The organism is Streptomyces sp. NPDC007164, from assembly GCF_040634135.1.
Lineage (GTDB): Bacteria > Actinomycetota > Actinomycetes > Streptomycetales > Streptomycetaceae > Streptomyces > Streptomyces sanglieri.
Map to the genome: position 1 here is coordinate 1 of NZ_JBEYFB010000027.1, position 57,671 is coordinate 57,671.

Annotated in this window: 42 protein-coding genes and 1 pseudogene (1 of these 43 running past the window's edge); 10 read left to right on the forward strand and 33 right to left on the reverse strand. The window is 71.6% G+C overall.

Translation table 11 applies throughout. The annotated features are described in order from the left end of the window. Both ABZ622_RS27670 and ABZ622_RS27675 read right to left on the reverse strand, forming a co-directional pair. Positions 1-132, reverse strand: a pseudogene (locus ABZ622_RS27670) (IS630 family transposase); the annotation flags it as partial. Between the two features lie 9 nt (positions 133-141). Continuing rightward, positions 142-510: a hypothetical protein gene (locus ABZ622_RS27675; RefSeq protein ID WP_360547615.1), complete on the reverse strand. Its 369-nt coding sequence runs from the start codon at positions 508-510 to the stop codon at positions 142-144. Here ABZ622_RS27675 and ABZ622_RS27680 point away from each other — a divergent pair. Next, on the forward strand, positions 497-862 hold the full coding sequence (locus ABZ622_RS27680) for a hypothetical protein (protein WP_360547617.1): 366 nt from the start codon (positions 497-499) through the stop codon (positions 860-862). The genes ABZ622_RS27675 and ABZ622_RS27680 overlap by 14 nt on opposite strands. A 56-nt stretch (positions 863-918) precedes the next feature. On the opposite strand, the gene ABZ622_RS27685 is transcribed toward ABZ622_RS27680, so the two are convergent. The 3 genes from ABZ622_RS27685 to ABZ622_RS27695 form a co-directional block, all read right to left on the reverse strand. Further along, on the reverse strand, positions 919-1,146 hold the full coding sequence (locus ABZ622_RS27685; RefSeq protein ID WP_360547619.1) for a hypothetical protein: 228 nt from the start codon (positions 1,144-1,146) through the stop codon (positions 919-921). Between the two features lie 100 nt (positions 1,147-1,246). After that, the gene (locus ABZ622_RS27690) at positions 1,247-1,465 is read right to left on the reverse strand and encodes a hypothetical protein (RefSeq protein WP_360547621.1); all 219 of its coding nucleotides are present in this window, start codon (positions 1,463-1,465) and stop codon (positions 1,247-1,249) included. Between the two features lie 94 nt (positions 1,466-1,559). Beyond that, positions 1,560-1,940 carry an RNase adapter RapZ gene (locus tag ABZ622_RS27695; protein WP_360547623.1) on the reverse strand — a complete coding sequence of 127 codons (381 nt, stop codon included), beginning with the start codon at positions 1,938-1,940 and terminating at the stop codon, positions 1,560-1,562. Between the two features lie 505 nt (positions 1,941-2,445). On the opposite strand from ABZ622_RS27695, the gene ABZ622_RS27700 reads away from it, so the two are divergent. Continuing rightward, complete coding sequence (locus ABZ622_RS27700) at positions 2,446-3,600, forward strand: Cmx/CmrA family chloramphenicol efflux MFS transporter (protein WP_360547625.1); 1,155 nt, start codon at positions 2,446-2,448, stop codon at positions 3,598-3,600. A gap of 142 nt (positions 3,601-3,742) precedes the next feature. Here ABZ622_RS27700 and ABZ622_RS27705 read toward each other — a convergent pair whose 3' ends face one another. The 5 genes from ABZ622_RS27705 to ABZ622_RS27725 form a co-directional block, all read right to left on the reverse strand. Further along, positions 3,743-4,522 carry an exodeoxyribonuclease III gene (locus ABZ622_RS27705; protein ID WP_360547627.1) on the reverse strand — a complete coding sequence of 260 codons (780 nt, stop codon included), beginning with the start codon at positions 4,520-4,522 and terminating at the stop codon, positions 3,743-3,745. A 48-nt stretch (positions 4,523-4,570) separates the two neighbouring features. Continuing rightward, positions 4,571-5,227, reverse strand: coding sequence for an MBL fold metallo-hydrolase (locus ABZ622_RS27710; RefSeq protein ID WP_360547629.1), 657 nt, complete (start codon positions 5,225-5,227; stop codon positions 4,571-4,573). A gap of 13 nt (positions 5,228-5,240) precedes the next feature. Further along, on the reverse strand, positions 5,241-6,518 hold the full coding sequence (gene pcaC / locus ABZ622_RS27715; RefSeq protein WP_360547631.1) for a 4-carboxymuconolactone decarboxylase: 1,278 nt from the start codon (positions 6,516-6,518) through the stop codon (positions 5,241-5,243). Positions 6,519-6,698: 180 nt separating this feature from the next. After that, positions 6,699-10,088 carry a S8 family serine peptidase gene (locus ABZ622_RS27720; RefSeq protein ID WP_360547633.1) on the reverse strand — a complete coding sequence of 1,130 codons (3,390 nt, stop codon included), beginning with the start codon at positions 10,086-10,088 and terminating at the stop codon, positions 6,699-6,701. 179 nt (positions 10,089-10,267) lie between these two features. Continuing rightward, positions 10,268-11,284: a helix-turn-helix domain-containing protein gene (locus tag ABZ622_RS27725; RefSeq protein ID WP_360547635.1), complete on the reverse strand. Its 1,017-nt coding sequence runs from the start codon at positions 11,282-11,284 to the stop codon at positions 10,268-10,270. A gap of 248 nt (positions 11,285-11,532) precedes the next feature. Between ABZ622_RS27725 and ABZ622_RS27730 the strand changes: the two genes are divergently transcribed. Next, positions 11,533-12,654, forward strand: coding sequence for a PP2C family protein-serine/threonine phosphatase (locus ABZ622_RS27730; protein ID WP_360547637.1), 1,122 nt, complete (start codon positions 11,533-11,535; stop codon positions 12,652-12,654). 28 nt (positions 12,655-12,682) lie between these two features. On the opposite strand, the gene ABZ622_RS27735 is transcribed toward ABZ622_RS27730, so the two are convergent. Next, positions 12,683-14,035, reverse strand: coding sequence for an aminopeptidase P family protein (locus tag ABZ622_RS27735; RefSeq protein ID WP_360547794.1), 1,353 nt, complete (start codon positions 14,033-14,035; stop codon positions 12,683-12,685). A 217-nt stretch (positions 14,036-14,252) separates the two neighbouring features. On the opposite strand from ABZ622_RS27735, the gene ABZ622_RS27740 reads away from it, so the two are divergent. The 4 genes from ABZ622_RS27740 to argB all read left to right on the forward strand — a co-directional run bounded on the left by ABZ622_RS27740 (position 14,253) and on the right by argB (position 21,020). Next, complete coding sequence (locus tag ABZ622_RS27740; RefSeq protein WP_360547639.1) at positions 14,253-15,236, forward strand: LuxR family transcriptional regulator; 984 nt, start codon at positions 14,253-14,255, stop codon at positions 15,234-15,236. Positions 15,237-15,390: 154 nt separating this feature from the next. Next, a complete protein-coding gene (locus ABZ622_RS27745; RefSeq protein WP_360547641.1) occupies positions 15,391-18,753 on the forward strand; it encodes a PQQ-binding-like beta-propeller repeat protein in 3,363 nt (1,120 codons plus the stop codon). Positions 18,754-18,767: 14 nt separating this feature from the next. Then, entirely contained in the window at positions 18,768-20,042 is a 1,275-nt protein-coding gene (locus ABZ622_RS27750; RefSeq protein ID WP_360547643.1) for a hypothetical protein, read from the forward strand. Positions 20,043-20,111: 69 nt separating this feature from the next. Then, positions 20,112-21,020: an acetylglutamate kinase gene (argB, locus tag ABZ622_RS27755; protein WP_360547645.1), complete on the forward strand. Its 909-nt coding sequence runs from the start codon at positions 20,112-20,114 to the stop codon at positions 21,018-21,020. Positions 21,021-21,092: 72 nt separating this feature from the next. Here the strand turns inward: argB and ABZ622_RS27760 are convergent, their stop codons facing one another. After that, positions 21,093-21,626 (reverse strand): GNAT family N-acetyltransferase, encoded by a 534-nt coding sequence (locus ABZ622_RS27760; RefSeq protein ID WP_360547647.1) that lies wholly within the window; start codon positions 21,624-21,626, stop codon positions 21,093-21,095. A 197-nt stretch (positions 21,627-21,823) separates the two neighbouring features. After that, a complete protein-coding gene (locus ABZ622_RS27765) occupies positions 21,824-22,033 on the reverse strand; it encodes an MbtH family protein (RefSeq protein WP_360547648.1) in 210 nt (69 codons plus the stop codon). Positions 22,034-22,204: 171 nt separating this feature from the next. Here ABZ622_RS27765 and ABZ622_RS27770 point away from each other — a divergent pair, with 171 nt between their 5' ends. Next, entirely contained in the window at positions 22,205-23,290 is a 1,086-nt protein-coding gene (locus ABZ622_RS27770) for an alpha/beta hydrolase-fold protein (RefSeq protein WP_360547651.1), read from the forward strand. Positions 23,291-23,335: 45 nt separating this feature from the next. Here the strand turns inward: ABZ622_RS27770 and ABZ622_RS27775 are convergent, their stop codons facing one another. From ABZ622_RS27775 to ABZ622_RS27810, 8 genes are all read right to left on the reverse strand, one after another. After that, the gene (locus tag ABZ622_RS27775) at positions 23,336-25,036 is read right to left on the reverse strand and encodes an ABC transporter ATP-binding protein (protein WP_360547653.1); all 1,701 of its coding nucleotides are present in this window, start codon (positions 25,034-25,036) and stop codon (positions 23,336-23,338) included. Next, a complete protein-coding gene (locus tag ABZ622_RS27780) occupies positions 25,023-35,927 on the reverse strand; it encodes an amino acid adenylation domain-containing protein (RefSeq protein ID WP_360547655.1) in 10,905 nt (3,634 codons plus the stop codon). Before ABZ622_RS27780 ends, ABZ622_RS27775 begins: the two co-directional genes overlap by 14 nt. A gap of 57 nt (positions 35,928-35,984) precedes the next feature. Continuing rightward, a complete protein-coding gene (locus ABZ622_RS27785) occupies positions 35,985-37,772 on the reverse strand; it encodes an ABC transporter ATP-binding protein (protein ID WP_360547657.1) in 1,788 nt (595 codons plus the stop codon). Between the two features lie 46 nt (positions 37,773-37,818). Next, a complete protein-coding gene (locus ABZ622_RS27790; RefSeq protein ID WP_360547659.1) occupies positions 37,819-38,868 on the reverse strand; it encodes an iron-siderophore ABC transporter substrate-binding protein in 1,050 nt (349 codons plus the stop codon). A gap of 148 nt (positions 38,869-39,016) precedes the next feature. Further along, entirely contained in the window at positions 39,017-39,859 is an 843-nt protein-coding gene (locus tag ABZ622_RS27795) for an ABC transporter ATP-binding protein (protein ID WP_360547661.1), read from the reverse strand. 39 nt (positions 39,860-39,898) lie between these two features. Beyond that, entirely contained in the window at positions 39,899-40,960 is a 1,062-nt protein-coding gene (locus ABZ622_RS27800) for an iron chelate uptake ABC transporter family permease subunit (RefSeq protein ID WP_360547663.1), read from the reverse strand. Continuing rightward, positions 40,957-42,015 (reverse strand): iron ABC transporter permease, encoded by a 1,059-nt coding sequence (locus ABZ622_RS27805; RefSeq protein ID WP_360547796.1) that lies wholly within the window; start codon positions 42,013-42,015, stop codon positions 40,957-40,959. The genes ABZ622_RS27800 and ABZ622_RS27805 overlap by 4 nt, the downstream gene beginning before the upstream one ends. 58 nt (positions 42,016-42,073) lie before the next feature. Continuing rightward, positions 42,074-43,426 carry a lysine N(6)-hydroxylase/L-ornithine N(5)-oxygenase family protein gene (locus tag ABZ622_RS27810; RefSeq protein ID WP_360547665.1) on the reverse strand — a complete coding sequence of 451 codons (1,353 nt, stop codon included), beginning with the start codon at positions 43,424-43,426 and terminating at the stop codon, positions 42,074-42,076. A gap of 257 nt (positions 43,427-43,683) precedes the next feature. Between ABZ622_RS27810 and ABZ622_RS27815 the strand changes: the two genes are divergently transcribed. Next, positions 43,684-44,631 carry a methionyl-tRNA formyltransferase gene (locus tag ABZ622_RS27815; protein ID WP_360547667.1) on the forward strand — a complete coding sequence of 316 codons (948 nt, stop codon included), beginning with the start codon at positions 43,684-43,686 and terminating at the stop codon, positions 44,629-44,631. Between the two features lie 58 nt (positions 44,632-44,689). Here the strand turns inward: ABZ622_RS27815 and cynS are convergent, their stop codons facing one another. The 5 genes from cynS to ABZ622_RS27840 all read right to left on the reverse strand — a co-directional run bounded on the left by cynS (position 44,690) and on the right by ABZ622_RS27840 (position 50,330). After that, positions 44,690-45,160: a cyanase gene (gene cynS / locus ABZ622_RS27820; RefSeq protein ID WP_360547669.1), complete on the reverse strand. Its 471-nt coding sequence runs from the start codon at positions 45,158-45,160 to the stop codon at positions 44,690-44,692. A 76-nt stretch (positions 45,161-45,236) separates the two neighbouring features. Next, positions 45,237-45,833: a carbonic anhydrase gene (locus ABZ622_RS27825; RefSeq protein ID WP_360547671.1), complete on the reverse strand. Its 597-nt coding sequence runs from the start codon at positions 45,831-45,833 to the stop codon at positions 45,237-45,239. A 266-nt stretch (positions 45,834-46,099) separates the two neighbouring features. Further along, on the reverse strand, positions 46,100-47,182 hold the full coding sequence (locus ABZ622_RS27830) for a C45 family peptidase (protein WP_360547673.1): 1,083 nt from the start codon (positions 47,180-47,182) through the stop codon (positions 46,100-46,102). A gap of 5 nt (positions 47,183-47,187) precedes the next feature. After that, the gene (locus ABZ622_RS27835; RefSeq protein ID WP_360547675.1) at positions 47,188-48,849 is read right to left on the reverse strand and encodes an amidohydrolase family protein; all 1,662 of its coding nucleotides are present in this window, start codon (positions 48,847-48,849) and stop codon (positions 47,188-47,190) included. Between the two features lie 50 nt (positions 48,850-48,899). Next, complete coding sequence (locus ABZ622_RS27840) at positions 48,900-50,330, reverse strand: cytosine permease (protein WP_360547677.1); 1,431 nt, start codon at positions 50,328-50,330, stop codon at positions 48,900-48,902. Between the two features lie 88 nt (positions 50,331-50,418). Between ABZ622_RS27840 and ABZ622_RS27845 the strand changes: the two genes are divergently transcribed. Further along, positions 50,419-51,081, forward strand: a complete 663-nt coding sequence (locus tag ABZ622_RS27845) for a TetR family transcriptional regulator (protein ID WP_360547679.1) — start codon at positions 50,419-50,421, stop codon at positions 51,079-51,081. 206 nt (positions 51,082-51,287) lie between these two features. On the opposite strand, the gene ABZ622_RS27850 is transcribed toward ABZ622_RS27845, so the two are convergent. The 7 genes from ABZ622_RS27850 to ABZ622_RS27880 all read right to left on the reverse strand — a co-directional run. Beyond that, entirely contained in the window at positions 51,288-51,878 is a 591-nt protein-coding gene (locus ABZ622_RS27850) for a hypothetical protein (RefSeq protein ID WP_360547681.1), read from the reverse strand. Between the two features lie 14 nt (positions 51,879-51,892). Further along, positions 51,893-53,056: an ROK family glucokinase gene (locus ABZ622_RS27855; RefSeq protein ID WP_360547683.1), complete on the reverse strand. Its 1,164-nt coding sequence runs from the start codon at positions 53,054-53,056 to the stop codon at positions 51,893-51,895. A gap of 132 nt (positions 53,057-53,188) precedes the next feature. Further along, positions 53,189-54,049, reverse strand: a complete 861-nt coding sequence (locus ABZ622_RS27860; RefSeq protein WP_360547685.1) for an ATP-binding cassette domain-containing protein — start codon at positions 54,047-54,049, stop codon at positions 53,189-53,191. Next, positions 54,046-55,098 carry an ABC transporter permease gene (locus tag ABZ622_RS27865; protein ID WP_360547687.1) on the reverse strand — a complete coding sequence of 351 codons (1,053 nt, stop codon included), beginning with the start codon at positions 55,096-55,098 and terminating at the stop codon, positions 54,046-54,048. The genes ABZ622_RS27860 and ABZ622_RS27865 overlap by 4 nt, the downstream gene beginning before the upstream one ends. Further along, positions 55,095-56,078 carry a sugar ABC transporter substrate-binding protein gene (locus ABZ622_RS27870; protein WP_360547689.1) on the reverse strand — a complete coding sequence of 328 codons (984 nt, stop codon included), beginning with the start codon at positions 56,076-56,078 and terminating at the stop codon, positions 55,095-55,097. The genes ABZ622_RS27865 and ABZ622_RS27870 overlap by 4 nt, the downstream gene beginning before the upstream one ends. A gap of 194 nt (positions 56,079-56,272) precedes the next feature. After that, positions 56,273-57,277 (reverse strand): sugar ABC transporter substrate-binding protein, encoded by a 1,005-nt coding sequence (locus tag ABZ622_RS27875; RefSeq protein WP_360547691.1) that lies wholly within the window; start codon positions 57,275-57,277, stop codon positions 56,273-56,275. 93 nt (positions 57,278-57,370) lie between these two features. Further along, positions 57,371-57,671: the end of a GntR family transcriptional regulator gene (locus ABZ622_RS27880; protein ID WP_360547693.1), read on the reverse strand. It continues 458 nt past the right edge of the window; 301 of the gene's 759 nt are visible here — the last part of the coding sequence; its start codon lies off the right edge, out of view — the gene reads right to left on this strand; its stop codon occupies positions 57,371-57,373.

Below are 57,671 nucleotides of genomic sequence, written 5' to 3' on the forward strand. Positions count from 1 at the left end.
GCAGGCCAGGATGATCCGGCATCGCAAGGCCCACGCCTGTGGCGTGGAGCGACGCCGCACCCACCCCTCAAGTGCAGCCCTTTCCTCATCCGACAGTCTTAACTCGGCCTTCGGCCGCCCGGTCCGCGCCATGAGACAAGCCTATACATCTGAACGGAATCCCTGACTCAGGACACTAGCGTGGCGGTAGACCTCCGGGAACTCTTCGACGCGAGGCTTGTCGAGGCCCTCGGCAGCGTCCCGCGCGGCCTTCTCGCGGTAGGCCTGGCGCTCCGCCTCACGCTTCTCCGCTACCGCCTTCTCGGCGACCTCAGCCTTCGCCGCCTTCTCCAGCGCCTTCCGTTCCCGGCGGGTCAGCACCTCATCCCGCTTGCGGATGCGGCCGTGCTCGTGGAGGTCCCACACACCGGGGCCGGCGATGCCGGCGAAGGCAGTGCCGATCGCGGTGGCGGGGTCGAACGCCGCCATCCCGTGCCACAGGTTGATTCCTGCGGCGATGAACGCGAACACCCAGGCGACCCGTGCGGTAGTGCCAGTGTGGGCGCTGGGCGGCGACCGCCGCAGCGGCTCCCTTGGTCACGACGAGGGCGGCGCCTTCGAGCATCAGCGGTGCGATCACCAGCCACCAGGCGTTGGGGTCCCAGAACGCGGCTATCTGAACCGGCAGGGCGACGACCGCGCACACGGCGTAGAACATGACCGCGTACATCCGCCACCTGTCAGCGGCCTTGACGAGCTCCTCCGCCGTGGCGGCGTCAGCCTCCTGCTGCTCCTGCTCGGCCTGCCGCGCCTTCGCCTGCGCCCGGTCGGCTTCGGTTGGTGTCTGTTCGGCTGTCCATGGCATGTTCCCTCCGTTGCCTGATCGTGCGGGGAGTGTCCTGGGCCGGAGTCGATCCGGCGGCGGCCCCAGCAGGGTGGTCAGAGCTGGTTCGGTTCGAGGGAGAGGAACGTGACGCCGGCGCCCGCCAGGTGCGGCTGCTGCTTTGCGTACTCCGCCCGGATCGCGCGGAACGTGTCATACCGGGTCCAGCCGGTCTCGGGCGTGATGCAGCCGGACCCGTCGGCGACGATGTAGCCACCCGGTGTGGGCTTCTGCACGGTGAGGTTGAAGTGGTACTCGGTCCGGGGCGTCTCGCTGGTCGTCATGAGCGGCGTCCTTCCTGTGGTTGGGGTGGTGCGGGTCCGGGTGGTCCGGGCCTCTCTGCCGCCACCAGCCATGGGGCTGGGGACGACAGGGCGGGCCGGGTCAGTCCTGGTTGAGGTAGGCGATGTGCTTGATGCGGTGTTCGGGGAGCAGCTGGCGGTAGCCGCCGCTGTAGTGGAGCTGCAGGTAGTCACCGTCGTGCTCGTAGGACTCCAGGCGGGGCGCTTCACCACCGAGGTCGGCGAAGGTCCCGACTCGGGAACTGCCCTGGGTGTAGACCTGGTTGTCGGTCGTGACGATCTGGAACATCGGCTTGCTCATGGGTGAGTCCTCTCGGGTCAGGTGCCGTCGATGGCAGCGGCGGCTTCGGATACGTGCTGGTGGAGGTCGGGGTCCGTAGGTGGCCCAGTGGCGGTCAGCGCTGAACGACGCCCTTGGCCATGTCTCGGTGGTTCACGGTCGCCGCGTGTCCTGCGGCGCTCAGCCGGTCGGCGAGCGCTCCGGCGAAGGTGGGTGCCCTGTGGCGTCCGCCTGCGCATCCGGCCGCCACGGTGACCTGGCCGGCGGACGGCCCAGCTGCGAACGCCACGACTGCGGCAACAGCAGCGGCGATCAGGGCCTGGATGCCGGGGGTGTTGAGGACGGCTTCACGGACCGGTCGGTCGGCCGCGGTCATGTACCGGAGCTCGGGGCTGACGTGCGGGTCCCGGAAGTGCTGCCGGAGATCCGCGGTCAGGTGCGCGGCTGGCGGCTCGCCGTGCAGGTAGCCGAACGAGACGATCTCGACGGCGACCATCAGGCGGCGGCCGGCATCTGGATGCCGCGGATCTCGTCCATGAGGCGGGGCTCACCGGGCGTGGTCGGCGCCCGCTCACGCGCCGCCGCACGCGCCGCGCACCACCCCGGAACGGTTCCGGCGGGAAAGGGGTGGAGGCGAGGCGCCCCGAGCTGGTAGCTTCGCGATCATGTCCAGCCCCGAGTCCGACAGAGGCTAGCCACCGGTCCGCCGGTGGCCGATCCGCCGTCGAATCGCTCCCCCGGCGCCGAATCCCGGCCCGGACCGATTCCCACCCGGCCGCCACCGCAGGACCCCCGCTGTGTGGGCTGCGTTCCCCCCTCCGTGCTCGTGGACCGCTCCCGGTCCACCGTGCGCGGACTTTCCGGCTCCGGCGCCTGCCGCGCCCCCGGTCACGTCCATGAACATCCGGGACGTTCTTCCGCGTTGCCGCCCGTCATGCCGGGCGGGCGCGGGCCCACACCCCCTGCCTGGTCCATCCGTCAGTCGTCCATGGGGTTCCTTCATGCCATTCGCCGTCTACGCGCTCGGGCTCGCCGTCTTCGCCCAGGGCACCTCCGAATTCATGCTGTCCGGGCTGGTCTCGGACATCGCCGCCGATCTGCACGTGTCCCTCCCCGCCGCGGGGCTGCTGACCTCGGCCTTCGCGATCGGAATGATCGTCGGGGCGCCACTGATGGCGCTCTTCAGCCGGAACTGGCCGCGCCGCCGGGCCCTGGTGTTCTTCCTCTGTGTCTTCAGCGCCGTGCATGTCGTCGGCGCGCTCACGCCCGGCTACGGGCTGCTCCTCGCGACGCGGGTCGTCGGGGCACTGGCCAATGCGGGCTTCTGGGCGGTGGCCCTGGTGACCGCGGTCTCCATGGTCGGGCCCGAGGCGCGGGCCCGCGCCACCTCGGTGGTCGTGGGTGGCGTCACCATCGCCTGCGTCGCCGGGGTGCCCGCCGGTGCGGCGCTCGGCGGGCACTGGGGGTGGCGGTCGGCGTTCTGGGCCGTGGCCCTGGTCTCCGTACCGGCCGTCCTCGTGATCGCCAGGACCGTTCCGGCGGGGCGGCCGGAAGCCACGCCCGCGCCCGCGAGCGTGGAGCTGAGGACCCTGACCGGTCCGCGGCTGCTGCTGACCCTGCTGACCAGCGCCCTGGTGCAGGGAGCGACGTTCTGCGCGTTCTCCTACGTCGAGCCGCTCGCCACCCATGTCACCGGGCTCACCGCCGCCTGGGTGCCCGGTCTGCTGGCGCTGTTCGGGCTGGGCTCGTTCATCGGTGTCACGGCCGCCGGCCGGTTCGCCGATCTGCGGCCCGTCGCCTTCACCGCGGCCGGTCTGGTGGCGCTGGCGGTCGGCTGGGCCGGGTTCGCGCTGACCGCGGGCAGCCCGTTCGCGACGGTGGCGCTCGTACTCGTCCAGGGGATGCTGGCGTTCGGCACCGGTACGGCGCTGATCTCGTGGGTGTTCCGGCTGGCGGCCGACGCACCGACGCTCTCCGGCTCGTTCGCCACCGCCGCGTTCAATGTGGGTGGCGCGCTCGGGCCCTGGCTGGGCGGGCTGGCGATCGGTGCGGGGCTGGGCTTCCGGTCGCCGCTGTGGGTGAGCGCCCTGCTGATGGTCCTGGCGCTGGGCACCGCCGGGGCGTCACTGCGGATGCGCCGCGTCGCCACCGTCTGACCGGCGGCAGGGAACAGGGAATGGAGCCCCGCCCGGCGCTGAACGGGCGGGGCTGTCCTGGTCACTGCAAGCAGCCAGCAAGCGGGATAAGGACAGGAACCACGCTAGCGGCCACCACTGACAACCGGTCCTCGGACCTTGATCAGACCTTGAGGTCCACGACCACCGGGGCGTGGTCGGACGCGCCCTTGCCCTTGCGCTCCTCGCGGTCCACGTAGCTGTCCTCGACCGCCGCGACGAAGGGGGCGTTGCCGTAGACCAGGTCGATCCGCATGCCCTTGTTCTTCGGGAAGCGCAGCTCCCGGTAGTCCCAGAAGGTGTACGGGCGGTCGTACTTGAGCGGGCGCGGCATGACGTCCGCCAGCCCCTCCTCGCGCAGCGCGGCGAGGGCGGCGCGCTCGGCGGGGGTGACATGCGTGGCGCCCTCGAACAGGGCCGGGTCCCAGACGTCCTCGTCGGTCGGGGCCACGTTGAAGTCGCCCAGCACCGCGAACGGCTGCGAGCCCGCGGCGTCCGCCGCGACGGCCTTCTGCAGGGCCTCGAACCAGCGCAGCTTGTACGCGTAGTGCGCGTGCTCGACCTCGCGGCCGTTGGGCACGTAGACCGACCAGACGCGGACCGGGCCGCAGGTGGCGGAGATCGCCCGCGGCTCCTGCGCGCCCTCGTAGTCGGGGCCGTCCGGCAGCCCCGTGACGACGCCGGACAGGCCGACGCGGGAGACCAGCGCCACGCCGTTCCACCGCCCGGTGGCGTTGACCGCGGACTCGTAGCCGAGCTCGCGGAGCGCCTCCGCCGGGAACTGTTCGGCGGTGCACTTGGTCTCCTGGATGCACAGCACGTCCGTGCCGGTGCCCTCCAGCCAGGCCAGCAGCCTCGGGAGCCGGGCGGTGATCGAATTGACGTTCCAGGTGGCGATGCGCATGTACGCAAACCTAGCGGCTGCCGCTGACAGTCGCCGGACCGGCGCCGGTCACAGCCCGGTCGAGTCCCCCGGGGCCAGCCGGCCGTGGTCGGTGCCGCCGAGGCTGCCGATCTGGTTGTCGTAGATCGGGCGGGCGAGATCGGTGAGCAGCGCGTCGTGGATGTCGATGGCGCGCCGCGGCTTCACCTCTCGCACGTAGTCGATGACCTCGGAGATCTTGTTCCAGGGGGCCATCACCGGGAGCATCAGGGTGTCCACCGGGTGGTCGGGGACGGTGAGCGCGTCGCCCGGGTGGAAGAGCGAACCGTCCACCAGGAAGCCGATGTTGGTGATCCTCGGGATGTCCGGGTGGATCACCGCGTGCAGCTCGCCGTGCACCTGTACGTCGAAGCCGGCCGCGGTGAAGGTGTCGCCGTTCCCGACGGTGTGGACGCGGCCGGGGAAGGCCGCGGCGAGCCGGTCCGCGACGCTGCGCAGGGTCCAGATCTCGGCGGCCGGGTCGGCGTCCAGGGCGGCGCGCAGCCGCCCCTCGTCGAAGTGGTCGGGGTGCTCGTGCGTCACCAGGATCGCGTCGGCGCCGACGGCGGCGTCCTGTTCGGAGAAACCGCCCGGGTCGATGACGAGCGTCCGCCCGTCCCTCTCCAGACGGATGCAGGAGTGCGTCTTCTTGGTCAGTGTCAGGTGCATGGGATTCACGGCGTCCATGGGCCCCATCCTGCTACGGGCGGGGTCTCGTTTCTTCCTGAATCACGGTCCGGGCAATGGAGAAGGCGGCATTGGCGGCGGGTACCCCGCAGTACACGGCGGTCTGCATGAGCACCTCCTTGATCTCGGCCGGGGTGAGACCGTTGCGCAGCGCGGCCCGGACGTGCGCCGCCAGTCCCTCCATGCGGCCGGAGGCGATCAGCGCGGTGAGCGTGACACAGCTGCGGGTCCGGCGGTCCAGGCCCTCCCGGGTCCACACCTCGCCCCAGGCGTAGCGGGTGACCAGCTCCTGGAAGTCCTCGGTGAAGTCGTCACCGGCGGCCATCGCCCGGTCCACGTGGGCGTCGCCCAGCACCTCGCGGCGCACCTTCATGCCGCGCTCGTGCGGGTCGGCGCGTCCGGTGGGCCCCGGATCGGGCTGCGGAGTGGCGGCGGTGATCTCCGCGACGGGCAGCACGGGTGCGGAGAGCTGCGGGGTGACGGCCGGGGCGGGGATGGCGGCGAGGGTGTCCTGCCAGGCCGAGGAGAAGTGGGTGAGCAGCAGATCGGTGACGGCGCCGGGCTGCTCGACCGGGGCGAGATGGGAGGCGCCGGGTACGAGGGCGAGCCGGGCGTCCGGTATGCCGGCGACCAGGACGCGGGCGTCGCCCGGTCCGGTGACCCGGTCCTCGGCGCCGACCAGGACGAGGGTCGGGGCACCGATGCGGCCGAGTTCGCCGCGGACGTCGAAGGCGGCGAGGGCCTCGCAGGCGGCGATGTAGCAGCCCGGGTCGGTGGTCCGCACCATCTGCACGGCCCAGTCGACGATGGCCGGCTGGGCGGCGGCGAAGCCGGGGGTGAACCAGCGCTCGGGTGCGGTGCGGGCCATCGGCTCCAGACCGTTGGTGCGTACGACCACCCCGCGCTGGCGGAACTCGTCGGCGCTGCCGAACCGGGGCGAGGCCGCGACCAGGGCCAGCGAGGCGACCCGCTGCGGGTGGCGCAGCGCGAGATCGGCGCCGATCGCGCCGCCGATGGAGCAGCCCGCGTATCCGAAGCGCTGGACGCCCACGTGGTCGAGGGTGGCGAGCAGCCGGTCGGAGAGGTCGGCGACGGCGGTGGCGGGATGGGCGGGGGCGCCGCCGTGGCCCGGGAGGTCGTAGCGGAAGACCCGCCAGTGCTGGGTGAGCTCCGGTATCTGCCGGTCCCACATGTGCCACGAGGTGCCGAGGGAGGGGCCCAGGACCAGGATCGGCGCGTCCTCGGGCCCGTCAAAGCGGTACTGCAGGGTTTCAGTCGTTGTCTCACTCACCCGCTCACGCTCCCATAGCGCACATTTTCCGGCGGGAGAGGGGGTCGGGACACTCGCCGGACCTCCCCATATGTCCACCACATGTGTCCACCGCCGGACGAAGGTCCTCCACATTCGGCTCGGCACACCGGACCGGGCGGGCCTCCCGCCGTGGGAGGCCCGCCCGGTCGGATCAGGTGGTCAGCGGACGTCGTAGGCGCGGGTGATGGTCTGGGTGACCGCGTTGCCCTTGGCGTCCGTGAGAGTGGCCTTCGTCGTGACCTGCTTGCCGGTGGCGGCGGTGAGGTCGAGGACCGCCGTCCACTTGCCGTCCCGCTGCCCGGTCGGCGCCCGGGTCCAGGTGGTGCCGCCGTCGTAGGAGTAGGACAGCGTGGCCGCCCCGACCGCGCCCGGGGTGTATCCGGCGTGGCCCTCGACCGACAGGCCGACCTCGATGCCGCTCCGCGCGGGCAGGGTGTTCATGCCGTCCACCGGAGCGTCGTACGCCGGGGAGAGGATCGGCAGGCCGCGCGAGTAGACGTCCGGCTCAAGGCGGGAGCGGAAGCTCCAGGTGGTTTGGACGGCGGTGGAGCGCAGCCAGTTCCGGTCCGAGGTGTCGATCTTCTCCAGGTTCTGGGTGAGCTCGTACGCGGAGTCCTCGTCCGGCACCTCGAACACGTCGTACGGGTAGGCGCTGGTGGCGATCTGCTCACCGTTGCGCTTCAGCACCAGTTTGCCGAGGTCTCCGAACGATCCGCCGTAGGACCAGTGGTCGCCGGAACCGTCGACCCAGAGCGCGTTCTGGAAGCCGATCAGGTTGCCCTGCCGCTCGGCGTTCAGCATCAGGCGGCCGTCGGCGTCGCGCGGTGCGGCCGGCCGCAGGGGGCCGCCGTACCACTCCTCGGCGCTCCGCTGTCCGGCCCGGTAGGTGCGCAGTTGGTCACTCATGAACGCGGCGAACGGGAAGCTGGTCATCGCGCCGTGGGACCAGGCGTCGTCGCCGGTCGTGTAGTAGGCGGTGCGGGTGCCGGGCACGTGGACGCTGCCGAACGGGCTCACGGGGACGTAGCTGCCGCTGCTCCCGGAGGGGCGGATGAACATCGCGTCGATGTAGTCGCCCTCCTTGCCCATGGCGTTCCACTTTTCGGTGACCTGGGCCAGCTTGGCGTCCTTGGGCCTGTAGACCTGGTCGGAGCGCAGCGGGCCACGGGTCGGGAACGACAGGTTGTAGACGTAGGGCGAGCCGCCCTCGGAGCCGGTCGCGCGCCAGGTGGGCCGGAACTCGAAGGTGCCGTTCTTGGCGCGTCCGTCGATGTCCGCGTAGAGATTCCGGACGGTACCGTCGGAGATGAGCGATCCGGAGACCTGCCAGGTGTCGTCCCACGTGCGGGCGTAGCTGAACGTGGTGTTGTTCACCGTCGAGGGACGGTCGGTGTGCAGGCTCAGCCGATGGGCCTTGCGAGCGTCGAGGACGACAGTGGTGTCACCGGTGATCCGCAGCTGCGGCTTCGCGAGGTAGCCGATCGACTCGGGCGCGTTGCCCGCGTCGTACGTCGCCACGAAGCTGCTGAGGGCATAGTCACCCGGGCGCACCCGGTACGTCTGGTCGGCCGCGCCGCTGTTGCTGCGGCGCTCGCCCTTGTCGGTGTCGAGGCTGACCAGGTCCAGGGACGAGGGGCCGGTCGCGGGCTTGCCGTTGCGGTCGACGACCTTGACCCGGAGCGTGACCGTCTCCGGCTCGACGTGGAGCGTGACGGGCACGGAGACGTGCACATCGTCGCCGGTGGCCAGGATCCGGCCGGTGACCGCACCGTACTGGGCGTCCTTCAGACGGGCGGTGGGGTCGATCCGCAGCAACACCTGAGCGGTGGCCCCCGCGGGGACCGTCACCTTGCCCTGCTCCAGCTTGACGATGCCGGAACGGACCTCGCTGCCGTCGTTGCCGTGCACACCGCTGACCTTGAGGTTCAGGGTGAGGCCGCTCCTGCTCGTGTTGGTGAAGGGCACCTGCACGGTGGTGCGGTCGGAGGTGTCCTGCGGCCAGTTGTAGCTGCCGGCCTGGACGGCGGGCGCGGAGAGCACCTTCTGGTTCACCGCGCCGAACACGTCGAGGACGCCGGCGCCGGTCTGGTCGGCGCCGGCGACCTTGCCGCCGGTGCGGGCGGAGGAGACCAGGGCGGCCTTGATCTGCTGCGCGGTCCAGTCGGGGTGGGCCTGGCGGACGACGGCCGCGGCGCCCGCGACATGCGGGGTGGCCATGGAGGTGCCGGACATCGTCCGGTAGGCGTAGACGCCGCGGCCGCCCGCGCCGGCCGCCGAGATGTCGACGCCGGGGGCGGCGATCTCGGGCTTGAGGGTGTGGGTGACGGCCACGGGGCCGCGGCTGGAGAACCACGCGGTGGTGTCGTCGCGGTCGACGGCACCGACGGTCAGCACGCCGGGCACGCAGCCGGGCGAGGAGACGGTCTCGGTGGCCGAACCGGCGTTGCCGGCGGCGACGACGAACAGGGTGCGGCTGTTCTGCGAGAGCTGCTGCGTGGCCTGGGCCATCGGGTCGTTGCAGTCGCCGATCGCGGGGTTGCCCAGGCTCATGGAGACGACGTCGGCCTGCTGGTCGACGGCCCACTGCATGCCCGCGATGATCCAGGAGGCCTGGCCGGATCCCCCGTCGTTGAGGACCTTGCCGATGAGCAGGGAAGTGCCGGGGGCAACGCCCCTCTTGCGGCCGTCACTGGCCGCGCCGGACCCGCCGACCGTGGAGGCGGTGTGGGTGCCGTGGCCCACCCGGTCGTCGGTGTCCCGGGAGTCCGTGAAGTTCTTGGCCGCGGTGACCCGGTTCACCAGGTCCGGGTGCTCGGCGTCCACGCCCGTGTCCAGCACGGCGACCTTGGTGTCCTTGCCGTCGTAGCCGGCCTTCCAGGCCTCCGGGGCGTGCACCTGCGCGGTGGACCGGTCCAGTGTGGCTTCCGCCTTGCCGTCCAGCCACAGCTTCTTCAGCGTGGAGGCAGAACGTGAGCGGGTGTCGGTGATGTCCCGCCAGAACTTGGCGGCGGTGTCCTTGCCCGCCTTGAGCGCGACGCCGTCGACAGCCGGGAGGCTCAGGCCCCGCTCGGACCCGCGAGGGGCCGGCGGAGCACTCTTCGCGACATCCACACTGTTCCGGTACGTGGCGATGAGCGGCAGCGAGTCGGTGTGAGTGTCGTCGTAGCCCTGACGGATGAGCCCGGTGACGTTGAACAGCTGCTCGTCGACCCTGCCCTCGGCGATCGCCCGGGAGGCGCCCTCGGGGTAGACGTAGAGGTCCTTGCCCAGCTGATGGGTCTGGACCATTGGCTGCGTGCCGTCCTCGCGGGGCAGCACGGCCGCGGAGCTGCGGCCCGACGGGTCGGTGGTCACCAGCACCTTGTCGCCGGTGACGAGCGTGACCGTCGTCTGCCTGCCGCTCTTCGCGGCGGCCCCGCTGCCGACGACGGGCCGCTTCCCCGAGGCACCGTCGGGGGGCGCGTCCGCCGCCCCGGAAGGTGCGACCGCTGTGACGGTCAGGGCGACGGCGGTCGCCGCGCCCAAGGCTATACGCGTTATGGAGCGCATGAATCTCCCCACTCGAAACCGTGAACATGCCGTGCTGCCGGTGCAGCCTGGCAGACATGCGGATCGCGTAGGGGAGCCGCGAGTGACGGGTTGCCCGCATGTCGGTTTTCCGTCACACGAGTACATCCATCGACGGTGGTCCGCCCGGATGATCTTCCCGGGGAGGGGCCGGCCTGAGGTCAGAGCCAGCCTTCGTGTGCGGCGTGCCATCCGAGCTGGAGGCGCGAATCCGCTCCGGCGAGGTCCATCAGGCGGCGCGTCCTTCGCTCCACGGTGCGTATGGAGACGCCGAGTTGGGAGGCCGCCCGCCGGTCGGAGATCCCTGCCAGCAGCAGGGCCAGGACCTCCAGTTCCCCCTCCGTCGGACGCTGATCGGCCGGTTGCTCCGCGTGCACACCTGTGGTGGTGGTGTAGAGCGGCCGGGCCTGGGCCCATTCCTTCTCGAAGAGGTGGACCAGGGCGGTCAGCAGGCCGCTGCGGTGCACCACGATGGCGCTCGGCTCTCCGCCGCAGTCCGTCATGTCCAGGGGCACCATGGCCCGTTCCCGGTCCGACACCACCATCTTCAGTGGCAACGAGTCGACGAGTCGCAGTTCGATGCCCGTGGCGATGGCCGCCCTCACCTCCTTCGCGATGTCGGGGGCATCGAGATAGTTCCTGGCAGCCACCACCCGGAAGTCGACGCCGCGGTCCAGTGCGGAGCTCTCCGACATGCCGGTGTCCTCGCGCGGCACCGCGATGGGATCGCCGACGAGGAAGACGAGCAGTTCCTGCTGAGCACCGCGCTGAAGCTGGTGGAACCGGTGTGCGACCTGCTCCACCCCGACGACCACCTCCACGACGCTGCCCGCGGGGTGCGCGGCAGTACTGCGGTACTGCTCGGTCAGCATCGAGAACGCGGCTTCGGCCCGGTGCAACGCGTTGCGCTGCTCGACGAGGAACGGCGCCAGGGCCACCGAGGGTGGAGTGAGCCGATAGCGGGCGGAGTAACAGTCGGCCGAGTGGGGTGCCCCGCTCCCGGCCTCGGTTGCGATCGCCACCAGGCCGCGTGTCAGCAGGTCGCGCAGGATACGTTCGGTCTCGGCCTGCTCGGCCCCGGTCTGCCGGGCGAGTTCCTGCGCGGAGGCTGTCGGGCGGGCCAGCAGTGCCGTGTAGATGGTCTCTTCGGCCGGGCCCAGTCCCAATGCCTTCAGCATCCAGCTCCCCCTCGGGCGGCCACCGGGCCTGCCTCGGCGCAGTTCGGGTGGACCCTATCCCACGGCCGGAACAGCTCCATCGGCTGCTGCCTGTCGTGTATCCGGGCGGAGACGTCGATGACCGGCACCACCGCCGTCCCGGCCGCCCCGTCGGCCTGGCACAAGGGCCACCGTCCGGCGGGGCGCGGCTCACCGGCGGCCGGACCTGCCTAACGTACGAGGGGTACACCGCCTGCCCGGGAGGTCCCGTGCCCCGTAAGCGTCCGAAGCACCTCGCGCGTCCCTACGATGCCATCGAGCCACCGCGCAACGCCGAGGTGGTGATCGGCGTGGTGTCCTTGACCGTCCTGGTGCTGTTCCTCGGTTCCCTGTCCGGGTCTCCGGTGTGGCTGCTCGGGCTCTTCGTGTTCCTGCCCGGTACGGCGTCGGCGCTGTGCACCGTGCGCCAGACGGAGTTCGTGGCCGCGTGGACCACGCTCGTGGTCGCCGTCACGGTACTGGTCCAGAACGGTGACAGCGGGTCGTGGCTCGACAGGACCCTCCTGATGCTGCTCACCCTCGCCCTGGGCGCGGCCTCCGTGTACGCCTGCCACCGTCGTGTCCAGCGGGAGCACGAGACGTTCCGGCTGCGCTCCACCGCGGCGGCGATGCAGCGGCACATCCTGCGCCCGCTGCCCATGCTCACCGAGGACGTGCTGGTCGACGGGGTGTACGAGCCCGTGCAGGAGGACCGGCTCGTCGGCGGCGACATCTACGACGTCGTCCACTCCCCGTGGGGCACCCGGGTCCTGATCGGCGACGTCCAGGGCAAGGGCCTGCCCGCGGTCGGCGCCGCGTTCGCCGTCATCGGCGCCTTCCGCGAGGCGGCCCACCGGGAGCCCACCCTGACCGCGCTCGCGGACTCCCTCGACGCCTCTGTCGTACGGCACAACTCCTACGCCACGCAGACCGGCGACGACGAACGGTTCGTCACGGCGCTCGTCGTCAACATCGACGCGCACGAGGAGGCGCAGGCCATCAACTGCGGGCACGTCCTGCCGCAGTTGCTGAACAACGCCACCGTCAGCACTCCGGAGCTCGACTCCGGCGTCCCGCTCGGTCTCGCCGAGCTCGCCGCCGAACCCGCGACCGTCGGCTGGTTCGGCTTCCCGCGCGGCGCGACGCTGCTGCTGACCACCGACGGACTGACCGAGACCCGTGCCCCCGACGGCTCGTTCTACCCCGTCACCGAACGCCTCGCCGAGCGTGTGTCGCTCGCCCCGACCGACCTGCCGGCCGCCCTGTACGACGACGCGCGCACGTTCGCCGGAGGCGGCGACCGGCACGACGACGTGGCCATCCTGTCCGTCCGCCGGTCGCCGTTCCGCTGAGTACGGCACGGGTCTGCGCGCGAGGTGGTCAGCCCGCGACGCGGGCCATCCACTCCTCGACCTCGTCCGCCGACCGGGGCAGGCCCGCCGACAGGTTCTCGTGGCCGTCGTCGGTGACGACCAGGTCGTCCTCGATCCGGACGCCGATGCCGCGCCACTCCTCGGGCACGGTGAGGTCGTCCGGCTGGAAGTACAGGCCGGGCTCGACGGTGAGCACCATGCCCGGCTCCAGCACGCCGCCGACGTACTCCTCGTTGCGGGCCTGCGCGCAGTCGTGGACGTCCAGACCGAGCATGTGGCCGGTGCCCGCCATGGTGAAGCGGCGCTGGAGGCCGAGTTCGTACGCGCGGTCGGCGGGGCCTTCGATGAAACCCCATTCGACCAGTCGTGCCGCGAGGTGGCGCTGGGACGCCTCGTGGAAGTCCCGGTACGCGGCGCCCGGCTTCACGGCCGCCATGCCGGCCTCCTGGGCCTCGTACACCGCGTCGTAGACCTTGCGCTGCAGAGGAGAGAAGGTGCCGCTGATCGGCAGGGTGCGGGTGACGTCGGCGGTGTAGAGGGTGTGCGTCTCCACTCCGGCGTCGAACAGGAGCAGCTCCCCCGGGCGCACCGGACCGTCGTTGTCCGTCCAGTGCATGATCGTGGCGTGCTCGCCCGCGGCGCAGATCGAGCCGTAGCCGACGGCGTTGCCCTCAAGCCGTGCGCGGCGGAAGAAGGTGCCCTCGATCCACCGCTCGGACGACGCGATCGCGCCGGAGAGCTCGCCGATCGCGTCGGTGAATCCGCGCACCGTGGAGTCGACGGCCTTGCGGAGCTCGGCGATCTCCCAGTCGTCCTTGACGAGGCGGAGGTCGCTGAGCGCCTCCTCCAGTTCGTCGTCGCGTTCCTCGTCGGTGGTGACGGCGGCTTCGAGGGACGGGGCGATGCCCCGGACGATCCGGGTCGGCGCGCCGGAGGCGGCGGCCAGGTCGGCGGCCGCGGTGCGGACGTCCCGGCAGGGCAGGCCGAGCACCAGCTCCGACTCTGCGAGGGAGCGGCGACGGCCCATCCACAGCTCCGCCGTGGCGCCGGTCCAGAACTCGTCGTTGTCCCTGCTGTCCCGCGGCAGCTGGTAGCAGTAGGCGTCGTGGCCGCCGTCCGCCCGGGGTTCGAGGACGAGAGCGCCGTCCCGGGCCTGGTCCCCGGTCATGTGCACATAGCCCGTGTACGGGCGGAACGGGTAGCTGTCGTCGTTCGAACGGGTCTTGAGGTTCCCGGAGGGGATCACCAGGCGTTCGCCCGGGAAGCGCTCCGAGAGCGCGGCGCGGCGGCGGGCCGCGTACGGGGCCTGCTCGTCGAGCCGCAGGTCGTGCCGCTCGGTGTCCGCCCAGCCCGTCCGCATCAGAGCGGACAGTTCCTCGGAGATCCCTGAGTAGAGACCGTTCTTCCGTCCCTTGGCCACTGCGTACGCCTTCCTCTGGGTGGGGTCCTCGGCGGCGAGCGGTACGGCTCGGCGCCCTGGCCGGACGCTATCCGCGACCGCGCGCGTCGGGTGCCGAGGAGTGCCACTGGCACGGATCGGCCACATCGTCCGGCCGGAGGCGGCGACAATGGGGCATATGACGAACGCGAGACTCGGTGAGGCGCTTCGGCTGCTGGGCATCGGGCACGAGGCGGGCCGGGTGTATCTGGCACTGCTCGACCTGGCCCCCGCCCCGCTGAGCGCGATCGCCGCCGCGGCCGGTCTGGACGGTGCGGACCTGGACACCGCGTACGGGGCGCTGGTCGACGCCGGGCTGGCCGGCGCCGCCGAGGGGGGCGGGGACGTGGTGGCCCCGGTTCCGCCGGCCGCCGGCCTGGAGATCCTCGCCCGGCACCGTGCGGCCGAGGTCGAGGAGTCGCGCATCACCGTCGGGGGCGCCTTCGACTCGTTCCGGCGGCAGCGGCTGGCCGCGTACAACGACAATCTCGTCGAGGTCGTCACCGGCGACGCCATCGGCCCCAGGATCCGCCAGGCCTGGGCGAGCGCCCGTGACCAGATCCGGCAGTTCGAGTCACCGCCGTACTTCCCGCTGGCCGAGGCCACGGACGACGCGCTGGCCACCCTGGCCAGGGGGGTGACACAGCGGGTCGTCTACTCGCGGGAGTCGCTGGAGCACCCGGGCCATCTGAAGGACGTCATCGAACCGTGCATCAAGGCCGGTGAGCAGGCCCGGGTGCTGCCGTCGGTGCCGGTCAAGCTCGTGATCATCGATGAGGCGTACGCACTGGTGTCACTGTCGATCCGGGAGGCGGACGTACACAACACCATGCTGATCGTGCAGCCGTGCGGGCTGCTCTCCGCGCTCATGGCACTGTTCGAGCAGTCCTGGCACAACGCCCTGCCGTTCCACGGCCACACCACACGACCGGGCGGGCTGCGGCCCGCCGACCGGCGCCTGCTGTGGCTCCTCGCGGGCGGCGCGGCCGACGACGTCATCGCCCGCGAGTTGGGCATCAGCCGCCGTACGCTCTTCCGCCGTCTGCAGATCCTGATGGCCCGGCTGGGTGCCGCGAACCGCTTCCAGATGGCCCTGCAGGCTCAGCGCAACGGCTGGCTGTGATGCCGGCCTCCTCGGAGCCGTGCCGGCCGGAGGTCTGCCGGCCGTGGGACAGCGGGCGCGTCATGGGCGCCGGAGCTGAACGCTGGTGGACGGCTTGATGAAAGCTGTTCGATCTTGACCGAAAAGCGGTGGTCGCTGGCTAACGTCCGCCTTTATGAAACGTATACGCACAGCGGCCGGGCTCTGTCTCGCGCTGCTGTTCCTTGTGCTGGGCATCGGCGCCCAGCCCGCGCTGGCGCATGTTTCGCGCCAGCACGCAGAACTCGTCGTCGCCACCGGGGACAACGTCACCAGCGGCCGTCTCATCGTCCACCGCGACCTCGTGTCCCCGGAGCAGGCCGGAGCCTGGGCGAACCGGCTGCTGCCGGCCGGCTGCCCGGCCACCGGATCCGGCGTCCCCGGCGACGACGGCGGAGTACCCGGCGGGGTCGTGATCGAGCTGGCGTGGAGCTGCCACATCGACACGCTCGATCTGAGCCCCCTCATCGACAAGGGCGGGCTGACCCAGGTCGTCGTCGAGTTCGACGGCACGACGGTCGACGCCTCCGCGGCCACGCCGCTGGTCGACGCCGCGGGCGCGCACGCCCTGCCCCGCTTCCCGTGGCCGGCCGTGGCACTCGTGGTGGCGGCCGGCATCGTGCTCATACTCGCCGCACTGCGGCTGCCCGCCCTGCTGCGGTCGCTGCGCGGCCGCCGCCGGTTCCGGTTCGCCACCGTGGGGGCCGTCGCACTGTCCTGCCTCGCTCCGCAGGCGGCGATCGCCGACGACACGGCACCGGCCACCGTCACCGTCGAGGGCACCGTCTTCAAGGACACCAACGGCAACGGCAGGCGGGACAGGGGCGAGCGCGCCATGTCCGGCGTCGATGTCACCGACGGCGCCGGGTGGACCACGACCGGCGCGGACGGCTCGTACTCCCTCGCCATCGATCCGGGCCGGCGCGAGACCGACATCGTCAGCATCATCTCGCCCGACGGCTACACGCCCGCACTGCGCAAGGACTACATCCCGCAGTTCTTCCACAAGGTCCCCGAGACCGGTGCCACGGGCGTCGACTTCGCGCTCGTACCGGACCGCAACGCCTCCGACCCGACCGAGACCTGGGTCATGAACTCCGACTCCGAGGTCGGCAACCGCACCGACGCCGAGGCCCGTACGGCACTGCCCCAGTGGACGGGTCAGGTCCGGGCGATGTCCGAGGTCGACGGCGCCACGATGCAGATCGCGACCGGTGACCTCACCGTCACCGACTACGCCGAGGAACCGCGCCGCCAGGGCGCGTACGACCTCTTCAGCAAGGGCCTGGAGCAGGGGCGGCTCGGCCACCCCTTCTACCCGGTCATGGGCAACCACGACTTCGGCGGCACGGCCACTTCCCAGGGCTACGTCGGCAGCATGGAGTACTACCGCCGCAACATCGCCCCCGAGTGGTACAGCTTCGACCGCAACGGCCGGCACATCGTCGTCCTGGAGGGCAACTACGACGCGAGCGGGCTGAAGCCGCAGCTGGCGTGGTTGCGCAGGGACCTGGCCCGGCACGCGGTCGGCAAGCAGGTGTTCGTCTTCGCGCATCGCTCGCTGTTCACCCAGTGGGGCCCGGGAACGGGCATGCAGCCGACCATCGACGAACTGGCCAAGTACGACGTCCGGATGGTCGCCGCGGGCCACAACCAGCAGGCCGAATTCCGCCGCGGCGCCTTCGAGCGGTCCGTGGAGATCAACAACCAGGGCACCTACGGGATCGACGGCGCCCATCCCGACTACAAGGTGCTGGACTTCACCGGGATCACGGACGATCCGCACACCCGCCGCAACGAGGACACCGGCCATGTCACCGGAGTCCACCGGCAGTTCGACATCGACGACGACAGCGCCCTGGTCAGCCCCGCGCGGCACGGCGTGCACGGCTCGGCCGCCGGAGTCCCCGTCGAGGTGTACGCCGAGGACGACGGCCGCACCCCGGCCCGGGCCTCGTTGACCGTACGGGACCGCCGCGGGCACGTGGTGAAGCGGACGAGCCTGCGCTTCGGCCGGGAATCCGGCAGGCCCGGCATCGAGAACTGCTACACCCCGCCGGGCGGCCGGCCCGAACCGTGCCCCGACGCACGCGGGGCGTGGACCCGGGCGAGCGGCACACTGCACGGGCTGCGGCCCGGCACGTACACCGCGAGCACGACCGTGTACGACACCCGGGGCAAGGCGTTCCCCGCGCTTCCCGCGCTCCGGAGCACCTTCGACGTGGTACGGCAGTCCCGGCTCCCCGAGCCGAGGACCGGGCAGAACTGGCTCCGGCAGGGCGGTGACGAGGCCGGACGGTCCTCGGCCACCGACGATCCGGGCCCCGAGCTGGACCTGAAGTGGGCCCGGCACACCGGCGAGCAGTTCAACCTGAACGGCTCGGTGGTCGCGGACGGCAAGGTGATCGTCTCGTCCCGCGCGTTCGACTCGCCGTACAGCATGATGCTCGCTTACGACATCAGGACCGGGCGGGAGATCTGGCGCACCTACCTGGACGGCGACGCCGAATCGGCGCCCACGCTCCACGACGGGCGGGTGTATCTGACGACCGGTGTCGGACGGATCTACGCGCTGGACGTCCGGGACGGCCATGTCGCCTGGGAGTCGATCGACCGCGAGGAGCGGCACGGCGACACCGTGCGCCGTTACGGCCGTGCGGGCGGACCGGTCAGTGTCTTCGCGCTCACCGGACAGGACCGCACGGTGGCCGTCTACCAGGACTGGGACACCGTCCGCTGCCGTGACGCGCGGACGGGCACCCTGCTGCCCGGCGGCTTCGGCGCCGCCGTCTCCTGGGGCCAGTCCCACAGCACCGCGGTGCGCAAGCCCGGATCCGACACCGCCTATCTGCACTCCTCGTCGAGCAACACGGTCATCGCCATGGACCTGACGAGCTGCAAGCAGCTGTGGGCGAAGGACACCGCGGGCGACATCGACAGCCACTCCTCGCCCGTGCTCACCGATCCCGCGTCGGGCCCGGCGAAGCCGGTCACCTTCACCGCTTCCGGCGTCCGCGGGCACGACCCGCGGACGGGCGCGGTGACCTGGGAGTCCAAGCTGGGCGGCGGCAGCACCTGCGAGCCGGGGCGCGCCCCGCTCACCAGTCCGGCCGTCCGGGGCGACATCGCCTACGTGGCGGGGCGGGACGGTGTCGTACGCGCCTACGACACGAGCGCGGCCGATCCCTCGAAGCCGGTGTGGGAGACCAGGGCCGGCTATCTGCCCGGGGAGAGTCCGCTGGACGACAAGTGGCGGGTCGCCATGGGGTGTTCGGCCGGGGACAGTTCGCCGACGATGCATCCGCTGGTGACCGGGAAGCTGGTGTACGTGGGGACGTGGGACGGGCGGCTGCTCGTCCTGGACCGCGCCACCGGCCGGCAGCTCGCCGCGTACAACCTCGGCGCGGGCGTCGCGTCGGCCCTCTCCGTCAGCGGTGACTGGGTCTTCGTCCTCACGGACGACGGCACGGTCCACGCGCTGGCCGCGCGCCGGAACTGAGAGGAAGCACCACCGTGCGATCACTCCGCACCGGGGTGCTGCTCCTGCTGTCCGCCGTCCCCGCGCTGCTCTTCGGCAGCGCGGGGACGGCCCAGGCGCACCCCTTCGGCACACCACCCGTCGTCCGGGTCGAGGCGGCGGGCCCCTCCGCCGTGGACGCGACCTGGTCCGCGCAGCAGGACGACATCGCCATCCTGAAGAGGAAGTCCGGTGGCGATGTGGCGGGCTATCTGCGCGCCCACATCGTCGTACGCCAGGACGGCAGCCCCTGCCGGGCGGACCGGGTGGACGGCATGACGCTCCACTTCGCCTGCCCGCACCCGGTGGACCGGATCACACTGACGGTCACCGCGCTGACGGACGTCGACCCTGCCTACCGGACGCTGTCGGTGACCGATCTGGGCGGCGGCGGGCTGCACACGGCGAAGGAGCCGGCGCGCACGCTGGCGCTGAAATCCGAGGTACGCGCCGAGTCGCCCTCTGCGGGCGGGAGTTGGACCAGCGATCTCAGCTCACTGCTCGACCGCGGGGTGGCCCTTCCCGTCGCGCTGCTCGTGGCGGCGGCCGTGGGTGCGCTGCACGCCTGCACCCCGGGGCACGGCAAGTCGCTGGCCGCCGGATATCTGGTCGGCGGCCGGGGCAGACCTCGGGACGCGGTGTGGCTCGGAGGCATCGTCGCCATGATGCACACGCTCTCGGTCGCCGCCCTGGCGATCGGCTGGTGGCTGGCAGCGAAGAACGCGCCGGACATGAAGGCGCTGACGGGATGGCTGCAACTGGCCGGTGCGCTGGTGGTGGCGGGGGTGGGCGTGAGCCTGCTGCGACGGAATCTGCGACACCGCGGACACCATCACTCCCCTCACCACGAGGACGAACACGGGCATGGGCATGGGCATGGACATGGGCACGGGCACACGCCCGGGGCCGGGCACAGCCACCACATTCCCGACGCCCCCTCGCTGCTCACCTGGCGGGGCCTGGTCCTACTCGGCGCGTCCGGGGGCCTGTTGCCCTCGCCGTCCGCCTTCCTGGTCCTGCTCACCGGGCTGCTCACGGGCAGGGTCGGCTTCGCCCTCGCGATGGTGGCCGCCTTCGGCGCGGGCATGGCCCTCACCCTGACAGGCGTCGGCCTGATCGTGCTGCGCGGCCGGGACGCACTGCTGAACCGCGTCTCCCGCTCCTCGCTGCTGCGTACCTGGACACCGAGGATCCCGCTGTTCGCCGCCTCGGCGGTGACGGCCGGAGGTGTGGTGGCCTCCGCGATCGCGATGGGACAGCTCCTGGCGTAACACCCACTTAGGTTAGGCTAAGTTAAGCGAAATCGGTGATTCGGACGAACGACCAGGGTGGGGGCAGACATGGGACCGGTCGTCACGGAGCGCGCGGGCGCGCATCCGTCCGCGAGGCCTCTTCTCCGGCCGGAGGAACCGCAGAGCGGCACGGTCGTCGTCAAGTTCGGCGGCAACGCCATGGTGGACGCGGAGCTGCAACGGACCTTCGCCCGGGATGTCGTGGAGCTGTGGCACACCGGTCTGCGCCCGGTCGTCGTGCACGGCGGCGGCCCGCAGATCAGCTCGATGCTCGACCGCCTCGGTCTGGAGACCCGCTTCGAGGCGGGCCTGCGGGTCACCACTCCGGAGACCATGGAGGTGGTGCGCATGGTGCTGAGCGGCCGGGTCCAGCGGGAACTGGTCGGCCACATCAACGCCCTTGGGCCCTACGCCGTCGGCATGACGGGCGAGGACGCGCACACCATGACGGCGGTGCGGCGGCCGGCCTGGGTGGACGGCCGGGCGGTGGACATCGGCCTCGTCGGCGAAGTCGTGGACGTCAACCCGGGCATGGTGGGCACGCTCCTTGAGCAGGGGCACATCCCGGTGGTCTCCCCCGTGGCGCGCGGCGAGGACGGAGAGGTCTACAACGTCAACGCCGACCTGGCCGCGTCGGCACTCGCCGTGGCCCTCGGTGCCGAGCGGCTGGTGATGCTCACCGATGTGGCCGGGCTGTACGCGGACTGGCCGCACAGCACCGAGGTGATAGAGCAGTTGACGGCCGACGCGCTGGACGGGCTGCTGCCGGGCCTGGCCGGCGGAATGCTGCCGAAGATGGAGGGCTGCCTGCGGGCCGTCCGCGGCGGTGTGCGCAAGGCGCAGGTGCTCGACGGCCGCGTGCCGCACGCCGTGCTCCACGGCGTCCTCGGCGAGACCGGCCCCGGCACCACCGTGGTTCCCGGCGACGGCCCGCACCACGGCGGCGACGCCGCCTGATCCGGGCGGGAATTCCCGGGAGACCGGCTGCCGCCCCGGACTCCGGTCCGGGGCAGGGACGCGAACCGGTGGTCAGAGGGCCTTCGAGAGGATCCGCGCGTGGCGTCGGGGGTCCAGGGACTCCGCCCAGGGCGTGGGCGCGGAACGCGCCGTCGTGGGCGCGAAGCCGTACCGGAGGAACAGGTCGCCACCGCCGGTCGTCGCCGTGAACAGGGCGCCGAGCGACCGGGCGCGCGCCGTGGCCAGCGCGGCGCGCAGGAGCCCGGCGCCCACTCCGTACCCCTGCCGGTGCCCGGCCACGCAGAAGTTGTACAGAACGCCCACGGCACCGCGCCCCTCCCCGGGGCCCGCCGGATACGCCCGCAGGCCGACGGCGCCCTCGACGAGGCATCCGGGGGCCTGCGCCACGAGAAAGTCGGCCGCCTGGACGGCGTAGAGCGAGGCGGGCCGCTCCCTCAGCGCCCCCGAACGCACGAAGGGCCGGGACAGTCCGGCGAGTTCGGCGGCGTCCTCCGCACGGGCGGGGCGCACGGTGTGCGTCGCCACGGGGAGCGCGGGGCGCGGCGGAGCGTGCCGCGGCGTGGCCGTGATCAAGACTTTCCTCACTCGGTTCACGATCGGAACCCGGTCCACAACCTGAACTCGGTTCACGACCGCAGCCCGGTTCACGATCGGAACCCGGTTCACGACCGGAACTCGGTTCACGATCGGAGATCTGCTCGTTGCGGTGCCGCTCCGACGCGACGGACGGAAGCGCCGCAGAGCTCTTCCCGCGGGCGAAGGCGGGATTTCGCCGCCCTGGTTCAGTCGGTGGCCGCCACGAGGGACCGGGGGCGCAGATCGGTCCAGTGGGTTTCGATGTAGTCCAGGCAGGCCTCGCGGCTGTTCTCGTCGAAGGCGGTCGTCCAGCCGCCGGGCACCTCGGCGAAGGAGGGCCAGAGCGAGTGCTGTCCCTCGTCGTTCACCAGGACCAGGAAGCGGCCTTCGGGGTCGTCGAAAGGATTGGTGCTCATGTGTCGGGGCCTCCTCGGGGCCGACGGGCCGGTGACGGCGGCGTCGTGAGTGTGCGTCAGGGCGCGGGTGCGGGCGGGATCGGAAATGGAGGGAGCCAAATTATTAGGTTAGGCTCACCTAATACGAGCTGAGCCTAACCTCTTCCCCTTCCCTCTCACAAGGAGACGCCGATGCCCCTGGTGAGCCCCTTCGCCGGGTTCGGACTGCCCGGCGAGCCCGGCACCGACGAGTTCTGGGCGGCGGCCCGGACCCCCGTATCGGTACCTGCCGACGACGGCGGCCGGCGGACCCTGTTCCTCTGGCGGGGCAGCGAGGCCCTCATCGACTTCGAGAGCTGGTCGCAGCCGGTCCCGCTGCGCCGGTGGGCCGATACGGACTGCTGGTACGCCGAAGTGCGCATGCCCGCGCGGCTGCGGGTGACCTACCGGTTCATCGCGGGCGGCGCGGCCCACGCCGACCCGTTCAACCCGGTCGGGGCGGGCGGCGACCGGTCCATCGCCGCGACCCCGGACGCCCCGGCCCAGCCGCACTGGCCGGCCGTGGGCGCCGACGACGTACTGCCGCTCCCCCGCACCCGGCTCCGCTGGGCGAGCGAGCGGCTCGGCGGGCGGCGCACCGTGCGCGTCCACCCGGTGGGCGGCGGCGGGCCGTTGGTCCTGCTGCTCGACGGGGACGACTGGCTGCATCTGCACCCGGCGATGACCGCGTTCGACTCGGCCGCCGCCTGCGGCGACATGCCGCCCGTCACCCTGGTGTTCCTTTCGGCCAAGGACCGGCAGGCCGAATTCGGGTGCAGGCCCGAGCTGTGGGAGGCGGTCCGGGACGAACTGCTGCCGCTGGTCGCGGAATCCGGCGTCCCCGCCGACCCGGACCGGCTGGTGGTGGCCGGGCAGAGCCTGGGCGGGCTGAGCGCGCTGTACGCGGCGCTGGAGTTTCCGGACCTGGTCTCGCGGGTCGCCTGTCAGTCGCCGTCCTTCTGGTGGGAACCGGGCGCGGAGGACCGGCCGGACCCGTTGGGCGGCCCGGTCGGCGGCGCCGTCGTCGCACGGCTGCGGAGCAGCCCCGACCTGTCCGGTCTGCGCTGCGCGTTCGACGTGGGGGAGCACGAGACGAGGATGCTGCCGCACTGCGAGCTGACCGAGGCACTGACCGAGCAGGCCGGTGCGACGGTACGGGTATCGCGGTCGGCCTCGGACCACGACCGGGCGGGCTGGCGCCACGCCCTGCTCAGGGACGTCGCCTGGGCTCTCGCCTGAGCGGTGCCGGGGACGCGCCGGATCGACGTCCCCGGCACCGGCCTCTCAACGGGCCACGGCCAGGCAGTAGTTCTCGTCGCCGGCCAGGAGGTTGCGGTGGGTGTCCTCGGCGGTGATGACTCCGTCGTCCAGGACGAGCACCCGGTCCGCGGCGTCCAGGAGGGCCGGACTGCTGGTGAGTACGACCGTGGTGCGGCCGCGGCGCAGCTTGGCGACATTGCGGGCGATGAGCTGCTCGGTGACCGCGTCGACGGCCGTCGTGGGGTTGTGCAGGACCAGCACATCGCTGTCCGCGGCCAGTGCGCGGGCCAGGGAGAGCCGCTGGCGCTGCCCTCCGGAGAGGTTCGCCCCGCGGTCGCGGACCGCGTAGTCGAGCCCGTCGCGGTGGAGGGCGACGACATCGGTGAGCATGGACGCCTCGACGGCCTCGGGGATCGTCCGGCTCGTTCCCGACGGGTCGATGTTGGTGCGGAGCGTGCCCGCGAAGATCTCCCCGTCGTACGGGTTCACCAGCAGGTGCTCGCGGACCGCCTCGACCGACAGGTCCGCCATCGCCTGCCCGCCGACCCGCACCACTCCCCCGTACGCGTCGGGCGCGACGTTCACCGCGAGGACCGACGCGAGGTCGGCCGCGGCTCGCGGCCGGTAGGCGGCGATCGCCACGAACTCCCCGGCGGCCACCTCGAACTTGAGCCCGCTCAGGGCCCCGTACCGGAGGCCGTCGACCGCCAGGCCGCCGCCCGCGGCCGGGCGCTGCGGGCCCGGGGTCGTCACCGGCGGCGCGGAGAGCACCAGGGCCATCCGCTCGGCCGAAGCGCGCGCCATCATCACGTACTTGGGCATCTCCGAGAACATCTTGAGCGGTTCGATGATGAACTGCGCGAGGCCCACGGCCATGACGAGTTCCCCGATGGTGATCCGGCCGGCGAACGCCAGCCAGCCCGCCGTCAGGGACACGGCGGCGGCGAGAACCGCGTTGAGGGCCAGCGCGGCGCCCGCGTAGGCGCCGTTCACCCGTGCGACGGTGATCGCCTGGCGCTTCGCGTCCGTGCTGACCCTGCGGTAGGAGCCGAACGCCGCGTGGTTGCCGCCGAAGCCGTGCAGCGGGCGCAGGCCGGTGATCAGGTCGGCGACCTTCGCGCCCGCCCGCGCCACCCTGGCCTGCTGTTCGCGGGTACTGGCGCCGATCCGCTTCGACATCACGGCCAGGACCGACAGGATCGCGAAGGTCCCCACGATCACCAGCAGGCCGAGCCGGATGTCGGCCAGGCTCAGCGCGACCGCCGCGACCACCACCGCGACCAGGGAGCTGATCAGCAGCGGCACCACCTCGATGATGTCGGCGGTCTGGTCGGCGTCCTCGGTGGCGATGGTCAGCACTTCGCCGGACTTCAGGTCGATGTCCCTGGCCACCGGCTGGAGCCCGCAGGCGGCCACCCGCACCCGCCAGCGGTGCGCCTCGGTCGTGTTGGCCTTCTGCAGCACGCGCATGCCGAACCGCCACGACAGCGAGACCGTCGTGATGATCACGGCCAGCGCACCGATCGACAGGCCGAGCGCGCCGAGGCTGCGGCCCCGCATCGTGTGCTCGACGATCAGGCCGAGCGCGATGGGGAAGGCCGTCTCCCCCGCCTGGTACAGGCCCATGAGGACGGTGCCCCGGACCATGGGGCCCACGTTGCGGCGCAGCGCGGTCCGCAGAATCTCCGCCCCCGGCCGGGGCCGCTGTGTGTCAGGAGTTTTCATCAAGGTGACGGGCAATCGCTTCCGGGGTTCGCAGGGTGAACAGATCACGGATCGTGATCACAGGACCGTACTCCCGGCGGAGCAGCCCGGTCAGCCGCACCGCCAGCATGGAGTGCCCGCCGAGGGACACGAAGTCGCTCACCGCGCTCACCTCGTCGTCGTCCAGGTCGAGTGCCTCGGCGAAGTACTCGCAGACCACGGTCTCGGTCCCGGTCCGCGGGCCGCGTTCGCCGGCCGTGGTCAGCGCGCCGAGCGGCCTGGCCTCGGGGAGCGCCTTGGTGTCGGCCTTCCCGTTCACGGTCAGCGGGATGCCGTCGACCTGGGCGTAGTGCGTCGGGCGCAGGAAGTCCGGCAGGGCCGCGCCCACTTCGCCGGCGACCCGCGCCAGGTCGGCGCCGTCCAGTACGAGATAGGCGGCCAGCCGGTACGCGCCGTCGACCTGCGGGTCGGGCTGGGCGACCGCGGCGGCGAAACGCACCGCCGGGTGTGCCGCGAACGCCGCCTCGACCTCGCCGGGTTCGACCCGGTGTCCGCGGATCTTGACCTGCTGGTCGGTGCGGCCCAGGTACGTCAGGTTCCCGTCGGTCCGGCGGATCACCAGGTCCCCGGTGCGGTACATGCGCTCGCCGGGGGCGCCGAACGGGCAGGCGACGAAGCGGTGCGCGGTCTGGGCGCTCTGCCCGAGGTAGCCGCGTGCGATGCCGATGCCCGATACGTACAGCTCGCCGGGGACTCCGTCGGGCAGCGGTCGCAGCCAGGGGTCCAGTACGTACACCTCGGTGTTGTCGATCGCCACGCCCACCACCGGGTCCTGGCATTCGAAGGTGCCGACGCCGAGGGTGTTGATGGTGTACTCGGTCGGCCCGTACAGGTTGTAGCCGACCGTCCCCTCGGTTGCGGCGAGGCGTTGCCAGAGTGTCGGGGTGACGGCCTCGCCGCCCAGCAGCACCAGTGCCGGGCGCCGTTCCGGGTTGTCGAGCAGGCCCTCGGCGACCAGCTGCTGGGCGTAGGTCGGGGTCACGTTGACGACGTCGATCGCGTGCTCCCGGCAGTACTCGACGAGCCGGGGGGCGTCGCGGCGCAGTTCCTCGTCGCAGATGTGGACCTCGTGGCCGTCGGCCAGCCACAGCAGTTCCTCCCACGACATGTCGAACGCGAACGACACGGTGTGGGCGATGCGGAAGACCCGGTGGCCGTGCTCGGCGAGCACCGGTTCGAAGATCCGCCGCTGGTGGTTGATCAGCATGTTGGTGAGCCCGGCGTACTCGGTCACCACGCCCTTGGGCTTCCCGGTCGAGCCGGAGGTGTAGATCGTGTACGCGGGGTGCCGCAGGCGGTCCGGGTCGTCCGGCGCGAACGTCACGTACGGACCGGCCGCGGGCAGCGGGCGGTCCAGCTCGATCAGGTCACCGCTCAGCCGGGGCGAGACCGCGCTCGTGGTGAGGATCACCTCGGGCCGGGCGTCCGCGACGATCGCCGCGATCCGCTCGTCCGGGTGGTCCAGTTCCAGCGGTACGTAGGCGGCGCCGACGCGCAGCACGGCGAAGAGCGCCACGATCGAGTCGAGGGAGCGCGGGACCGCGAGGCCCACGGCCGTCTCGGGGCCGATGCCGCGCGCGGCGAGCACCCCCGCCACCGCCCGGCTGCGTTCCTGGAGCTCGGCGAAGGTCAGCGCCGAGCCGTGGGCGACGAGCGCGACCCGCTGCGGATCGCGGTCCGCCGCCCGGTCGAAGCGGTCGACGACGGTGTCGGTGCCGATGTCGGTGCGTGCGGCGGGCCCGGGGGCCGGGGCCGGTCCCGGCAGCGCGCCGAGCGGGCCCGTGGACCGGGCCAGGTCCTCCAGGACCCGCAGGTACTCGTCGAGGAGACGGCGGGCGCCCTCGGGGTCGTCGTCGCGGTGCTCCAGCTTGACCGTGAGCCGGTCGCCGGGCGTGACGACCCAGGTGAACGGGTAGTGCGTGGAGTCGTCGGCCCGCACCGAGGTGATGCCGTGCCGGGCGTTCATCTCGGCGAAGGCGTCCAGGTCCAGGAAGTTCTGGAGCACGAACAGGTTGTCGAACAGGGTGTCGTGGCCGCCGGCCCGCTGGATCTCGCCGAGCCCCAGGTGCTCGTGCTCCATCGCCTCGACCCGGGCCGCCTGTACGGCGGTGAGGTACCCGCCGACCGTGTCGTCGGGCCGGGCCCGTGTCCACATCGGCACCGTGTTGAGCAGCACGCCGACGATCCCGTCGCGGCCCTCGCCCGCCCGGCCCGAGACGGTCACGCCGAACACCGCGTCACTACGGCCCGTGCGGGAGCCGAGCAGCAGGCCGAACGCACCGGTCAGCACCGAGTTCAGAGTGACTCCGTGCACCCTGGCCGCCTCCCGCAGCAGTCCGGAGAGTTCCGCGGACATCGTGTGCGTGAGGGCGCGCGGCAGCGCGTCGGAGAGGGCCGGGGCCGGTCCGGCGAGCAGTGTCGGACCGGACAGCCCGGCCAGGTGCTCCGCCCAGAAGCGGTTCGACACCTCGGGGTCCTTGGCGTCGAGCGCCCGGGCGTACTCCTCGAAGCCCGGCACGGCCGGGGCGGCGACCGGCGGCTCGCCGGCCACGACGGCCTCGTACGCGTCGAACAGGTCCCGCAGCACGATCTCGCGGGACCAGCCGTCCCAGAGCAGCAGGTGGTAGCTGAGCAGCAGGCCGTCCCGGCCGTCGGGCAGCCGCACCACGGTCAGCCGGACCAGCGGCGGCTCGCCCGGGTCGAAGCCCGACTCGCGGTCGCGGACGCGCAGCGCCTCGGCCTCGGCGTCCGTCGCGAGTTCGACGGTACGGACGTCGACCCGCCGGTCCGCCCTGAGGACCTGGACCGGGTTTCCGTCGGCGTCGGTGGTGAAGCCCGCGCCCACGACGGGGTGGCGCCCGATCACGTGCGCCATCGCCTCGGCCAGCGCGCCGGTGTCCAGGCGCCGGTCGAAGGTGAACCAGCTCTGCGCGACGTAGTGTCCGGCCGGGCCGGCCAACTGGGCCTGGAAGAACAGGCCCCGCTGGAGCGGGGTGACCGGTGCGGTGCGCTCGGCCGTCGCGGAGGCGTCCGCGATGTGCTCCAGGGCGCGGCGCCAGTGCTCGGTGATCGCGTCGGGGATGCCCTCGGCGAGGATGAACTCCGCGTGCAGGCTTCCGGTGGTGTCGTCGGTCCAGGCGTTGACCTCGACGGCGTACGGGCTGTTCTGCTCGCCGCCGGTGAGGTGGAGGGCCCGGGACTCGCCGCCCCGGCCGAGGTAGTTGAACAGCACCTGCGGGCGGGCGGTCAGCAGCGGGGCGGTCTGCGGGTTGAGGTACCTGAGCCGCCCGTAGGCGATGTGCCCGGACTCGTCGGGCTGGCGTTCGGCGACCTCGTGCGCCGCCGCGACGGGGTCGGTGTGGGCGGTGAGCCGTACCGGCGCGATGGCGGTGAACCAGCCGACGGTACGGGTGTAGTCGTGGTGTTCCAGGGCCGGTACCCGGCCGTGCCGCTCCAGTTCGACCGCGAGATCGGTGGGCGTGGACTGGACGCGGGTCAGCGCGGTGCGCAGCGCGCCGCAGAGCAGCTCGGTGAGGCCGACGCCGAGTGCGGCGGGGGCGGTGCGGGTCACCCGGTCGCTCGCCCCGGGGGCGAGTACGACCGTGGTCCCGCGCAGGCCCCGGACCTCGGGCAGCAGTGCGGGTGCCCGGAGGGTGGTGATCCAGTGGCCGAGGCCGTCGGTCTCCTGGGCGGACCGGACGGCCAGTGCCCCGGCGTACTCGGCGTACGGCGTGGTCGGCGCTGCCAGGGGCGTGCCGCTCATCGCGGTGGTCAGGTCGTCGAGGAGGATCAGCCAGGACACCGCGTCGACGGCGAGGTGGTGCACGGTGACGACCAGGGTCCGGCTCGCCGCCAGCCAGGAGAACGCGATGACGTCCCCGGCCCCGGGGTCGAGCCGGCCGGCCGCCTCGTTCGCCGCGGCCGTCGCGTCGGCGGTGTCCGACGGTACGACGGTGACCTCGCGGGCGGGATCGGTGCGCAGCGCCCACACGCCGTGCTCTACGCCCAGCCGCAGCCGGAGCACCGGGTGCGCGGCCACGACGGCGTCGGCGGCGCGCCGGACGTCGGCGAGATCGACGCCCTCGGCCACCGCCACCGCCCGGGCCTGGGCGAACCGGTCGAGCGATCCGCCCAGTTCGCGCAGGCGCAGGACAATCGGGGTCGCCGGCAGCGGGCCGTCCTCGCGGCGGGACGGCGTGGGCGCCGCCGCCCGGGGGGTGCGCGTGCCCAGGTGGGCGGCGAGTGCGCGCGGTGTCTTCAGCAGGAACACGTCGCGGGGGGCGATCGGCAGGCCGAGCGCCCTGGCCCGGTTGATCACGGTGATGGCGACGATGCTGTCGCCCCCGGCGCCGAAGAAGTCGGTGTCGGCGTCCACGGTGACGCCGGGCAGCGTCTCGGTGAAGATGCGGGTCAGCGCGGTGAGCGCGGTGTCGGCCGCGGCCACCGGGGCGATGTCCGGCGCGGCCGGCAACGTACCGTCCCCGGCGGCGCGTTCGGCCAGTGCCTTGCGGTCCAGCTTGCCGTTGACCGTGAGCGGCAGGGCGTCGACCGGCAGCACCCGGCCCGGCACCATGTGGACGGGCAGTCTGGCGGCCAGCAGGCCGGTGAGGTCGTCGGGCACCCGGCCCACGACGTGTGCGACGAGGTGGTCGCCGCCGTCCGCCACGGTGACAGCCGTGTCGACGACCCCGTCGAGTTCCCGGACCGCGGACTCCACTTCGCCCAGCTCGATGCGGAAGCCCTTGAGCTGCACCTGGTCGTCGGCCCGGCCGGTGAACTCCAGCTCCCCGTCGAGCGTGCGGCGGGCGAGGTCGCCCGTGTGGTACATGCGGGAGCCGTCGGACGCGAACGGGTTCGCCACGAACCGGCCCGCGGTGAGCCCCGGCCGTCCGAGGTAGCCGAGCGACACCTGGTCACCGGCGACGTAGATGGCGCCGACCCGGCCCGGCGGTACCGGCCGGAGCCGGTCGTCGAGCAGATGGACGACCAGGCCGGGGACCGGACCGCCGATCGGGCTGATGTCGTCACCGGGGGCGAAGTCCTCGTCGGTGAGCACCCGGTGGGTGACATGGACGGTGGTCTCGGTGATGCCGTACATGTTGACCAGCTCGGGCGATCGGGTGCCGTACCGCTCGACCCAGCCGCGCAGCCGCCCGAGGTCCAGCGCCTCGCCGCCGAAGATGATCCGGCGCAGCGCGGTGACCGGTGCACCGGTGTGCCGGTCGGCCTCGATGAACCGGTGGAACGCCGACGGGGTCTGGTTGAGCACGGTCACTCCGCGCTCGCGGACCAGCCGGTGGAAGTCGACCGGGGAGCGGGTCAGCGCGTACTCCGGTACCAGCAGCTCGCCGCCGTGCACCAGGGCGCCCCACAGCTCCCAGACCGCGAAGTCAAAGGAGAAGGAGTGGAACTGGACCCATACGTCGTCGGGGCCGAAGCCCATGTCGGGGGCGGTGTTGGCGAGGAGCGCCACCACGCTGGAGTGCGGGACGGCGACGCCCTTGGGCCGTCCGGTCGAGCCGGAGGTGTAGATCACGTACGCGGGGTCGTGCGGGGCGGCGCCGGCCACGGTGGTGTCCCGGGGCAGCTCGTCCCCCTGGACGAGCACCCTGGCCTTCACGTCCGCGCGGGCCAGCAGCCGGGTGAAGCGGTCCCGCTGTTCCCGGTCCACGAGCACGACCTGCGGGGCGGCGTCGGCGAGGATGTACTCCAGCCGCTCGTCCGGGTACGCCAGGTCCAGCGGTACGTACGCGCCGCCCGCGGTGACGGTCGCGACCAGGGCGACGACCTGCTCCACCGAGCGCGGGACGGCGACGGCGACCCGCTTGCCGGGGCCGGCCCCGGCCGCGCGCAGGACCGAGGCCAACTCGGTCCCGGCATCCGCCAGTTCGCCGTAGGTCAGGGACCGGGTGGCACCGTCCAGGGCGCACTGGGTGACGGCGGTGGCCGCCGGATCACGGTGCGCGGCGGCGTCGAACAGCTCGCCCAGGGTCGCCGGCGGGACCGGCGCTGGACGCCGGGCGGCGTCCGGGGCCAGGGCACCGACCGGGGCCTCCGGGCGGTCCAGCAGAGCGGTGAGGGTCTCGGTGAAGGTACGCAGGATCCCCTCGGCGCCCGCCTCGCTCAGCAGTTCCCCGTCGTGGATCAGGTTGAAGCGCGGCCGGCCGTCGGACGTACGCTCCACCACCAGGGTCAACGGGTAGTGCGGGGCGCCCTCGTTGACGATCCCGGTGATGGCCAGGGTGTCGTCGTCGCCGCGCAGCGTGGCCACGTCGGTGGCGACGTCGAAGACCACCAGGGTGTCGAAGAGGGAACCCGCGCCGGCCTGTCGGCCGATCCTGGCCAGGGAGACGTGCTGGTGCGCCAGCACCGCGCTCTGGTGCTCCCGCACCGTGGCGAGCAGCTCGCGCGCCGTGGTGCCGCCGGACCAACGGGCACGCACGGGGACGGTGTTGATGAACAGGCCCACCATGTCCCCGATGCCGGGCAGCTCCGCGTCACGCCCGGAGACGGTGGAGCCGAAGACGACGTCGTCGGCGCGCAGGATGCCGCCCAGGGTCACCGCCCACGCGCTGTGCACGGCCACGCTCAGGGGCACCCCGGCCGACCGTGCGGCGGCGTCGATGTCGGCGGCGGGCTCGACGGCGATGTCGGCGAACCGTTCGGAGGGGGTGTGCCCCTCGGCGACCAGCGAGGGGCCGGGCAGTCCGGCGAGTTCACCGCGCCACACCCGGTCGCTCTCGTCCTGGTCGCGTCCGGCGAGCCAGCTCACGTAGTCGCGGTGGCCGCCGAGCGGATACACCGTGCCCGGCGCGTGGTACTCGGCCAGCAGCGCGCGGAGCATCGGCGGTACGGACCAGCCGTCGGCGATGATGTGGTGCACGGTCTGCACCAGTACGTTGCGTCCGGAGCCGGCGCGGATGAGCGTGTACCGCATCAACGGCCCGGTGGCCAGGTCGAATCCGGCGCGGCGGTCCCGCTCGGCGTGCTCGCGGATCTCGTCGTCGGTGATGGCGGGGCGGTCCAGTGTGGTGAACGGCGCCGCGGTGCCGCTTTCGAGCACGGAGACGACCCGGCCGTCCGCGAGGGCGGTGAACCGGGCGGCCAGGTTGGGGTACAGCGTGAGCAGCCGGGTGGCCGCCGCCGCGAGCCGGTCGGCGTCCACGTCGCCGTCCAGGGTAAGCAGTTGCTGTTCGACGTAGCTGCCGGTCGCGTCGTCGTCGAAGACCGAGTGGAAGTACAGGCCCTCCTGGAGGGGCGTCAGCGGCAGGACGTCGCGCAGCGCCGGGCCGTCCAGGTCGTCGACGTCGGCCTGGGTGAGCTCCACCAGCGGGAAGTCGCTCGGGGTGTGGCCGCCCTCTTCGAGCGCGGCCAGGGTGGTCAGGGCGGACCGGAAGTACTGGCCGAGGGTGGTGATGTCCTGGTCGGTGAACATCCCCTCGGGCCAGGAGACGGTGGTGACCAGCCGGTACTCGCCGTTCGGGTCGGGTTCGGCGATCGCGTTGAACTCCAGGGCGCGCGGCAGCCGCATCCTCGGGTCGCGCTTCTCACCCAACTGCCCGGTGGTGTGGGTGAGTTGCCAGTCGCCGCCGACGCCCGCGTCGAAACGGCCGAGGTAGTTGAAGAGCACCTGCGGTGCGGGGGTGGTCAGCCCGGTTCCGGTCAGGTGGTGCAGGGCGCCGTAGGAGATGCCGTTGCCCGGCACCCGGGCGAGGTCCTCCTTGACCGCCTTGAGGGCGGCGGCCAGGTACGCGGGTGCGGTGAGGTCGGCCGCCGCGCCGGGGTCCACGGTGACCGGGAACAGTGTGGTGAACCAGCCGACGGTCCGGGACAGTTCGGGCTCGAAGCCGGCGGCCTCGGCCACGACGCCGCCCTCGCGGCCGTGTCCCTCCAGCTCGATGTGGGCGAAGGTCTGGTCCTGGCCGCGGTCGCGGCGCCACCGGGCGAGGGTGACGGCGAGCGCGGTGAGCAGTACGTCGTTGACGCCCGCGTGGAACCTCGCGGGGACGGGGCCCAGCAGCGCGGCCGTTTCCTCGGGCCCGATGCCGACGGTCCTGATCCGCTCCCGGGCGACGGTGTCGGCCCCGGTGGGGGCACGTCGGCCCAGCGGTGCGTCCGCGCCCGGCAGCGGCCGCTCGAAGTGGGTGCGGTCCGCCTCGAACTCCGTACGTTCCAGCAACTGGGTCCAGCGTCTGAACGACGTTCCCACCGACGGCAGTTCGACCGGGGCGCCCGAGACGTACTGGCCCCATGCCGTGGCCAGATCGTCCATCAGGATCCGCCAGGACACACCGTCGATCACGACATGGTGGGCGACCAGGACCAGTTGCCGCGCCTCGCGGCGCCACACCGCGCGCAGCATCACGCCGTGGTCCGGGTCGAGCCCCTCGGTGGCGAGCGCGACGCACTCCTCCAGCGGCAGGCCGCTCTCCTGCCATCCCACGACGGCCCGGCCGGCCACCGGGATCTCGAAGCCCCAGCGCTCACCGCGCACCAGTTCGGCACGGAGCATGTCGTGCCGCCCCAGCACCGCGGCGAGGATCCCGTCGAGCGCCTCGGCGGTCAGCTCCGCCGGGGTGTTGAGCACGACGGACTGCACGAAGCCGTCGATGGCGTCGGTGGTCCGGCCGAGCCACTGCACGATGGGGGATCCCACGACGGAGCCGGTCGCGACATCGCCGTGGTCCGCGGCGGACACGTCCTCACGGCTCGCCACCGCGGCCAGCGCCCCGAGGACGCTGTGGGTGAAGATCTGCCGCGCGGTGACGTAGAGCCCGGCGTCCCGCAGTGCGCCGAGCAGTGAGATGGCCAGGATGCTGTCGCCGCCGAGCTGGAAGAAGTCCTGGTCGACACCGGCCCCTTCCAGCCGCAGCACCGACGCGACGGCCGCGCACACCGCCCGCTCGTTCTCGGTGGCGGGCGCCACGACGGATCCGGTGCCGATCACGGGCTCCGGCAGGGCTCCCCGGTCGAGCTTGCCGTTCGCGGTGAGCGGGAACTCCGTCATCACGACGAGGTGGGCGGGCACCATGTACTCGACCAGGTGCCCGGCGGCCCACGCCTTGACGTCGTCCGCCCGCAGGTCCTCGTGGCCGGCGGCGGGGATCACGTACCCCACCAGGTAGGTGCCGCCCGCGGTGTTCTTCTTCGCGACGACGCAGGTATGCCGCACCCCGGGGTGTTCCGCGAGACCGGCCTCGACGTCCTCGATCTCCAGCCGCATGCCGCGGATCTTGACCTGGTTGTCGGCGCGGCCGAGGAAGTCCAGCGACCCGTCCGGGGCGAACCGGGCCAGGTCACCGGTCCGGTACAGCCTGGACCCGTCGGAGGCGAAGGGGTTCGCCACGAACCTGGACGCCGTCAGGCCGGGTGCGTTGACGTAGCCGCGCCCCAGGAGGAGGCCGCCCGCGTACAGCTCGCCGCCGACCCCGACGGGAACCGGGCGCAGCTCGTCGTCGAGCACGTACAGCTGGGTGTTGGGGTTGGCCCTGCCGATCGACGTCGACAGCCGTTCGGCCTCACCCCGGTAGATGACGTGGGAGACGCCGATGGTCGTCTCGGCCGGGCCGTAGCCGTGGTACAGCGGGATGTCGAGCCGGGTGCGGAACCGCTCGTACAGCTCGGGGGTCAGCACCTCGCCGCCGCACCACACGTGCCGCAGGCTGTCCAGGCTGCCGGAGTCGCCCGCGATCTCCAGGAGTACGTCCAGCATCGACGAGACCAGGTAGGTGAAGGTGACCCGGTGCTCGGCGATCACGCCCAGCAGGTGGTGCGGGTCGCGTTCGCCGCCGGGCCGAAGGATCACCAGCCGGCCGCCGGAGACCAGCGGCAGGAAAATCTCGTTGATGGAGATGTCGAAGGAGAGCGGCGCCTTGAACAACGAGGCGTCGTCGTGGCCGAAGCCGAGGATCTCCTCGACCTGCCACAGCAGGCGCTCGCTGATCGCCTCGTGCCGGATCATGGCGCCCTTGGGCCGCCCGGTCGATCCGGACGTGAAGATCACATAGGCCAGGGCCGTGCCGGGGATGTCCGCCTCCGGACCCCCGGTCGGGCGGTCGCCGAACTTCCAGTCGCCGAGGTCGACGGCCACCGCGTCCGGTTCTCCCCGGCCGCACTCCCCCGAGTCGTTGAGCTGGAGTACGGCGCGGGCGTCCTCGACGACGACGGCACGGCGCGCGGCGGGCCACTGCGGGTCGAGCGGCACGAACGCGCCCATCGCCCGCAGCACGGCGAGGAGCCCGACGACCATCTCGGCCGAGCGGCCCAGCGAGATCCCGACGACCTGCTCGGCGACGAGTCCGCGCGAGATCAGGTGATGGGCCAACTGGGCGGAGTACTCGTCGACTTGACGGTAGGTCAATGAGCGGTGCTCATCGATGACCGCGACGGCGTCCGGCCTGCTGCGGGCCTGCTCGCGGAACATCTCCACGACGGTCGGGCGGACCCGGTCGGCCCGGGTGTCGTTCCACTCGGCCAGGGCCTCGATCCGCGCCGCCGGGCCGGACGGGCCGATGGTGCCGACGGGCCGGTCCGGGAAGTCGGCCAGGTCGTCCAGCGCGAGCTGCGCGTCGGAGACGACCGCACCGGTGGGGACGGTGATGCTCCGGCCGTCCTCGCCGGCCGCCCAACCCGCGTTCCCCACGCCGCCGTTGTCGACCCAGCCGAGCACGTCGGTGAACTGCGTGGCCGGGCCGAGGTCCAGGCCCTCGGGGCCGGCGCCGGTCGCCCAGTACGCCAGTGCGATGGCGCACGCTCCGGCGATGGTCCGGTCACCGTAGTCGCCGGTCCGCCGGCGTACGGCGGTCAGGCGCGCGGGAGTAAGCAGCACACGAGGGGCGCTCGGTTCCATCATCGACGACTCAGCATCCTTCCAAGGTATGAAAGTTGGCCCGACCCGACCCGGGCTTGCCTAACTGCCCTCGCGCCAGGCGCGCCACAGGCGTGCGTACTGGCCGCCCAGAGCCACCAGCTCCCCGTGCGTCCCCTCCTCCACCACTCGTCCCTCGGACAGCACGGCGATCCGGTCCGCCGCCATCGCCTGGGTCAGCCGGTGCGCCACGAACAGCGTGGTCCGGCCCGAGCAGGCGGCCAGCACGGCCCGTTCGAGTTCGGCGGCGCCCTCGCTGCCCGCCTCCGCGGTCGACTCGTCGAGCACCACGACCGGGGCACGGCCCAGCACCAGCCGGGCCAGGGCGATCTGGGCGACCTTGGTGACATCTAGGCGCTCGCCGCCCTCGCCGACCATGGTGTTCAGCCCGTCGGGCAGCTGTTCCACCCACTCGCCGGCGCCGACCGTGCGCAGGGCGTCCAGCAGCCGGTCGTCGCTCGCGCCGGGCGCGGCGAGCCGCAGGTCCTCGGCGAGCGGTCCCGAGAAGACGTGGGTCTCCTGCGTCAGGATGCTCACCAGGGCCCGCGCCCCGGCCTCGTCCAGACCGGCGAGGTCCTGCGGTCCGATGCGCACCGACCCGGTCTGCGGTGTCCCCGTACCGGTGATCAGCGCGGCCAGGGTCGACTTGCCCGCGCCCGTCGCACCCACCAGGGCGAGTGAACCCCCGGCCGGGATGGACAGGTTCACGTCCCGCAGGACCGGTTCGTCGCTGCCGGGATAGCTGAAGGTCAGTCCCTCCACCTTCACGGGATACGCCCCGGGGTCCGCCTGCGCGACGGACACATCGCCCACCAGCCGGTCCTCCGCGGGCTCCCCCAGCACCCCGACCAGACGGGTGAGGCTCGCGCCGGACTTCTGCGCCTCGTCGAAGGTGAACATGATGGCGCCCAGCGGGGTGAACAGCCGGTGGAACATCAGCGGGGCCGCGGACACCTCGCCGAGACTGGCGGCGTCGGCCTCCAGCAGGGCGTATCCCACCACGATGATGAGGACCAGTCCGATGAACTCGGCGCGATTCTCCCGGCCGACGAACCGTCCGAAGAACCGGAACACCTCGACGCCGAGATCGCGTACCCGCCACGACTCCTCGGTGACCTTCTCGCGGACGGCGCCCTCCAGGCGGTAGGCCCGTACGGTGTCGATCCCGTTGAGACCGCTGATCAGCGCCTGCGCGCGGTCGGCCTGCGCGGCCCGCTGCTTGCGGTAGAGCGGTGCGGAGCGGGGCAGGTACCACCGCAGGGCCAGGGCGTACGCGGGCAGCGCGCCGGCGCCGGCCAGACCGAGCCGCCAGTCCAGTCCGAACATGCCGACCGTGGCGATGACGACCAGCACGCCCGCCGAGAACACCGTGGGGATGGCCGCCCTGATGCCCTTGGACAGCACGGCCACGTCGTCACCGACCCGGGACAGCACATCGCCCCGGCCGACCTGTTCGACGCGTGCGCTCGGCATCCCGAGCACCGCACGGACGGCGCCCTCCCGCAGCCGGGCGAGAAGGTCCGCGCCCAGCCGCCCGATCAGATACGTCGAAAGCGCGGTGGCCACCGCGCCGAGCAGCGCGGCGGCCCCCATCAGCACCCCGACCGTGACCAGCACGGAGTGCGATCCGCCCTGGACCACCCCGTCGACCACCCGGCCCAGCAGGAGCACGGGAAGTACCTGGAGCGCCGCCCCGGCCACCGTGGTGAGCACGGTGGCGGCCGTCAGCCACGGGGCGCGGCGGCAGTGCGCCACGACCCACGCGGTGGCCTCCCCCCCGGTCGCCGTGCGCAGGGTCGCGGGGGCGGCGGGGGCGTCGGTGACACTCACACGAAGACCAAATCTCTCCGGGGGCGGGGCAGTCCGGTCGGCATTGCTAGTCGACCGACTTGACGAGCTCGTCGATCGCGTACGGCAGGGAGAGCAGGGTTCCCTGGGACATGGCGGCACCGACCGCCGGGCCCTCACTGTCCAGCAGGTACGAGACCTTGCCGTTCTTGACGGCGGGGAGGTTGTTGAACAGCTCGAACTTCTTCAGCGCGTCCGTGTCCGCCTTGTCGTTGATGACAAAGACACGGTCGACGTCGATCAGGTCCATGCGCTCGGGGGACAGCACGGTGTAGAACTTGCCGTCCGCGACCGTATCGATCTTGGTCTGGTACTTGAAGCCGACGCCCGTCACCAGCCGGCCGCGCACGTCGGTGGAGGTGAACGGCCCGACGGAGCCCTTGTACCAGGACAGCGCCACGGCGGTCTGCTTGGCGAACTCCGGGTGGGCCTTCGCGGCCGTGTCGAGCTTGTCCTGGATGCCCTGCACCAGCTTGGTGCCCTCGGCCTCCTTGCCCAGCGCCTTGGCGATGTGCACCGCGTTGTCCTGCCACGGCGCGCTGAAGGGCTCCTTCTCGCCCTTGGTGCGGCCCACCGTCGGAGCGATCTTGGAGAGCTTGTCGTAGGCGGCCTTGTCGATCTCGGAGTAGACCGCGATGATCAGGTCCGGCCGCAGCGAGGCGATCTTCTCGTAATTGGGGCCCGAGTCACCGTTGTTCATGATGACCTCGGGGCGGGTGTCGCCCCACTTGTCCTTGACCCAGGGCCACTGGGTGTTGATGTCGGGGGACTTGCCCGCCGGGTTCGGGTACTGGTCGACCATGCCGACCGGCTTGATGCCGAGGGCCAGGATGGCCTGGTCGTCCGTGTAGCCCACGGAGACGACGCGCTTGGGGGCCTTGGTGATCTCCGTGGATCCGAATGCGTGTTCAACGGTGACCGGGAACGCGCCGGAGGAGGCGGCCGGAGCGTCCTCGCTCTTCTTGTCCGCCGAATCGGAACCGCACCCCGCGAGGAGGCCGACACCGAGAGTCGCGGCGGCCAGTGTCGCCGCCACCCGCCGCCAGGGCTTCACACGCGTCGTTCGTTGGAGAAGCATCCGGAATCCCTTGCTGTCACACAGTCCACTGCACCTCAATGTAAGGGCAGCCAAACCTTACTCTGCTCAACTGAGGTCAGCCTAGCCTAACCTTTGAACTTGGCGCCGCCGGGGATCACTTGGGCCGATCCCCCCGGAACGCCGGGTTCTACGGGTCGAGCCGGACGTGCGTACGGCCGATCGGCACGATGAGCGGCCGGTCGCCCACCGGGTCGTCGATGACCGTGGCCTGCAGCCCGAACGCCTCGCGCAGCAACTCGGCGGTGATCACATCGCGCGGGTGCCCCTGCGCCAGGATGGAGCCCGCCCGCATCACGATCAGGTTGTCGCTGTAGCGCGTCGCCAGATTGAGGTCGTGCAGCACCATGACCACGGTGCACCCCGACTCGTGCAGGTCGTCCACCAGGTCGAGCACGTCTATCGCGTGCGCCAGGTCCAGATACGTGGTCGGCTCGTCCAGCAGCAGCAGATCGGTGCCCTGGGCCAGGGTCATGGAGATCCAGACGCGTTGGCGCTGTCCGCCGGAGAGCGAGTCGACCGGACGGCCGGCCAGCTCGGACACCCCGGTCATGGCCAGCGCGCGTTCCACGACGCCGGCGTCGTCCGAGGACCACTGCCGCAGCCAGCTCTGGTGCGGGTGGCGTCCCCGGGCGACCAGGTCGGCCACGGTCAGCCCCTCCGGCGCGACCGGTGCCTGCGGGAGCAGACCGAGCTTCTTCGCCACGTCCCTGGTCCGGAGTCTGCCGATGTCCTCGCCGTCCAGCACGACCGCCCCCGAGGTCGGCTTGAGCAGCCGGGTCAGGGTGCGCAACAGGGTGGACTTCCCGCAGCCGTTGGGGCCGATGATCGTGGTGATCACCCCAGGGGGTATCGCCACGTCGAGGTCGTCGATGACCGTCCGGCCGCCGTATCCGACCGTGACGCCCCTGGCCGCCAGCCGTGGGACGTCCTTGACCCCGGCGTCGGTCCTGATGGTGAACTGAGCGGCCACGAGCCCCCCTTGTATAGATCTTTTCTGCATTCTTGCCGCCTACCTGAGGTTTGCCCGCACCAGCAGGTAGATGAGGAAGGGCCCGCCGATCGCGGCGGTGACCACGCCGACCGGGAGGGTGATCGGCAGCGCCGTGCGCGCGACCAGGTCCGAGCCGATCAGCAGCACCGCGCCGACCAGGCCGGAGGCCACCATCGGCGGCGTCGGGAACCTCGCCAGACGCATCGCCACCTGCGGCGCCACCAGGGCGACGAACGGGACCGGGCCGGCCGCGCTCACCGCCAGGGCGGCCAGCAGGACCGCGCACAGCAGCAGGACCGCCCGCACCCCGGAGTACCGGACGCCGAGGCCGGCGGCGACCTCGTCGCCGAGGTGCAACGGCTTGAACTGGAAGGCGACGGCGGCCACGAGGACGACGAGGACGAGCGTGCCCCAGAACGCCACCCGGACCTCGTCCCACGACCGGCCGTCCAGCGAACCGACCAGCCACGACTGGGCCCTGGCCACGTCCCTGATGTCGGCGGAGACCAGCAGCCAGGTCGTGACCGCCTCCATCACGGCGCTCACCGAGATGCCGATCAGGATGAGCCGGAAGCCGTCGATCCCGCGCCGCCAGGCCAGGAAGTACACCAGCAGACCGGTGCCGAGACCGCCCGCGAGCGCCGCCGCGGGCAGGCCCACCGAGCCGACGACCGCCGCGGCGGTCCCGCCCGACGCCGTCACCAGGAAGACCGCGACCGCGCCGGCTCCCCCGGTGATGCCCAGGATGTCCGGGCTGGCGAGCGGATTGCGTGCGACGGACTGGGTGATCGCCCCGGACATCCCCAGCGCGAACCCCACGACGAGACCGGCCAGGGCGCGCGGCATCCGCAGGTCCATGATCACGAACTCGTCGACCTGTTCGCCCCGGCCGATGATGGTGGCGATCACCCGGGGCAGCCCGATGGGGAAGTCCCCGACGCCGATGGAGACGCAGAAGATCAGGAAGGCCGCCACCGCCAGCAGCAGTGTGACCAGGACGAGCCAGGGCCGCCATACGAACGACACCTGGCCGAGCCGTACGCCCGGCGCCACCGATGGGTTCATGTCCGTCCCGTTCATGCGCTCCTGAACTTTCCTCGCCACACCAGAACCGCGAAGAACGGGGCGCCCAGAAGGGCGACCACGACACCCGCGTCCAACTCGCCCGGCCGCACCACCAGTCGGCCCGCGATGTCGCAGACCAGCAGGACGACGGAGCCGAGCAGCCCCGCGTACGGCACCAGCCAGCGGTAGTCCGGTCCGGTCAGGTAGCGGGCCACGTGGGCCACCATGAGGCCGAGGAACGCGATGGGGCCGCACGCCGCCGTGGCCGCGCCCGACAGCAGGGTGATGGCGACGATGCCGATGGTCCGGCTCAGCGCGATGTTCACGCCCAGCCCCCGTGCCACGTCGTCGCCCAGGTTGAGCAGGTTGAGGGCGGGCAGGGTGATCAGCGCCAGCACCAGTCCGACCGCGATGAACGCGGTGACCGGCCGGATGACGTCGAATCCGACACCGGTCACGGAGCCCGAGTTCCAGAACCGCAGCGCGTTCAGCGATTTCTGGTCGGAGAGCGCGACCGCGGTGGTCATCGCCGCCAGGAAGACCGTGAGCCCCTGCCCGGCCAGGGCGAGCGTCAGCGGGTTGCCCGCGCCCCGGCCGATGCTCGCCAGGCCGAAGACGACGACACCGGCGACCGCCGCCCCGAGGAAAGCGAACCAGACGTACTGGAACGGGTCGGCGAAACCGAACACCGCGATCACCGACACCACGGCGAAGGAGGCACCGGCGTTCACCCCCAACAGGCCGGTGTCGGCGATGGGGTTGCGGGTGTACCCCTGGATCAGCGCACCGCCGACCCCCAGGGCGAGGCCCGCCACGATCGCCAGCACCGTCCGGGGCACCCGGACGGTGTGCACGATGAGCCTGATCTCGGTGAGCCGCCGGTCGGCCTCGGGCGCCGTGAACAGCCCGTGCCAGACCTCGGCGGGGCTCAGCGCACGCGCGCCGACGGCCAGCGACACCGCCGCCGCGATCACCAGGACGGCCAGGAGCGCGCCCAGACCCAGGACCCGCCGCCGGCGGGACTCCGTCGTACCCCCGGGTGCGGGGCGCTCAACTGCAATCGTGCGCATGTCGACGTTCGTCATCCCTCCTCATGATCCGCCGGGGCGGCATCGCCCGCCCCGCACCTCACGCGTGCGTACCGGTACCGTCGGCGACCGGCCGGGCCTCGTCGGAGGCGGACTTGACTCCCCGGTCGAGGAGCGAGTCCAGGATCTCACCCACCCGTATCGCGGTGTTCGACAGGAGGGACGTGGTGATGCCGTGGGTGTGCTCCGTGCCGCCCTGGAGGTAGATTCCGCAGCGCAGTCCGGGGTCGGTCGAGACCCGGTAGTCGCGCTCGACGCGTACCCGGCCCGCGTCGTCGCGCAGGCAGCGGTCGGCGACCTCGCCGAGCAGGCCGAGCGGGTCGGCGGGGCTGTAGCCGGTGGCGAACACCACGACATCGGCGTCCAGGAGCGTCTCCTCGCCCGTGACGAGGGAGTCCACTGCGGCACGGACGCCGTCGGGCGTCTCCTGGACCCCGGTGACCCGGGAGACGTTGATGAAGCGCAGCCGCTCGGTGCCGAGGACCTTCTCCTGATACATCTGCCGGTACAGGTCGTCGATCAGATCGATGTCCACCACGGAGTAGTTGGTGTTGCCGTGGTAGGCCATCAGCCGGTTCTTCACGCTCTCGGGCGCGGCGAAGTAGTCGTCGACCGCACCCGGGTCGAAGATCCGGTTGGCGAAGCTGCTGTCGTCGGCGGGGCTGTAGCCGTAGCGGGAGAAGACCGCGCAGACCTCGGCCTCGGGGAAGCGGCGGTGCAGGTAGGCGACGTTCTCGGCGGCGCTCTGGCCGGCGCCCACGACGACGAACCGCGAGGGCGAGGTGCCTTCCAGCCCGTCGACCTTCCGCAGCAGATCGGAGTTGTGCCAGACCCGGTCGCCCCGCTCCACGCCCTCCGGCATCAGCGGGCGCAGTCCCGTTCCGATGACGAGGTTGCGGGCCCGGTGGACCGAGAGACCCTCCGCCGAGCGGACGGTCACGTCCAGGTACTCCACGACGCCGTCGTGGACGAAGGGCGTGACGGAGACGACCTCGTGACCGTAGGAGACCATGTCGTCGACCTTGGCCGCGGCCCACTCGAAGTAGTCGTGGAACTCGACCCGCAGCGGGAAGAGGTTCTTGTGGTTGATGAAGTCGATCAGCCGGCCCTTGCTCTGCAGATAGCAGAGGAAGCTGTACTCGCTGGACGGGTTCCGGAGCGTCACCAGGTCCTTGAGGAAGGACACCTGCATGGTGGCGTCGTCGATCAGCATGCCGCGGTGCCAGCCGAAGCTCTGCTGCTGCTCGAAGAAGTGGGCGGTGACGGACTCCTGCCTGCCGACGCGGGTGTTGTGCTCGCTCAGCGCGATCGCCATGGCCACATTGGAGGGGCCGAAGCCGATTCCGATCAGGTCGTGGACCAGTGGTGCGTCGCCAGGAAGAACCGGTGACATGTCACTCCCATCGTGCGGGAAAGCCGCCTGTCAGGCGCAGGAAAGATACGAGAGGCGGGCATGCCGAGCAGGCCACCCGAACAAACTTAGGTGAGCCTAAGCTAATCACACGGCATTGTCGATAGGACGACCCGGCACGGGGGCGGGCTCCATCGCCTGACGGATCGTCAATCAAGGCCCGAAATCACCCTGTTGCAAACTAAGGTAAGCCTTGCTTTACTTACTGCCGGTCTATCCCTGCCCTGAGGAGGAACCCCATGCGGGTCGTCATGTTCGGTTACCAGACCTGGGGGCACCGCACCCTGCAAGCCCTCCTGGACTCCGAGCACAGTGTGGAACTGGTCGTGACGCACCCCAAGAGCGAGCATGCGTACGAGAAGATCTGGAGCGACTCGGTGGCCGACCTCGCCGAGGAGCACGGCGTCCCGGTGCTGATACGCAACCGTCCCGACGACGACGAGCTGTTCGAGCGCCTCAAGGAGGCCGATCCGGACATCATCGTCGCCAACAACTGGCGCACCTGGATCCCGCCGCACATCTTCGGCCTCCCGCGCCACGGCACGCTGAACGTCCACGACTCGCTGCTGCCGAAGTACGCCGGATTCTCCCCGCTGATCTGGGCCCTGATCAACGGCGAGTCCGAGGTGGGCGTCACCGCGCACATGATGGACGACGACCTCGACGCCGGCGACATCGTCCGGCAGGAGGCGGTCCCGGTCGGGCCGACGGACACCGCCACGGATCTCTTCCACAAGACCGTCGACCTCATCGCCCCGGTCACCATCGGCGCACTCGGCCTGATCGCCGCCGGGCAGACGGAGTTCACCGAGCAGGACCGCTCCCTGGCCAGCTTCTTCCACAAGCGGTCGGCCGAGGACATCCGCATGGACTGGAGCTGGCCGGCCGAGGACCTCGAACGCCTGGTCCGCGCCCAGTCGGAGCCGTACCCCAGCGCCTTCACCTTCCACCGCGGCAAGCGGCTCGAAGTCCTCGCCTCGGTGGTGTCCCAGGGCCGTTACGGCGGTACGCCCGGCCGGATCTTCTACCGCGAGGGCGAGGGCGTGGTGATCGTCGCCGGAGCCGACGCCCGCACCGGCCGCAATCACGGCCTGGCCATCACCCGGGTACGGACCGAGGACGGCCGGGAGCTGCCCGCGACGGAGTACTTCACCGCCATGGGCGGCTACCTCACCAACCGGCCCTGACACGGGCGGGCCGGCGGATGGTCTCCGTCGGCCCGCTCGGTGCGGTGCTGACGAAACATCAGAAGGGCCTGGTCGGCAGGTACTTGCCGTCCAGGGTGATGACCGCGCGCTCGCCGCCCTCGGGGTCGGCGACCTTCTTGACGTCCAGCTTGAAGTTGATCGCGGAGATGATTCCGTCGCCGAACTGCTCGTGGACCAGGGCCTTGAGGGTGGTGCCGTAGACCTGGAGCATCTCGTAGAAGCGGTAGATGGTCGGGTCGGTGGGGATGCCGCCCGGAATCGAGCCGCGGGTGGGGATGGTCTGCAGGAGCATCGCCGCGTCCTCGTCCAGGCCGAGGAGCTCGGCGACGGCCTCGGCGGAGGCTGCCGGAAGGGCGTGCTGGCCGAGGACCGCGGCGGTGACGAACGCGACCGACAGCTCGGCCGTGTCCGCGATCTGCTGCCACGACAGGTCCTTGCGGGTCTTGGCCTCGACGGCGGCGGCGGCGAGCAACTGGCGGGCGGTGGGGTCGAACTGGGCGTGCGTCATGAGAGGGATTCCTTTCGGTGCACCGGCTCCGGGATGTGGCCGGGTGGTCATGGTGGTGAGGGTGTTGTGGTGGTGGTCAGGCCGCGAGAGCGCCGACCCTGCCGGTGGTGCCGAGTTCCTCGACGGTTCCGGTGGGGATGTCGTACACCCAGCCGCGCAGTGTGACCGCGCTCGCGGCCCTCGCCCTGGCCACCGAGGGGTGGGTGGCCAGGTTCGCGAGCTGAGCACGCACGTTCTCGCGCACCAACGCTGCCACGTCCCGCTCGCCGGCGGCGGTACGGGCGACCGAGGCGTCGGCGTGGCGCAGCCAGTGGGCGATCGCGGGTGCGCCGGACAGGTCGTGGTGCGCGGCCAGTGCGGTCATCGCGCCACAGGCCGAGTGCCCGCACACCACGATCTCCTTCACCTTGAGGACGGCAACGGCGTACTCGATGCTGGCCGCGATGCCGTCCGGCGCGGGGGTGTGGGCGGGGACGAGGTTTCCGGCGGTGCGGACGACGAACAGCTCGCCCGGCTCGCTGCTGGTGATCAGCTCCGGAACCACGCGGGCGTCCGAGCAGCTGATGAACAGTGTGGACGGCCGGTGGCTGTCGGCCAGGTGGGCGAAGAGCTCCGCCTTTGCCGGGAAGACATCGCGCTGGAAAGTCCCGACACCTTCGGCGAGGTCGTACATGGTCACTCCCTTCGGTGACTGTCGGCCCCGTTGGACTGACGTGTTCCACCATGCACGACCAGGCTCTATAGAGTCCAAGACCTCATATCGATACTCCCTATCGATGACATCTATGGCGCCTTGTGTGCGGTGTCCCGCCCCGCCTGCCGGGTCCGTCGTCGGTGATCGTGCGGACGGGAGAAACACCACGCGAGCGGACCGGCCGGGTCACGAGGACCCGGCCGGTCCGCTCGTCGTCGTCAGCGCCGGTGGGCACGGCGCCGGGATCAGCCGGCGGTGAGCACCCGCCAGTCGCGTACGCCGATGTCGGCGGGCGTGCCGTCGAGGATCCTGGCGGTGCGCGTCGCGGGTTCCAGGGTGATGGTCGCGAGGCTGGCCCAACGCAGGCCGAGCGGCATGTCCGGGTCGGGCAGGCAGGTCACCGGGGGCTCGCCCGCCCCGGTGACGAGGAAGTCCGCGAGCTCGTCGACCGTGGTCGGCGGCTGTCTGCGGGCGAGGCGGTCGCGGACGAAGTCGTAGCGCTCGCCCGAATCGGGCTGGTAGAGCCAGGTCTTCTCGCCCGCGGCCGGCGTCGGCGTCAGGAAGTGGTTCGTACGCAGCAGCGTGCCGTTCTCGGGGCGCGTCTCGAAGATGCCGACGGGGCTCATGTCGAGCAGCACTGCGTCTCTCTCGTCGAAGAGCGCGAACGATCCGGACGAGGCGAGGGGCGCGCCTCGGATGATCTCGACGGCCTCGGCGACGCTCCCCGCCTCTTCGAGGACGATCGCCGAGAGCACATGGACGGGGATGCCGCCGATGCCGTCGTCGACATGGCCGAGGATGTTGAAGTGCAGGGCGAGACCGGCGCTGTTGACGCCCATCTTGCCGAGGATGCCGTTCTCGGTGAGGCCGACGACGTCATGGGCGCCGCCGCGCGACTCCAGCGTGTGCCACATGCCGTTGAGCTCGACGTGCCAGTCCCACGTCTGGACGCCGAACGTGCCCGCGGCGCCGTCGCGGCGCACGATCGTGGTGCACTCCCCCGGCGGCACGGCGACACTGCGGGCCAGGATCTCGGTGCGGGCGTTGAGGGCTGCGACGCGCCACTCCTCGGCACCGGCCCCCTTGGCGATGCCCGCCATCTCGGCGTGGGCCGCGGGCCGGAAGCGCCCGATCACTTCGAGGGCGCGCTCGGCGTCCTCCCTCATCTGTGCGGCGGTGATGCCGCCGAGCGCGAAGAGCCGGTCGTACACCTCGATCGCGGCGGGGATTCCGTCGCGGAGCTGCTCGCCGCGGGCGACACCGCGCTCGTAGGGGTCGGTGGCGGCGGCCTTGATGTGGGGGCGGTGTTCGGGGCGCGGAATGGACATGGGGGTCACCGGTTTCCTTCTGTGCTGTTCAGGTGGAGCTGCACCGCGCCACCGACCACCGTCGCGAGGACGGGGTTGCCGGGCTGTGCGTCGGGCGTGAGGCCGAGCGGGTTCGCGGCGAAGACGGTGAGATCGGCGAGGTGGCCCGGAGCGATCCGGCCGAGCTCGTGCGAGGCTCCGGCGGCGTACGCGGCCGCCGCGGTCATGCCGGTGTAGGCCTCGCGGGCGGTGATCGCCTGGGCGGGCTGGACCGGCACGGTGTCCGGTTCCTCGACCGGGCGCCGGAGTTGGCAGTCGGCGAGGCCGATGCGCGGATCGCCGGGGCCGATGGGCCAGTCCGAGCCGAGTGCCACGACGGCGCCGTGGTCCAGCAGGTCGCGGGTGCGCCAGCCGTGGGCGACGCGGTCGGGGCCGATCCGCCGCGACCAGTTGTCCGTGGCATCGGCCCGGGTGTGCCGGGTGCCGTGCACGGGCTGGAGGCTCGCCACGACGTCGAGCTCGGCGAACCGTCCGAGGAGGTCGTCGGGGACGGACTCGATGTGCTCGATGCGGTGGGGGGCGCGGCCGGCCGGGCCGGCCTCCTCGATGACGTCGAGCGCGAACCGGACGGCCTGGTCGCCGATGGCGTGGGTCGCGGTCGGGATCCCGCGTTCGGTGAAGAACCGCACGGCGGCCCGGTAGGCGTCGAGGTCGCGCCAGAGCGGCTCCCGGTTCTCGCCGTGGGTGTCCGGCCGCTCGAACCACGCCGTGCCGTTGTCCGCCGTGCCGTCGAGCATGAACTTCGCGCCCTCGACGTGCCAGCGCCGCCCGTGCAGGCCCTGCCGGCCCGCGATGTCCTGCCACACCTCGGGGGCCGAGTCGGCCGGAACCAGCGGGGAGCAGCGGATGCGCAGCGGAAGTTCCCCGTGTTCCTCGATGTGCCGGTACACGGATTCGGACGGGTCGGTGAAGTCGAGGGCGTGCAGTCCGGTCAGCCCGCCGCGCGCGAGGATGCCGAGCTGGTGGCTCACATACCCGGCGGCGGTGTCCACCGGCACCTCGGGGTAGTGGGCGAACACCAGGTCCATCGCCTGGAGCTCGACCACGTATCCGGTCGGGCGGCCGTCCGGTCCGACCTCGACGGACGAGGCGTCGGTGAACGTCTCGCGGCCGGTCAGCCCGATGAGTTCGACCGCCCGGGGGCTCACGACGAGCGCGTGCGCGTCCCGCGTCATCAGCGAGATCGGCCGGCCGGGGAACGGGCCGGCGAGCACGGTGCCGGTGGGGTCACCGTCGAAGACGTTGACGTCGAGGTCGAAGCCGGTGATCCAGCCGTCCGCCGGCCGTCCCCGTGCGGCGTCGGCCAGGCAGCTGAACACCTGGTCGAGCGTCGAGGCGCCGGAGAGGTCCACGCCGCTGCCGATCTCGATCGACCCCCACACCGGATGGGCGTGGACGTCGGTGAGGCCCGGCAGGATCGTGGCGCCCGGGAACGCGTGGACGACCGTGCCGGGGCCGCGCACCGGTTCGAGGTCCGGGACGCTGCCGATGGCGAGGATGCGGCCGTCGCGGATCGCGATCGCGTTCGCGTTCACCTGCGGGTCGGGAGTCCCGTCGGCCTGCGGGTCGGGAGCCTCGTCGGCGAGGGTCTCTACGTGGTCGGCCGTCACGATGACATCGGCGTACACGGGTTTCCTTCCGGTGGTGCGGTGCGTGCGGGGGTGCGGCGTCGGGCCCGTCAGGGACGGGGCACGGTCCGCAGGATGCGGGCGGCGGCCCAGTAGACGGCGGAGGCGACGGCCATGCCGGCCGGAATGGACAGATCGACATCGCCCATGGCGTGGGCCAGCGGGCCGGTCCAGAAGCTCGTGTTCACCCACATCAGGGAGGTGACGCCGCCCGAGACCAGCGCGAGGATGCCGGACCAGTGGACGCCGCGGTGGTACCAGAACGGCCCGCCGCGCTCCTGTTCCAGCAGGTCCGCCCCGTTGTAGCGGTTGCGTCGCATGACGAGGTCGGTCACCGCCACCGCCATGGCCGGGCCGGTCACCACGACCACGAGCTGGAGCATGGTGTTGACGCTGGTCAGGAAGTCCCAGACGAGGATCGCGTACAGCGTCATGGCCGCGCCGAGGATGCCGATGGTCAGGACCGCGGGGATGCGCGCGAGGCGGACACCGACCGACTGGATGGACAGGCCGGCGCTGTAGGCCGTCATACCGTTGTTCGCCATGGTGTTGACGACGACCGCGATGACGAAGACGGGGACGAACCAGCCCGGCAGGATGCCCTCCAGCGCGGCCTGCGGGTCGGTCATGTCAAGGGTGGTGGCGGCGAGGGCGCCGACCGTGGTGAACAGGACGCTGGGCACGTACGCGCCGAGCGCCGTCCAGCCGGCGATGGCGGCCGGGCTGCTGTCGCGCGGCAGGTAGCGGGCCAGGTCGGGGCTGTTGCTGTACGAGAGCGGCGTGGAGGCGATGATGGCGAAGCCGATGCCGATCGCGGCGGTGAGGGCGCCGCCCCTCAGGGGCTCCGCCGGGGCGTAGGACCAGTCGGTGGCGGCGAGCACATAGCCCGTGACCACGATGAACACGACGGTCAGCAGGATGCTGAGTGCGGTGTAGAGGCGGACGATCGTCGCGTATCCGTAGATGGCGATCAGCAGCGTGGCCGCGGCGATGAGGACGATGACGGTCGCGTGGACGGCCGCGTTGTCCGGCAGACCCAGCCGGGCGGCCAGTCCGATGCCCGCGACCGAGGCGGCCGACCAGTTCAGGGCGAGATAGGCCGCGGCGATGAGCCAGCCGGTCAGGACGAGCACGAACTTGTTGCCGATGACGCCGTGGAACGCGCGCGAGATGACCGACCCACTGGTGCCGGCCGCCGGACCGGCGGCCGCGATGACGCCCGTACAGATCCACAGCAGGTTCCCGGCCAGGATGATGCCGATGGCCTGCGGGAGCGTGAGCCCCATCAGGATCAGCGTGGCGCCGACGACGAGGCTGAGATAGCTGACGTTCGGCGCTGCCCAGACCGCGAAGAGCTGTCGTGGGCGACCGCCGCGCTCGTCGGCGGGGATCAGGTCGATCCCGCGGGTTTCCAGCTGCCCCGAGCGCTCGGAGCCTTGCCCGTCGAGGGCTCCTGCGGCGGTGGTGGGTTGTGTCGTCATCGAGGCCTCTCGGATGTCCAGGCGACGCTGCCTTTATTGGGCACATGGCCAACAACTTATTGGTCACCGATCCAATAGCCTTTGTTCCATGACGTCAAGACCTCGGCCGAAGCAATCCAGGAAGCTGCCCGAGCAGCGTCGTGCGGAGATCGTGCGGACCGCCGCCCGCATCGGACTGGAGGAGGGACTGGAGCGGATCACGCTGCGCCGCGTCGCCGACTCCCTGGGCGTCCGGCCGGGCCTGATCGGCCACTACTTCCCGGTCGCGGACCATCTGCTGGGCGAGGCGTTCGCGTTCGCGGCCACGACGGAGCGCGGGTCGCTGCTGCCGCCGGACGAGGAGGACCTGCCGCCCGTGGAGCGGCTGGCGCGTTTCCTGGTACGCCTGACGGACGGCGGCTACCGGGACCTGAGCCGCCTGTGGCTCAACGCGCGGCACCTCAGCAGGTTCAAGGACGCGCTGCGCGAGGCCGTGGGCGCGCAGGAGTCGCAGACGCGCGCCGAGGTGGTCGCCCTGGTCGGCAAGGGCGTCCGGGCCGGAGAGTTCACGACCGACGACGAGGTCAGGGCGGCCCTGCACATCCTCATCACGGTCGACGGGCTGGGGGCGTACGCGAACGACGACGCGCCGCAGGACGGCCCGGACTACGGCGACGTGGCCATCGAGACGGCCGAGGCCCGGCTCGGCCTGGCGCCGGGGACGCTGCGCGCCCGCGCACGACCGGCCGGGACGGTCGCCGCCGCCCGGTGACGCGGCTCAGCGGCGGCGACTCGGCGACGCGGTTCGACGGCGTCGGTCACGCCGGCGACGCGGTTCGACGGCGTCGATCACGCGGGTCAACGACGCGGTTCGACGGCGTCGACCTCGTGGTTCAACGGCGCGGTTCGACGGCGTCGACCTCGTGGTTCAACGGCGCGCCGAGGCGTTCGCAGGGCGCGCCGGGATCGCTCTGCCGCTCAGGGGGTCGCCGCGGAGACGACGTACACGACGGGGTTCATGGGGTCGGTCATGTTCACCATGATGTCCTGGATGGGCCGCGGGTCCTTGTTGGTGTGCGTGGTCCCCGCCCACTCGGCCCCGGGGCCGAACTTCCAGCCCGAGACCTTCTGGTCGCGGTCGCCTATGGTCACTTTGCCGGGCTCCAGGTCGGAGCGGCCGCTGCCCATCCGGCCGAGGAAGCGGTCGAGCCCGGCGGACGTGGTGCGGAACTCCACGTACAGTCGGCTGGCCTTCCAGTTGTTGGTCTCGTAGTACTGCACGCCCAGGGAGTTGCCGGGCATCGGCAGCTCGAAGATCCGGCGCTGCAGCCGGGACGGCCAGCCCTCCCGGAGCCCCTGCGCGGAGGCCTCGGCCTCCTTGTTCTGGCCTGCGCGGCGGCTCTGCCCGGCCGAGATCAGCAGATAGCCGGCCGGGATGCCGATGAGCAGCACGATGATGGTCGCCGTGATCAGTCGGCGGCGGACCAGCCGGCGCCGGTCCTGCGGCGGCCGGCCGTCGTCGGGCGGCGTGGACTGACGCGGCAGGACGGGGTGCTCGGCTGCGGTCATGTGTCTGGGGATCCCTAGGAGGTGCGGGTGTTGCGCGTATTACGGATGGTGCTCGCGGCCTGGTCGTAGATCTGGGCGTAACGCTCGTACCGCTCGACCCGGCGGCGGTTGGCACGGCGGAATCTGCGGGCCACCAGCCGGGCGAGGTCGGCCGCGCCGACCATACCCGCCTCCGGGCCGAGCTGGGCCTTGGCGATCCGGGCCTCGGGACGGTAGCCGCGGCCGGTGAGATGGCGTTTGAAGGCGTCCCGGGCCGGGCCGATGAGCAGGTCGTCGGCGGCGCTGACGCCGCCCCCGATGACGAAGCAGGAGGGGTCGAGCGCGGCGGCCAGATTGGCGATGCCGACGCCGAGCCACTGGCCGATGTCCTGGAGCAGCTCGACGCACATCGCGTCGCCCTCGCGGGCCAGTTCGGTGATGAGGGGCCCGGTGATGTCGGGGATGTTGCCGTTGACCCGCTCGATGATCCCGTGCGCCACCGGGGAGTCCGCGGCGGCCAGCTCCTTGGCCTCCCGCACCAGTGCGTTGCCGGAGCTGTACTGCTCCCAGCAGCCGCGGTTCCCGCAGGGACAGCGGTGCCCGCCGGGCACCACCTGCATGTGGCCGAACTCACCGGCGACGCCGTACTTGCCGCGCTTGACCTGGCCGTCCTCCAGGATCGCGCCGCCGATGCCGGTACCGAGCGTGATCATGACGAGGTGGTCCTCGCCGCGGCCCGCGCCGAACCGCCACTCCGCCCAGGCGGCGGTGTTGGCGTCGTTGTCGACCATGACGGGGACGACGAGGCGGGAGGCGAGGGCGTCGCGCAGCGGCTCGTCGCGCCAGGCGAGGTGCGGGGCGAAGAGCACCTTGGAGCGGTCCGCGTCGACCCAGCCGGCCGCACCGATGCCGACGGCGTGCACATCGTGCCGGTCGGAGAGGTCCAGGACCAGCTCGACGATGGTGTCCTCGACGACCCTGGGGCTCTTGGACTTGTCCGGCGTCTCGGTGCGCAGCTGCTCCAGGATGTTGCCGTCGGCGTCGACGACGCCCGCCATCACCTTCGTACCGCCGATGTCGATGCCGACGGTGGGCACCCGCGGTGCCGTGAGGTGCGAGCGCCGCTCCCGGGTGCCCACCGTCCGAAGGACGGTGGCGCGGGCGGAGCCGCGGTGTGTGAAGTCGCGGTACGTGCTCATCGTCCCTGCGGGGTCTGGGGAAGCCGGGGCGGTGCTCCCGGCGGCGGACTGCGCCCGTCGGGCTCGATTCTGCCACTGCCGGGGCACCGGGGCTGGCGGACCGCTGGGTACGGGGCCGGTACCCGCGGGGGGCTACTCGTGCTTGCCGGGGGCCGGGTGGCCGCCGAGATGCGTCGGCGCGGGGGCCCGCTCCAGCTCGTGGCTGAGCTCCTCCAGCTCACTGCCGCCCGCCATCTGACGGGTCAGTTCGTCCAGGGTGATGGACTCCTTGGTGTGGCTGCCGGACATGGCGCCCCGCTTCAGCAGGACGAAACGGTCCCCGACGAGATACGCGTGGTGCGGGTTGTGCGTGATGAGGACCACGCCGAGACCCGCGTCGCGGGCGGCCGCGACGTACTTGAGCACCACCCCGGACTGCTTGACCCCGAGCGCGGCGGTGGGCTCGTCCAGGACCAGGACCTTGGCGCCGAAGTAGACGGCCCGCGCGATGGCGACGCACTGGCGCTCGCCGCCGGAGAGGGTGCCGATCGGCTGGTCGACATCACGCAGGTCGATGCCCATGCGCAGCAGCTCGGAGCGGGTCGTCTCGCGCATCAGCCGGACGTCGAGGCGCTTGAAGGGACCGGCGCCGGTGGTCGGCTCGGAGCCGAGGAAGAAGTTGCGCCAGACCGGCATCAGGGGGACGACGGCCAGGTCCTGGTAGACCGTGGCGATGCCGCGGTCCAGGGCGTCGCGCGGGTTGGCGAGGGTGGTCTCCTCGCCGTCGACGAGGAAGGTCCCGGCGTCGTGCCGGTGCAGCCCCGCGATGATCTTGATCAGGGTGGACTTGCCGGCGCCGTTGTCGCCGAGCACGCAGGAGATCTCGCCCGCGTGGACCTCCAGCGAGACGTCCGTCAGGGCCTTGATGTTGCCGTAGAACTTGCTGACGTGGTCCAGCTCGACGAGCGCCCGGTGGGGCGCCTCCCGGTCGGCCGGTGCCTTGGGGGCCGTCATTTCGTCGCCTCCGCGCGCTTGCGTACCCATGCGTTGAGCAGGGTGGCCAGGAGCAGCATGGCTCCGAGGAAGAACTTGAACCAGTCCGGGTTCCACTCCGCGTACACGATGCCCTTGCTGGTCATGCCGAAGATGAAGGCGCCGACCGCGGAGCCGATCGCGGAGCCGTAGCCGCCGGTGATCAGACAGCCGCCGATGACGGCCGCGATGATGTAGATCAGCTCGTTGCCGACGCCCTCGCCGGACTGCACCACGTCGAAGGAGAACAGCAGGTGCTGGCCGGAGACCCAGGCGGCGAAGCCGACCCCGAGGTAGAGCCCGATCTTGGTACGGATCACCGGTACGCCGACCGCGCGGGCCGCGTCGGCCTCGCCGCCGACCGCGAAGATCCAGTTGCCGAAGCGGGTACGGAGCAGAATCCAGGTGGCGATCGCGACGAGGACCGCCCACCACAGGATGGTGACCTTGAACTCGACGCCGCCGATCGTCCACTGCGAGGCGAAGACCTTGCGGGCCGAGTCGAAGCCCTCCATGTCGCCGATGGCCTTGGTGGACACGGTGCCGCTGATCAGCTTGGTGAAGCCCAGATTGAGGCCGGTCAGCATCAGGAACGTACCGAGCGTGATGATGAAGCTCGGCAGTTTGGTCCGGGTCAGCATGAAGCCGTTGAACGCCCCGACGGCCAGGGTGACCAGCAGCGACACGAAGACGCCGACCCAGACGTTGGCGGTCATCTGGTAGCTGAACATCGACGAGACCAGCGCGGAGCTGGTGACCAGCACACCGGCGGAGAGGTCGAACTCGCCGCCGATCATCAGCAGCGCCACCGGCGCGGCCATGATCCCGATCGTCGAGGCCGCGTACAGCACGGTGCCGAGGCTGGAGGCGCGCAGGAAGCTGTCGGCGACGACCGAGAAGAAGATGAAGACGGCCGCGGCACCGACCACCGAGCCGAGCTCGGGGCGGCCGAGCAGCCTGCGCAGCGGTGAGGTGCGCATCAGCCGCTCGTCGGCCCCGGGCGGGGCGGACGGTCCGGCAACCGTGCTCATCGGGTCCCCCGCTTCGTGTACTGGGCGAGTTCGGCGGCGTCCTTGGAGGTGATGATCTGCGGGCCGGTGAGGACCGGGCGTCCACCGCCGAGCACATTGCCGTTGTAGCGGTAGAGCCAGAGCAGGTCGACCGCCTCGTACCCCTGGAGATAGGGCTGCTGGTCGACCGCGAAGCCGAGGGTCTTGTCCATCAGGGCGGTGGCGACCTTGGCGTTCAGGTCGAAGGTGTCGATCTCGGCCTTGCTGCCCGCGGTCTTCTTCGCCTTGACGGCGGCGTCCGCGAACGGCGCGCCGAGCGTGACGACCGCGTCGATGTTCTTGTCGGCCTGGAGCTTCGCCTCGATGGACGCCTGGACATCGGGCATGTTGGTGCCCTCGACGTACAGATTCTGCATCTGCCCGTCGAAGGACTTCCCCGCTCCGGCGCAGCGCTGCTCGTGGCCGACGTTGCCCTGTTCGTGCAGGATGCAGAGCGCCTTCTTGCGGCCCCGTGCGTTGAGCTCCTCGCCGACCGCCTCGCCCGCGATGGACTCGTCCTGGCCGATGTGGGTGAGGGCGCCGAACCGCTTGGACTCCGCGGAGCCCGAATTCACCGTGATCACCGGGATTCCGGCCCTGGTGGCCTTGGTCACGACGTCCTTCATCGCGTCGGGCTTGGCGAGGGTGACAATCAGCCCGTCGACCTTCTGGTCGATGGCGGCCTGCACCAGCTGGGCCTGCTGCTGCGCCTCGTCGTTGTGCGAGTACAGGAACTTGATGTTGTCCTTGACGGCCGCCTGCTCGGCGCCCCGCTGGACGATGTCCCAGAAGGTGTCGCCGTCGCCCGAGTGGGTGACCATCGCGAAGGTCCAGCGGGGTGTGTCCACCGCGGCCCGGCCCTCGGCGGCGGCCCGGGCCGCGCGCTCCTCCGCCCGCTTGCCACCGGTGCTGCTGCATCCCACGAGGGAAGCCCCGAGCACCGCCGCAAGCACGGCGCCCATCGCACGTACCCCTGTCCGAACCCTTGCCACGACGCCGTGCCCTTCTTGTGCTGCTCGCTGTGCTGCTTGGAGGGGCCGGGGATGGTGTCCTCCCGGCCCGGCTGGCCAAGTATCCCCGAGCGGTCGCCGGCACCGCCCGGCAGGGGCGGGACGCGTGTGTCGGCGCCGGGTGGGCGATGCGGCGCGCGGAAGGTTCACCGGGTACCGCGCGCGGTGTACTTCTCCAGCTGCGGCACGTCCTTCGCGGTGACGATCGCCGGGCCGGTGAGCACCGGTTTCCCGCCGCCGACGACGTTGCCGTTGGTGCGGTTCAGCCACAGTTCGTCGACGGCGAGATAGCCCTGGAGGTAGGGCTGCTGGTCGACGGCGAAGCCGACCTCCCGGGCCTTCAGCCGTTCGACGACCTCGGCGTTCAGATCGAAGGTGTCGACCTCGGCCGTGCTGCCGGAGCCCTCCTTGGCCTTGACGGAGGCGGCCGCGAAGGGGGCGCCGAGGGTGACGACCGCGTCGATGTCCTTGCCGGCCTGGAGCTTCGCCTCGATCGAGGAGCTGGCGGCCGGCATGTTGGTGCCCTCGACGTTCAGGTTCTCGACCTCGCCGCCGAAGGTCTTGCGTACCCCGGCGCAGCGTTCCTCCAGCGATACGTTGCCCTGCTCGTGGATGACGCAGAGGGCCTTCCTGCGGCCCCGTGCGTCGAGTGCGTCGCCGACGGCCTCGCCCGCGACCCTCTCGTCCTGCCCGATGTGCCCGAGCGCGCCGATCTCCGCGGAGAACTGCGCGCCCGAGTTGATGGTCACCACGGGTATGCCGGCCTTCACGGCCTTGGCGACGACATCCTTGACGGCCTCCGGCTTGGCGAGGGTGACGATCAGCCCGTCGACCTTCTGGTCGATGGCGGCCTGCACCAGCTGGGCCTGTTCCTTGCCCTCCTTGTTCGCGGAGTAGAGGAACTCGGCGTTGTCCTTGGCCGCCGCCTGTTCCGCTCCGCTCTGCACGATGTCCCAGAAGGTGTCGCCCTCCCCCGAGTGCGTAACCATTGCGACCTTCATCCGGGGAGTCCCGGCGGCCGCGCCGGCGCCGCCTCCCGCGGGCTTCTCCTCGGCGCTCCGGCCGCCGGAGCCGCTGCAGCCGGTGACGGCGAGCCCGATACCGAGGGCCGCGACGGTGATCAGGGTTGCTGCCTTGCGAGAGGTACGCATGGTGGGTCCGCCTTCTCTCCCGGCCGCCCGAGTGCGGCTGGAGGAGTTCTAGCGGTGGTCGTACGCGGCGTCAACGGGGCCGGACGGCCCTCGTCACCGTACGAGCAGCTGGAAGTCGAAGGTGTAGCGGGAGGCCCGGTAGATGTGGGAGCCGAACTCGACCGCCCGCCCGGTGTCGTCGAAGGTGGTGCGTTCCATCGTCAGCAGGGCGGCCCCAGCCGCCTCGGCGAGCCCGGCCCCCTCGTCGGCGGTGGCGAGCCGGGCGCCGACGGTCTGGCGGGCGCTGTGCAGGGTGATCCCGGCGCCGCGCATCAGCCGGTACAGGCCGGTGGCCTCCAGCCGCGCGGTGTCCAGGTCGACGATCCCGGGCGGCAGGTGGTTGCGCAGGAGTGCC

Coding starts and splice junctions, on each gene's coding strand:
- ABZ622_RS27870 (WP_360547689.1), bottom strand. CDS start 56,078: ATGGGCGCCGTGCTTGCGGCGGTGCTCGGGGCTTCCCTCGTGGGATGC.
- ABZ622_RS27860 (WP_360547685.1), bottom strand. CDS start 54,049: ATGACGGCCCCCAAGGCACCGGCCGACCGGGAGGCGCCCCACCGGGCG.
- ABZ622_RS27815 (WP_360547667.1), top strand. CDS start 43,684: ATGCGGGTCGTCATGTTCGGTTACCAGACCTGGGGGCACCGCACCCTG.
- ABZ622_RS27775 (WP_360547653.1), bottom strand. CDS start 25,036: ATGAAAACTCCTGACACACAGCGGCCCCGGCCGGGGGCGGAGATTCTG.
- ABZ622_RS27810 (WP_360547665.1), bottom strand. CDS start 43,426: ATGTCACCGGTTCTTCCTGGCGACGCACCACTGGTCCACGACCTGATC.
- ABZ622_RS27875 (WP_360547691.1), bottom strand. CDS start 57,277: ATGCGTACCTCTCGCAAGGCAGCAACCCTGATCACCGTCGCGGCCCTC.
- ABZ622_RS27850 (WP_360547681.1), bottom strand. CDS start 51,878: ATGACCGCAGCCGAGCACCCCGTCCTGCCGCGTCAGTCCACGCCGCCC.
- ABZ622_RS27765 (WP_360547648.1), bottom strand. CDS start 22,033: ATGAGCACCAATCCTTTCGACGACCCCGAAGGCCGCTTCCTGGTCCTG.
- ABZ622_RS27865 (WP_360547687.1), bottom strand. CDS start 55,098: ATGAGCACGGTTGCCGGACCGTCCGCCCCGCCCGGGGCCGACGAGCGG.
- ABZ622_RS27780 (WP_360547655.1), bottom strand. CDS start 35,927: ATGATGGAACCGAGCGCCCCTCGTGTGCTGCTTACTCCCGCGCGCCTG.
- ABZ622_RS27855 (WP_360547683.1), bottom strand. CDS start 53,056: ATGAGCACGTACCGCGACTTCACACACCGCGGCTCCGCCCGCGCCACC.
- ABZ622_RS27830 (WP_360547673.1), bottom strand. CDS start 47,182: ATGTCCATTCCGCGCCCCGAACACCGCCCCCACATCAAGGCCGCCGCC.
- ABZ622_RS27740 (WP_360547639.1), top strand. CDS start 14,253: ATGACGAACGCGAGACTCGGTGAGGCGCTTCGGCTGCTGGGCATCGGG.
- ABZ622_RS27695 (WP_360547623.1), bottom strand. CDS start 1,940: ATGGTCGCCGTCGAGATCGTCTCGTTCGGCTACCTGCACGGCGAGCCG.
- ABZ622_RS27710 (WP_360547629.1), bottom strand. CDS start 5,227: ATGGACGCCGTGAATCCCATGCACCTGACACTGACCAAGAAGACGCAC.
- ABZ622_RS27845 (WP_360547679.1), top strand. CDS start 50,419: ATGACGTCAAGACCTCGGCCGAAGCAATCCAGGAAGCTGCCCGAGCAG.
- cynS (WP_360547669.1), bottom strand. CDS start 45,160: ATGACGCACGCCCAGTTCGACCCCACCGCCCGCCAGTTGCTCGCCGCC.
- ABZ622_RS27720 (WP_360547633.1), bottom strand. CDS start 10,088: ATGCGCTCCATAACGCGTATAGCCTTGGGCGCGGCGACCGCCGTCGCC.
- ABZ622_RS27745 (WP_360547641.1), top strand. CDS start 15,391: ATGAAACGTATACGCACAGCGGCCGGGCTCTGTCTCGCGCTGCTGTTC.
- ABZ622_RS27735 (WP_360547794.1), bottom strand. CDS start 14,035: ATGCGGACGGGCTGGGCGGACACCGAGCGGCACGACCTGCGGCTCGAC.
- ABZ622_RS27825 (WP_360547671.1), bottom strand. CDS start 45,833: ATGTACGACCTCGCCGAAGGTGTCGGGACTTTCCAGCGCGATGTCTTC.
- ABZ622_RS27685 (WP_360547619.1), bottom strand. CDS start 1,146: ATGACGACCAGCGAGACGCCCCGGACCGAGTACCACTTCAACCTCACC.
- ABZ622_RS27680 (WP_360547617.1), top strand. CDS start 497: ATGAACGCGAACACCCAGGCGACCCGTGCGGTAGTGCCAGTGTGGGCG.
- ABZ622_RS27805 (WP_360547796.1), bottom strand. CDS start 42,015: ATGCGCACGATTGCAGTTGAGCGCCCCGCACCCGGGGGTACGACGGAG.
- ABZ622_RS27700 (WP_360547625.1), top strand. CDS start 2,446: ATGCCATTCGCCGTCTACGCGCTCGGGCTCGCCGTCTTCGCCCAGGGC.
- ABZ622_RS27770 (WP_360547651.1), top strand. CDS start 22,205: ATGCCCCTGGTGAGCCCCTTCGCCGGGTTCGGACTGCCCGGCGAGCCC.
- ABZ622_RS27840 (WP_360547677.1), bottom strand. CDS start 50,330: ATGACGACACAACCCACCACCGCCGCAGGAGCCCTCGACGGGCAAGGC.
- ABZ622_RS27690 (WP_360547621.1), bottom strand. CDS start 1,465: ATGAGCAAGCCGATGTTCCAGATCGTCACGACCGACAACCAGGTCTAC.
- ABZ622_RS27800 (WP_360547663.1), bottom strand. CDS start 40,960: ATGAACGGGACGGACATGAACCCATCGGTGGCGCCGGGCGTACGGCTC.
- ABZ622_RS27790 (WP_360547659.1), bottom strand. CDS start 38,868: ATGCTTCTCCAACGAACGACGCGTGTGAAGCCCTGGCGGCGGGTGGCG.
- ABZ622_RS27725 (WP_360547635.1), bottom strand. CDS start 11,284: ATGCTGAAGGCATTGGGACTGGGCCCGGCCGAAGAGACCATCTACACG.
- argB (WP_360547645.1), top strand. CDS start 20,112: ATGGGACCGGTCGTCACGGAGCGCGCGGGCGCGCATCCGTCCGCGAGG.
- ABZ622_RS27705 (WP_360547627.1), bottom strand. CDS start 4,522: ATGCGCATCGCCACCTGGAACGTCAATTCGATCACCGCCCGGCTCCCG.